Below are 57,239 nucleotides of genomic sequence, written 5' to 3'. Positions count from 1 at the left end.
ACCCGGGACGCTCTCGTACCGGCGCAGTGGCAGCTCTACAAGGCGATCAGCGCCGAGACCATCGACGAGATCCACACCCTGCTCTACGAGCGGTCGGTCGGCGGCGAGCGACCCGAGGTGAGCCTGACCGCGAACGTGGCGATCGAGGCCGCTCGCGCCACCGCCGACGGATACCTGCTCTCCTGCCGGGAGACCAGGCAGGACCGGGCGTTCGAGCTGCGTACCGAGCGGGTGGTGCTGGCGACCGGTTACGCCGCCCGTCGGCCCGCGCTGCTCGACCCGCTGGTCGACCTGGTCGACTGGGACCAGCGCGGACGCTACCGGGTGGACGGCGACTACCGGGTCACGCTCGCCCCGGAGGTCTCCGGCTCGCTCTTCGTGCAGAACGCCGAACTGCACACCCACGGCGTCGGTACGCCCGACCTGGGACTCGGGGCGTGGCGCGCCGCCACCATCCTGAACGCGGTCACCGGTGGCACCGCCTACCGGCTGCCGACCCGGACCGCGTTCACCGGGTTCGGCGTGCCCGACGACGCGATCACCGGTTCCGGCGTACCCGACGACGCGATCACCGACGAGTCACCCGTTGCCGAAGGAGCCCCGTGCCCCCGCACGTCCCCGTAGCGCCCGCCACCGCACCGGCTGTCCCCGCACCGCCCGGCACAGCAGCACCGCCCGGAACCGCAGCAGCACCGCCCGGCACCGCACCGCCGGCACACCTCGCACCCGAGCACTGGACCGCCGCCGGTCGTACGCTGCTGGCCCGCACCATCGCCGAGATGGCGTACGAGGAGATGGTCTTCCCGGAGCCGGACGGTTCGTCGGAGCGGTGGCGGCTCGACCTGCCTGGCGGCGTCGGCTACTCCTTCCGGGCCGACCGGGGCACGTTCGGCGCCTGGCGGATCCAGTCGTCGAGCCTGGTTCGACATTACGAGGGCCGGGATCGCGAGGCCAGCGACCCGAGCCAGTTCGTGGTGGACGCGGCCGACGTGCTCGGCCTGTCCCGTTCGGTCCTCGCCGACCTGGTCCGGGACCTCACCGCCACGCACGCCGCCGACGCCCGGCTGCACGCCCGCGCGATCCCGGCCGCGGACCTGGTCGACCTCTCCCACGAGGACCTGGAGTCGCACCAGACCGGCCACCCCTGCATGTTCGTCAACAAGGGCCGGCTCGGCTTCTCCACCGCCGACACCGCCCGCTTCACCCCGGAGGCGGCCGGCGAGTTCCGGCTGGTCTGGATCGCGGTCGCGCCGGAACTGGGACGGTTCACCGCCGTACCCGGTCTCGACCCGGAGGCGCTGCTCGCCGACGAACTGGACCCGGCCACCCGGGCCGGCTTTGCCGCCCGGCTGCGCGACCGGGGCGGCGACCCGGAGACGTACGTCTGGCTGCCGGTGCACCCGTTCCAGTGGGACGAGGTGGTGCTGCCCCTGTTCGCCCCGCAGATCGCCGAGGGCAGCCTGGTCTACCTCGGTGAGAGCGCCGACCGCTACCGCCCGTTGCAGTCGATCCGGACCCTGACCAACCTGGACCGGCCGGACCGGCGCAACGTCAAGATTCCGCTGATGATCCGCAACACGTTGGTCTGGCGGGGGCTCTCCGAGGCGCAGACCACCTGCGCGCCCCGGCTGACCACCTGGCTGCGCGAGTTGCGCGACGGCGACCCGTTCCTGCGCGACGAGTGCCGGGTGGTGATGCTCGGCGAGGTCGCCTCGGTCACCGTGCCGCACCCGACCTTCCGGGCGCTGCCGGACGCGCCGTACCGGTACCAGGAACTGCTCGGTGCGATCTGGCGCGAACCGGTGCACGGCCACCTGGCACCCGGGGAACGGGCCCGGACGATGGCCGCCCTGCTGCTGGAGGGGAGCGACGGTCGGCCGGTGATCGGGGAACTGGTCGAACGCTCCGGACTGGGCGCGCGTGAGTGGCTGCGCGCGTACCTCCGGGCCCTGCTGCCGCCGCTGCTGCACTACCTCTACCGTTACGGCGCCTCCTTCACCCCGCACGGGGAGAACGTGGTGCTGATCAGCGACGTGGCCGAGCGGCCGATCCGGATCGCGCTGAAGGACTTCGGAGCCGACGTCGAACTGCTCCCGTTCGACCTGCCGGAGTACGCCCGCATCCCGGCCGAGGCCCGGGAGCGCCTGCACCGCTGGCCGGCTCGTGACCTGGCGCACTCGATTCTCTCCGCGATCTGCGCCGGGCACTTCCGTTTCCTCACCGACATCGTGCGGCGGCACCTGGCTGTGCCGGAGCGGGAGTTCTGGGCGCTGGTCCGGGAACCGATCGACGCCTACCACCGACGCTTTCCCCAGCTTGCCGACCGGTTCGCCTGGTTCGACCTGCTCGGCCCGGAGTTCGGTCGGGTGGCGCTGAACCGGGAGCAGTTGCTCGGCGGCGGGTTCCACGACCGGGCCGAACGCGACGCCGAGTTCGACGTCATGCACGGCACCCTCGCCAACCCGCTGTACGACGCGACCGGGGTCGACGGGACGCGTGCCGATGGGGACTGACATGTGGACGGCCGCGCCACCCGGACTGGTGCCCGAGGTCTGGCGGCGGGTCTGCGACGCGCTCGCCGCCAAGATGATCGCCGAACTCGCGTTCGAACGGGCGCTGACCCCCGCCCCGCTCGGGGCCGACCGCTACCGGGTGCCGGTGACGCCCGAGATCGGGTACGACTTCCGGGGTCGGCCGGTCGCCATGGACTCGTGGCGGATCGAACCGGGCACGCTGGTCCGGGTGGCGGACGGGGTGGCCGAGCCGGCGGACCCGTACCGGCTCCTGCTCGACCTGCACCGGGCCTGGGGGCTCGACCCGGCGGTCACCGCGTTGACCGTGGGCGAGCTGGCCGCGACCCTGTCGTCGGACGCCTGGCTGCTGCACACCGGCCTGCCCGCCGCCGAACTGGCCGAACTGCCGCACCTCGAACTGGAGGGGTACCAGACCGGCCACCCGTGGATCTTCGCGAACAAGGGCCGGGTCGGCTTCTCGTACGCCGACCGGCGTCGCTACGCGCCCGAGGCCCGCCACGCCGAGCCCCTGCACTGGATGGCCGCCCACCGCGAGCTGGCCGGTTTCCACGCCGTACCGGGGTTGGACGAGGCGGCGTTGCGCGAGCGCGAACTCGACCGGCACACCCGGGACCGCTTCACCGCCGTGCTCGCCGCCCGGGGACTGGACCCGACCGAGTACGTCTGGCTGCCGGTGCACGAGTGGCAGTGGAACGAGGTGGTGCTGCCGTTGTTCGCGGCGGAGCTGGCCCGGGGGCGGATCGTGGCGCTGGGCGAGGCACCGGACCGGTACCGGGCGCAGCAGTCGATCCGTACCTTCGGCAACGTGTCCCGACCCGACGGCCTGGACGTGAAACTGCCGTTGTCCATTCTCAACACCATGGTCTACCGGGGCATCCCGACCGAACTCGTCGAGGCCGCCCCGCACAGCACCGCGTGGATGCACGGCATCCGCGACGCCGACCCGTTCCTGCGCGACGAGTGCCGGGTCATCCTGCCCGGCGAGGTGGCGGCGGTGGCGGTCCGGCATCCGGTCTTCGACGCGCTCCCCGAGGCGCCGTACCGCTATCGGCAACTGCTCGGGGTGATCTGGCGTGAACCGGTGGCGGGCCGGCTCGACCCGGGCGAGCGGGCCCGTACGCTGGCCGCGCTGCTGCACGTCGACCCGGCCGGTCGGGCGTTTGTCGCCGAGCTGGTCGCGCGGTCCGGGCAACCGCCGGCGCGCTGGCTCGCCGCCCTCTTCGCCGCCGTCCTCCCGCCGCTGCTGCACCTGCTCTACCGGTACGGCATCGGGCTCAACCCGCACGGCGAGAACGCGATCGTGGTCTACGACCGGGGCGACGTCCCGGTCCGGCTGGCGGTGAAGGACTTCGTCGACGACATGAAGCTGCTCGACGAGGACCTGCCGGAGTATTCCGACCTGCCGGAACAGGCGCTTGGCGTGTTGATGCGGTTCGGTGCGCAGGAGCTGTCCGGCTCGATCGTCAAGTCCCTGCTGATGTGTCACTTCCGCTATCTCGCCCCGCTCTGCGCCGAGCAGCTCGGGGTGCCGGAGGAGGAGTTCTGGCGGTTGGCGCGGGCCGAGATCCTGGACTACCAGGAGCGGTTCCCCGAGCTGGCCGAGCGGTTCGCCCGATTCGACCTGCTGGCTCCCGAGTTTGCCCGGGTCTGCCTGAACCGGGAACGGCTGCTGCCCGGCGGTTACCACGACCGGGCCGAGCGGGACGCCTCGTTCCACATCGACGTCGCGCCGGTCGCGAATCCGCTCTGGCGGCCTGATCCCGGACCCGACCCGGATCCCGGACCCGTGGCCGGGACGGTGGACCGGTGAGCCCGCCGGTGTTCCCGATGCCGGTGGAGCGGCTGCGGGCCGAGGTGGCCTCGGGTCGGATCGACAACGTCCTGGTCGCCGTACCGGACCTCCAGGGGCGGTTGCAGGGCAGCCGGCTCGACGGCGAGCACTTCTGCGAACGGGTGCTGCGGGACGGCTTCGCCGCCTGCGTCTACCTGCTCGCGGTGGACGTGGAGATGAACACCGGACCGGGTTACGCCGTCGACCCGTGGGCCGCCGGCTTCGGCGACCTCACCCTCACCCCGGACATCGGTACGCTGCGCGAACTGCCCTGGGACCCGGGGACCGCGCTGGTGATCGCCGACGCGTACCGCCCCGACGGCCAGGTGGTCGGGTACGCGCCCCGGCAGGTGCTGCGTACCCAACTCGACCGGCTGGCCGAGCGGGACCTGGTCGCGTACGCCGGCACCGAGCTGGAGTTCATCCTGTTCCGGGAGAGCTTCCAGGCGGCACACGACCGGGACTACCGGGCGCTGCGTACCGCCACCCGGCACAACGTGGACTACTCGATCGCCGGGGTGACCGAGATCGACCCGGTGCTCCGGCGAATCCGGCGCGAGATGCGGCAGGCCGGGCTCCGCCTCGAGTCGGCGCGCGGCGAGGTCCACCCCGGACAGTACGAGATCGTCTTCCGCTACGCCGACGCCCTCACCACCTGCGACAACCACACCCTCTACAAGACCGGGGTACGTCAGATCGTCACCCAGGAGGGGTTGGCCGTGACCTTCATGGCCAAGTACGACCAGGGGGAGGGGAACTCCTGCCACGTCCACCTGTCGCTGCGCCACCGTGACGGCACACCGGTCTTCGCCGGTCCCGGCGGCGGGGACCGGGCCGGCATGTCCCCGTTGATGGCACACTTTGTCGCCGGGCAGTTGGCCGGGCTGCGCGAGCTGACCCTGCTCCAGGCGCCCAACGTCAACTCGTACAAGCGGTTGGCCCCGGGCGCCTTCGCCCCGACCGGGGTGGCCTGGGGGTGGGACAACCGGACCTGCCCGATCCGGGTGGTCGGCTCCGGTGACTCGTTACGGATCGAGCATCGGGTGGCCGGCGGCGACGCCAACCCGTACACCGCCGTCGCGGCGATCATCGCGGCCGGTCTGTACGGGATCGAGCGCGAGCTGCCGTTGCCTCCGGCGCTGGTCGGCAACGCCTTCACCGCCGACCTACCCCGGCTGCCCGGGTCACTGGCCGAGGCGGTCAGCCTCTGGGAGGGCAGCACACTGGCCCGGGACGCCTTCGGCGCCGAGGTGGTCGACCACTACGCCGCCGCCGCGCGAGCCGAACTGGCGGAGTTCGACCGCGCCGTCACCGACTGGGAACGCCACCGGGGCTTCGAACGCCTCTGACCGCCCGCGCCGTTGCGGTCACGGGTTCAGGTGGGTGCGAATGGCCGGGGGGTGGGAGAGGAAGGAGGGCATCGCGAACTCCCAGCCGTAGGAGCCGGCCATCGGAAAGACGACCAGGTCGCCGACCCGGACCTCGGTGACCGTCACGTCCCGGGCGAGGGTGTCCTCGGTGGTGCAGAGTTCGCCGACCACGGTGACCGGGTGCCCCCGTACCGCCGGCCGAGGGTACGGGTGCGGCCACCGGTCAACCGGCAGGACCGCGAACCGGTGCGCGATCTCCCACGAGGTCGGCAACTGGAAGTGGTTGATGCCGCCACGCAGCACCACGAACCAGGTCCCGTACGTCCGCTTCACGTCGACCACCTCGGCGGCGTACCAGCCGGCGTCGGTGACCAGGTAACGACCCGGCTCGAAGACCACCCGACAGTCCGGCGGCGGGGTGAGGTCGGCCAGCCGGTCGCCGAACTCCTTGACGTCGAACGGGTCCTCGCCGCCGAACGGCACCCCGAGTCCACCGCCGACGTCCACCACCCTCAGCTCCAGCCCGTGCGCGGCGGCGGTACGCCGGCTCCAGTCCAGACACCAGCCCACGTACGCGGCGTGTGCGGCGGCGTCGAGGTTGTTCCCCACCACGTGTACGTGAAAGCCGACCACCCGTAGCCGGGGCAGGGTGGCGGCCAGCCGCAGCACGTCCGGCACCTCCTCCTCCGGGATGCCGAACTGGGTGGCCGCGCCGCCCATGGTGAGCGCGCCGGTGACCGCGACGGCCCTCGGGTTGACCCGCAGCGCCACGTCCACCCGGCGGTCCAGCCGTTCGGCGACGGCCTGGAGGCGGTGCAGTTCGAGCGCGCTCTCCACGTTGACCAGATCGACGTCGAGTTCGACCAGCCGATGCAGCAGCCGTTCGGTCTTGGCCGGTCCGGCCGCGACCATCAACCCGCGACCGCCACCGTCGCGGTCTCCCTGCGCGCGGGCGAGGGTGGCCTCGGCGCCCGAGGCGACCTCGAAGCCGTCCACGTGGGGCGCGAGCGCCCGCACCAGCGGAGGATAGGAGTTGGCCTTGACCGCGTAGCAGACGCTGGCCCAGCCGGGTAGCGCGGCGCGCAGCTCGGTCGCCCGCCGGATCGGCACGGCCAGGTCGTACAGGTAACCGCCGAACGGCTCGGCTCCGTCGGCGCTCCGGCTCAGCAGGTGATCCCGGACGACGCCGGGCAGGTCCGTGGCGACCAGCGAGGGCCGTCCGGCGGCGGACGGGGGCAGGTCCAACGGTCGCTCCTGGATAGCGTCGGCGGTCCGGTACGTCGCCCGGTCAGTGGATCACTCCATCATGCCTCGGGCGGGAGAGACCGGCGTGGCTGACCGCCGGGGCTGGTCAGCCCTCCAGGTCGGCGAGGATGCGGGCCAGGATCTCCGGGGTCTGGGCCGGCGGTTCGGCCTCCACACAGACCCGCTCCATGGCCGCCGCGTAGTGGTCGACGTCGTCGCGCTTGTCGAGGTAGAGCGCGCTGGTGAGCTGTTCGATGTAGACCACGTCGGGCAGGTCCCGGTCGGGGAAGCGCAGGATGCTGAACGCGCCGCCGGCCGCGGCGTGTCCACCCGTGGCGAACGGCATCACCTGTAGCCGGACGTTCGGCAGCTTGGTGGCCTCGATCAGGGCACTGATCTGACCGTGCATCACCTCCGGACCGCCGATCGGCCGGCGCAGCGCGGCCTCGTCCACCACCGCCCAGATCTGCGGCGGGTCGGTGCGGGTGAGCAGTTGCTGGCGTGCCATGCGCAGGTTGACCCGGCGCTCGACCTCGTCGCCCGAGGCCGTCCGGTGGCCCAGGAGCACCACCGCGCGGGCGTAGTCCCGGCTCTGCAACAGACCGGGGACAAACTGCACCTCGTACGTGCGGATGAGCGACGACGCGGCTTCGAGCCCGAGGTACGACTGGAACCACTGCGGCAGTACGTCGCCGTACCGGTGCCACCAACCGGGTTCGTTGGCCTCGCGGGCGAGCCCCAGCAACACCTTTCGTTCGTCGTCGTCGTGGACGCCGTAGAGGGTGAGTAGGTCGGCGACGTCGCGTTCCTTGAAGCCGACCCGACCCAGTTCCATCCTGCTGATCTTCGATTCGGACGCGCGAATTTCCCAACCGGCGGTCTCGCGGGTCACGCCGTTCGCCTCGCGTAGCCGACGCAGTTGGGCGCCGAGCAGCATACGCAGCACGGTGGGACCGCTGGCGATGTCGCCGTCGGGCCTCGTAGTCGTCACGCACCGACCTCCCGATGCTCCGAGCAGGCCGAGGGTGGCCGGCTTTGCTGCCGCGTAAGCATGCCATGACCGCGTGCTGTGCGGGACCAGCGGGAGGTCTCGATTTTTGTCGGTGGCCGGTGGGACCATTGCCACCGGCCGCTGCGTGGCGTGGATTCTCCGACGACCAGGATCTTCGGAAGCGACGATCGGGATCCTCGGAAGGTCGGGATGTTCAGACGATCAGGTGGTCGAAATCCCCGTCCCGGGCACCGAGTATGAACGCGGCGATTTCCGCCGGGGTGTAGATCAACGCCGGGCCGTTGGGATCCCGGGAGTTACGCACCGCGATTCCCGCGCCGCCGGGTAGCTCCGCCAGTTCGACGCAGTTCCCGCTGGGATTGCTGCGACGACTCTTCTTCCAAGCCACGGGTGGGAGCTCGGTGGTGGGGATGCCGTTGTATGGCTGATTCATCGAAGTCTCTCTCAACGGCCAGGACCGGCCGGGTTCGGGTCAGGTCGCACCCGGGATCCAGTCCCGGGTGTGGGTTGCCGAGGCGGTACGCCTCCCCTCTCGACCGCGTTGCATGGTCATCTGCACGTGCATCTGCTCTTGCGTCCGCATCGCACAGCGAGCATGATAGCGCTTGTGTAGGTGTGCTCGATTACTCACGGTTAGTAATTGGGCGGTGGGTTGGTCCGTGACGGATCGGGTGCCCGGGGTGACCGGCATCCGGGTCGTACCCGAGCTGATCGGCCTATGAGCAGGCCGCGAAGACAGGAGGCTAGGCAGCGATGCCCGCACCGACCATTGATCCGAGCCAGCGGGACCCGCGCGACGTGGTGTCCACGGACAGTTACCAACCGACCGATCCAGTGTGGATCTTCCGGTCCGGCACCTGGCGCGCCGGTGTCGTCGAGGTCGCCTCGGCGGGTGCCGCCACGGTCACGTACCGGCCGAGCGGGGCCCGGGGCACCGGCGTGGACACCCTGACCGCGCGTTACGTGTTGCCCCGCGCCGACCTCGACCCGCTGGACGCGGTCGGCGGGATGCAGCGTCGTCTCGACGTCGCCCAACTGCACTGACCCGGCCGTCGGCGACGATTCCACACCCGCCGTCGCCCGCCCGGCCGTCCGCCGGTGGCGCCCCACCCGTACCGTCCCACGGGTGGCGGGGACCAACCGTCCGCAGGTCGATCCCGTACCGGTCCGACCGGTGTCGGTGAGCCGGTAGTCGTACCCACTGGATGGCGGCGTACGTCCCGACTAGAGTGACGCCGTGCACCGACGTTTCCCGATCTCCCCGCCGCCCCGCTCCTAGCGGGGCCGTGCGCTCGCCGCGTCGCGCCGTTCCGAGTCGACGCCGCCCGTATCCGGGCCGATCCCGTGTGCCCCGCTTCCGCGACCATCTCCCACTTCCTGTCGCAGGAGCGTCGATCCGTGCTTGTTTCCTCCACGCCGATGGTGGCTGCCCGCCACCGCAGCGGCGTTGACCTGTTCTGTCTTGTCCTCGCCGGCATGTTGTGGGGTACGGGTGGGCTGCTCGGCAGCCTGCTCGGCACTCATGCCGGGCTCTCCCCGGTGGCGGTGGCCACCTACCGGCTCCTGGTCGGCGGCGCGCTGCTCGTCGGAGTGCTGCTGCTCACCGGCCGCCGGCTGCCCCGGGGGCGTACCGCCTGGGCCCGGATCGGGCTGCTCGGGCTGCTCTTCGCGGCCTACCAGGCGTGTTACTTCGGTGCCGTGGCCCTGACCTCGGTGTCACTGGCGACGCTGGTCACCATCGGCACCTCCCCGGTGCTCGTGCTGGCCGCCGACTGGGCCACCACCCGAGAGCGGGCCGGCGCCCGGACGGTCGGCACCGTCGCCCTGGCCGTCACCGGCCTGGGCCTGCTGGTGGGCCTGCCGGCCGGCGGTCACACGTCGGCCGCCGTGCTGGCGAGCACCGGGTTGGCGTTGGTCTCCGCCGCCGGGTTCGCCATGGTCACCCGGCTCGGTGCCAGACCGGTCGCCGGTCTGGACGGCGAGGCCGCAGCCGGGCTCGGCTTCGGTGCCGGCGGGCTGCTCCTGGCCCCGTTCGCGGTGACCACCGTCGGGATGGGATTCACCCCGACCCCGTCCGGCGTGGCCCTGCTGGTCGCGCTCGGTACGGCACCGACCGCGCTGGCGTACGTCCTGTACTTCCGGGGTCTGCGCACCATCGGTGCGAGCACGGCCGTGCTGCTGGCGCTGCTGGAACCGTTGACCGGTGCCGTACTGGCGGCGGTCCTCCTGCACGACCGGCTCGGTGCCGCCGGTCTGGTCGGGGCGGTCCTGCTCGGGGCCGCGGTGGTGCTCGCCGGCACCGCGCCCGCGCGGTCCGGGACGGACTGACCGGGCGCTGCCGCGCCGACCGTCGGGTACGTGAGTGGTGGGCCGCCGACCCTCGTCGGCGGCCCACCGGGCACGGCTGGGTACGCGGTGCGGGGCGGTCGACCGCCCCGCACCATCCGTCAGCCGGCGCCGCAGATGGTCCCGTTCAACCGGAACTCGGCCGGTCGTGGCGTGTTGCCGGAGTGGTTCGCCTGGAAGCCGAAGCTGGCGGTCCCGTTGGTGGCGATGGCGCCGTTCCAGGCGACGTTGCGGGCGCTGACGTTCTGCCCGGTCTGGGTGACCTGCGAGTTCCAGGCGCTGGTGACCTGCTGGCCTCCGGTGAACGACCAGGTCAGGGCCCAGCTTGTCAGCGCGGGCCCACGGTTGGTGATGGTCACGTTCGCGGTGAACCCGCTGGCCCACTGGTTCGTCGACCAGGCGACGGCGCAGGTGGCGGGGCCGCCGGTGGGGGGTGGCGTGGTCGGCGGAGCGGTCGTGGGCGGCGGGGTGGTGGCCGGTGGTGTGGTGGTGGGCGGCGGTGTCCCGTCCACCGGCGGGAAGCGCAGGATCCGGTCGTCGCTCGCCGCGGGCGTACCCCGGCCGTCCCGGTTGCTGGTGGTCACCCAGAGCGTCCCGTCCGGGGCGTACGCGACCGTACGGAGCCGGCCGTACGCGCCGGTGAGCTGGGCTACCGGTGTGCCGACCCCACCGTTGCCGGTGAGCGGCACGGTCCAGAGCCGGGTGCCGCGCAGCGCGGCGACAAAGAGTCGGTTGCCGGCGATGGCCGCCCCGCTGGGCGACGCCTCGGCGGTGGTCCAGGTGACCACCGGGTCCCGGAAACGCGGGTCGTTCGCCCGTCCCTCCACGGTCGGCCAGCCGTAGTTGCCGCCGGGGACGATCAGGTTCACCTCGTCCCAACTGTTCTGCCCGAACTCGCTGGCGTAGAGCCGCCCCTGTCCGTCCCAGGCCAACCCCTGTACGTTGCGGTGGCCCAGGCTGTAGACCAGGGAGCCGGCGGTCGGGTTGTCCGGCGGTACGCTGCCGTCCGGCCGCATCCGCAGGATCTTGCCGTTGCGGCTCTGCGGGTTCTGCGCGCTCGCGGTCTGGCCGGCGTCACCGACACCGGCGTAGAGCATCCCGTCCGGGCCGAAGCCGATCCGGCCGCCGTCGTGCACGTTCGCCCGGGCCAGGCCGGTGAGGATCGGTTGCTGGGTCTGTGGGGCGGTCAACCGGAAGCGCACGATCCGGTTGTCGCTGCTGGTGGTGAAGTAGGCGTAGACGTACCCGTCCTGACCGTAGGTCGGTGAGACGGCGAGCCCGAGCAGTCCGGCCTCCCCACCGGCGGCGACCCCGGAGATCTGGGCCACCTGCTGCGGGGTCTGTCCGGGGCGTACCTGTAGCACCCTGGCCGTGTTCCGTTCGGCCACCAGCGCGCTGCCGTCGGACAGGAAGGCCAGTCCCCACGGGGTCTGGAGCCCGGTGGCGACCACCGTGGGCCGGGTGAAGTCGAAGTCTCCGATCGCGGCGGTGCCGGCTCCGTCGGTGGTCGACGCGTTCGCGGCGACCAGGCCGGCGGCACCGACGCCTAACGCGGTGGCCAGCGCGACGACGAGGCGACCTCTCATCTCCACCCTCCCGAGTGACGGCGACGATTGTCAATAAAGTGACAGCCGTCAATGTATCACGGAAGGGTGGGAGCGCACCCAGTTTGCTGTCGCGCTCAGTCCCGGGCGGCGAGAAACTCGTCCAGGCGCTGCCGACCGCTCCTGCGCAGCACCCGCCGGCCAACCGGGGTGAGGGCCAGCAGCCGCCCCTTGGCGCCCAACGCCTGCCCGGCCCAGCGGTGGATGTCGAACTCGTCGCGGTGGGTCAGGATCAGGCCGTCGGCGAAGGTGAACGCCGCCCGCACGTCGTTGCGCACGGTCCGGGCGCCGAACGGGTACGTCGCCACCCAGTGCGCCGAACCGCGCTGGTCGTCCGCGACGACCTCGGAGAGTTCGACCTCCGGCCGGGCGCGCGAGGTGAGCATCGTCCACATGGCCCGCACCTCGCGTGCGTCGAGTCCGGGAAAGAGCGGGTCGGAGAAGCTGGCCCGGTCCGCGTAGCTCGCCGCCATGGTGGCGCCGTCCCCGCCGGCCAGGGCGGCGTAGAACCGGTTGAGCAGGGTGACGTTCGGATGTTCCACGGATACCTCTTCTTCGGTGGGGGCTTCCCGGTCGCCCGCTTCGAGCGCCTGGCGGAGCCGGAGGATGTCGGACCGGTCCTTGTCCCGGCGTACCATTCCGGGCACCCAGACCGGCATCATCTCCTTGATCTCGATCTGCGCGGCGACCGCGATGATCGGACAGGTCAGCCCGTCGAGCCGTCCCGGTGGGGAGTCCAGCATCCCGTCCGGCCACGGCTCACCGGCGTACGGTCCGCCGGCCACCACGACCCGGCCCGCCGCGTCCCGGGCGAGCAGGGCGAAACCGAGGTCGACGTCACCCCGGAGAAGATCGCGCTGCTGTCCCGGCGGGGCGTCGCCCGAGGGCTGGAAGCCGATCCCGGCCAGCGCGGCGGTCAGCCGGTCGGCGTCCTCCGCCCAGCAGAACCAGTCGACGTCCACGTGCTCGCGGGTGCGTACGCCGAGGAGGAAGTCCATCGCCCAGCCGCCGCGCAGCCAGACGTCGATCCGCTCCCGGGCGGCCAGCGCCGACACCTCCGCGATCGCGGAGAGCTGTCGTACGCCGAGGTCCTGCCCTTGCGGCGGGCGCCACAACACCCGGTGCTTCCCCTCCCGCGCCCCGCCGCTCCCCGGTCCGGCCCGGTGCCGACCGGGGCTCGGCCCCTGCGGCACCCATCCTGGCAGGGCGGGGTCCGCCGGGGCGGGGCGGGGGACGGCCGGACCCGGAGGGCAACGGGTTCCGCGTCTCGCCGTCCGCCTAGTGCTGCGGCCGGTCCGGGGTGTCGTCGGCGCCGGTCAGGGTGAGCGACCAGCGGGGCGGGTCGGCCGGTCGGCGCCGACGCGGCCGGAACGGCACCTGACCGAGCCCCCGCGCGGCGTCGCCGAACGAGAACTCGTACGAGTCGATCCTGTCGGTCGCCTCGGCCACCCGGATCCTGGCGAGGAACGGCTCGACCCATTGGCTACGTCCCTTGCCCCAGATCATCATCGCCCGGATCTCGACCTCGACCGGCGAGGTGACGGCGGCGCTACCCGGCAGCAGGCCGTCCACGTACCGGTGACGGGTCCAGCCGGGGTGGTCGCGCAACAGGCTGTTGAGGAACCACTCCAGTTGCGCGCAGATTCGCTGTAGTCGCTCCCGACCGGCCGCACGGTCGCGCTCGGTCATGGCCAGATATGCCCGTACCCCGATCGCCAGTTCGGCGCGAAGATCGTCCAGTGCGTCGTCGGACTCACCCACGGGACCACCGCCACGACATTCGGGGATCCGGGCAGAGCGCATTCATGGCGTTCATTCTGTCTCAAGATACGGAGGAATTCTGCCCGGTACGCTTCGGTCGTTCCACCCAATGACCGTCGGGTGACCGGGTACGCCGTTCGGCGGCGCGGGGTGGGTCGGCTCGAATAGCGTGGGTGAGCCTGGTTCGCCGTTCCCGTGCGGAGGTGCGCCGTGGATGCCGCCCGACGGCCGACCCCGGCCGATCCGATGCCCGCCAGCATGCCCCGTGACCTGGCACCGAGCGAGGTGGTGCGCAACCTGCCGCCCGAACTCGGACCCGACGCGGTGGCGGTGCTGGAGGGGCGCTCGTTCATGGTGTCGGACGTGGTGGGCGACGTGCCGCCGGGGAGCATCGGTGGCCTGGTGCACGACGACACCCGGTTCCTCAACCGCTGGCAGTTGACCGTCGACGGGGTCAACCTGCTGGCCCTGCGCGCCGGCCCGGTCGACGCGTACTCGGCGGCCTTCTTTCTCACCAATGCCGAACTGCCGGGCCTTCCGGCGAACAGCCTCGGCGTACGTCGGCAGCGTTTTGTCGGCGGCGGCATGCACGAGCGGATCGAATTGCAGTGTTTCACCAGGGAAGCCGTGACGGTCGAACTGCGCCTCGCCGTCGGCACCGACTTCGCCGACCTGTTCGAGATCAAGGAACAGGTACGGGACCGGAGGGCGCAGATCGAACGCGATCACGCGATGGATGGTTCGCTGCTGGTGTTCGGGTACCGCAACGGAGCGTTCGAGGCGCGTACGGAGGTGCGGGCCGACCCACCCGCCGACCGGGTCGACGGCGACGACCTGATCTGGAACCTGCGCCTGGAGCCGTGCGCGCACTGGAGCTGCGAGATCAGCATCCCGCTCAAGCACGGACCGTACGAGATCACCCCGGCGCACCGCCACTTCGGCGAGGTCTTCGACGAGCAACGCGACGACCCGGCCGCCCGCTGGCAACGGGCCAGGCCCACCCTGGAGACCGACTTCGACCTGTTGGGCGACATCTACCAGCAGTCGGTGGCCGACCTGGTCGCGCTCCGGATCGACAAACGGATCGCGGGGGAGGAGGTGGTGCTGCTCGCCGCCGGGCTGCCCTGGTACCTGACGGTCTTCGGCCGGGACACCCTGATCACCGGGTACCAGACCATCGGCCTCGGCAGCGACCTGGCCCGGGGCGCCCTGCTGGTGCTCGCGCTGCACCAGGGCAAGGCGTACGACGACTTCCGGGACGAGGAGCCGGGCAAGATCTTCCACGAGTACCGTTCCGGAGAGTTGACCCAGATCGGGCACAAGCCACACAACCCCTACTACGGCGCGGCGGACACCACCCAGCTCTGGCTGATCCTGCTCGACGAGTACTGGCGCTGGACCGGCGACGACGAACTCGTCCGGCGGCTGTCCGACAACGCCTACGCCGCGCTCGACTGGATCGACCGCTACGGCGACCTGGACGGCGACGGTTACGTCGAGTACGCCACCCGCTCGGTCCAGGGCCTGGGCAACCACTGCTGGCGGGACTCCTGGGACGGCGTGCAGTACGCCAACGGCGTCATCCCACCGCTACCGATCGCCACCTGTGAGATCCAGGGCTACACCTACGACGCGAAGCTGCGCCTGGCCGAACTCGCCGACGGGCCGCTGGGCGACCCCGGACTCGCCCGGCGGCTACGGGCCGAGGCCGGCGACCTGCGCGAGCGGTTCAACCGGGACTTCTGGCTCACCGACCGGGGCGGCTACTACGCCCTCGGGCTGGACGGCGACAAGCGACCCATCGACGCGATGACCTCGAACATGGGACACCTGCTCTGGAGCGGCATCGTGCCCGAGGAGCGGGCCCGTACGGTCGCCGACCAGCTCATGTCCGACCGGTTCTTCTCCGGCTGGGGCGTGCGGACCACGGCCACCAGCGAGGCCGGCTACAACCCGATCGGCTACCACATGGGTACGGTCTGGCCGCACGACAACTCGCTGGTCGCGTACGGGCTGGCCCGCTACGGGTTCCGGTCCGAGGCGAACCGGATCATCATGGCGATGGTCGAGGCGGCGAAGTCCTCGAACTTCCGCCTGCCCGAGGCGTTCTCCGGCTACGACCGGTCGTTCGGTCGGGTGCCGGTGCCGTACCCCACCGCCTGCGACCCGCAGGCGTGGGCGAGCGGCGCCCCGCTGCTCTTCCTGCGGACGATGCTGGGCCTGGAACCCCGGCAGGGCCGGCTGGTCGTCGACGCCGCACTGCCACCGGAGCTGGGTCGGATCGCGTTGCGCCAGCTCGGGGCGTTCGGTCAGCGTTGGGACGTCGAGGCGACCGGCACCCAGTCCAGCGTCCGTCTCTCCCACTGAGCGGTCCGCCTGCCGGCTTATCCCGGCGGGTGTGCTCCGCTCAGGGTGGCCACCAGGTAGGCGTTGCGGCGCTCGATCAGCCGCCGCATGTACCGCCGGAGCCCGAGTGCCGTCACCGCGTGGCCGAGCGGTCCGGCCGGCGCGGTGAACTCGATCCGGTCCACCATGACCGTGCCCCCGACACCGTCGGTGGTGGGCGGTTGGTGGAACAGGTGCTCGTGGTACCAGTGCCGGAACGGGCCGCGCACCTGCTCGTCGACGAACCGGTGCGGCCGGTCGTACGCGGTGATCCGCGAGGTCATCCGCCAGGTGACACCGAAGTGGCGGGCGGCCCAGGTGACCGTCTCGCCGAGCGCCATCGGGCCGTGGGTCACCCCGCCCACCACCCGCTCCCCGGCGGCCGACATCGAGGCGGTGTGCGCGTCCACGTCGATCGACAGGTCGAAGACCCGGTCGATCGGTGCCGGTACGACGGTGCGCAGCTCGATGGTCGCCACCGCGGCAACGTACCCCGGGTCTGCGGGTTGACGGCGGGTGGGTCAGACGTCGGGCAGCCCGACGTAGTTCTCCGCCAGGCTGGTCGCGTACGACCGGGAGGTGGCCAGGTAGCGCAGGGTGGAGAGCTGGAGTCGCGCCTCGTACGGGTCGTGCCCGTCCAGCCGGTGCAGCATGGACGTCATCCACCAGGAGAAGTGCTGTGCCCGCCAGACCCGCCGTAGGGCCGTAGGCGAGTAGTCGTCCAGCAGTTCGGTTCGGCCGTGGGCGTACCAGTCGGCGAACGCCGCGCCGAGCAGCGCCACGTCGGCGAGCGCCAGGTTCATCCCCTTCGCGCCGGTCGGCGGCACGATGTGCACCGCGTCCCCGGCGAGGAAGAGTCGCTGCCAGCGCATCGGCTCGACCACCAGGCTCCGCATCGGGGTGATGCTCTTCTCCAGGATCGGCCCGGTGTTCACGGTCCAGCCCGGCACCGTCTCCAACCGGGTCCGCAACTCCGACCAGATCCGCTCGTCCGGCCACCGGTCGAGGTCCTCGGCCGGATCGACCTGGAGGTACAGCCGGGAGATCTCCGGCGAGCGGAGGCTGTACAGGGCGAACCCGCGCTCGTGGTGGGCGTAGACCAACTCCTCCACCGCCGGTGGGGCGGCGGCGAGTACGCCGAGCCAGGCGAACGGGTAACCCCGCTCGTACGTGGTGAGCACGCCCTCGGGCACCGAGGACCGGCTGACCCCGTGCGACCCGTCGCAACCGGCGACGAAGTCGCAGTGCAGCTCCACCTCCCGCCCGTCGTGCCGGAACCGGATCAGTGGCGCCTCCGAGTCGAGCCCGTGCAGGCTGACGTCGTCGACCTCGAACACGATCCGGCCGCCGCTGGCGATCCTCGCCGCGACCAGGTCCTTGACCACCTCCTGCTGCCCGTACACGGTGATCGCCCGGCCGGTCAGCTCGGTCATCGGCACCCGGTACGCCGCACCGGCGAAGCGCAGCTCGATGCCCTCGTGCCGGGCGCCCTCGCGGGACAGCCGGTCGCCGAGCCCGGCCGCGTGCAGCAGGTCCACCGAACCCTGTTCGAGCACCCCCGCCCGGACCCGCCGCTCGATGTGGTCCCGGCTGCGGCACTCGATCACCACCGAGTCGATGCCGCGCAGGTGCAGCAGGTGCGACAGCATCAGTCCGGCTGGCCCCGCCCCCACGATCCCGACCTGGGTACGCATCGCTTCTCCTTCTCTCCGTCGCGTTCCGCCGGCCCTCGACCCGGCTTCGCCGGCTGCTCGTTCAGATCTGACGGTCCCGCGCCGCGCCGAGGCCGGCGACCGTCATCGCCGCCACCGCGACCAGCAGGGCCAGCAGCGGCAGTGTCCAACCGCCCGAGCTGTCGCGCAGGACTCCCATCAGCAGCGGACCGGTCGAGCCGACCAGGTAGCCGACCGACTGCACGACCCCGGACAGGTCCCGGGCCGACTCGGGCGTACGCGCCCGCAACACGATCAGCGCCAGGGCCAGACCGATCCCGGCGCCCTGGGCGAGCCCACCGAGCGCACACCAGACCGGGTACAGCGAGGGGGCGACGAGCAGCCCGGCCAGCGCGAGCCCCCAGCCGGCGCAGACGGCGACGGTCAGCGCCCGCTGGTCGGGCCGGCGTACGGCGAGCGTCGGCGCCAGCACCGCCGTGCCGATCCCGAGCACGTTGAACAGCGCCAGCCCCCAACCGGCACCGGTGACCGACACCCCACCGTCGCGGAGCAGGGCCGGCAGCCAGGCGAGCGTCGCGTAGTAGGTCAGCGCCTGCATCGCCATGAACATGGCGAGCTGCCACACCAGCGGCACCCGCCACACCGCCGCGCCGCCGACCCGTACCGCCGGCGCCTCGTGCCGACCGCGCAACTGCGGCAACCAGACCAGGGCGGCGACGGCGGCGATCAGGCCGAGCAGCAGCAGCGCACCACGCCAACCCAGCGGGGTCGAGTGGGCCAGCGGGCCGGTGACCGCGGCGGCGAGCGCGGCGCCGCCCGTCATCGCCGCCGTGGTCAGACCGGTGACCAGCCCCTGCCGGTGGGCGAAGTCCTGCTTCACCACGCTCGGCAGCAGCACGTTGCCGATGGTGATCCCGGCGCCGATCGCCGCCGTACCGGCGACCAGCCAGCCCACCCCGGAGAGCCCGCGCAACGCGCTGCCGGCGACGATGCCGAGCAGCGCGAGCAGCAGTGCCCGTTCCACCCCGAGCCGGCGGCCGAGCAGCGCGGCGAGCGACGAGAGCAGGCCGAAGCAGAGCACCGGCAGGGTGGTGAGCAGCCCCGCCGTCGCCCGTCCCAGGCCCAGGTCGGCCCGGACGTCGGGCAGCAGCGGGGCCAGCCCGGCGATCGCCGCCCGCAGGTTGAGCGCCAGCAGGAGTACGCCGAGCAGCGTCACCCACGGCCGGATCCGGGTGCTCAGAACGGGTACCTCGGGATGGTGCCCTGGACGGTGACCCACTGGGTCTCGGTGAACGCCTCCACGTTGGCCGCCGCCCCGCCGAACCGGGCCCCGGTGCCGGACGAGCCGACCCCGCCGAACGGCGCGACCGCCTCGTCGCCGACGGTCTGGTCGTTGATGTGCACGATCCCGCTCGGAATCCGTCCGGCCAGGTCGAGCGCCTTCATCACGTCCCGGCTGAGGATGCCGAGCGAGAGGCCGTACTCGGTCCCGGTGGCCAGGGCCACGGCCTGGTCCAGGTCGGCGAAGCTCAGCACCGGGGCGACCGGCCCGAACACCTCCTCGGCGAAGGCGGGCGTCTGCGGGTTCACTCCGGCGAGCACCGTCGGTCGGTAGAACAGCCCCTCGTACGTCCCACCGGCGGCCAGCCTGGCTCCACTCTCGACGCTCGCCGTCACCAGGTTGTGCACCTTGTCCCGCTGGCCGGCGTCGATGATCGGGCCGAGGGCCACCTGGTCCCGGGCCGGGTCGCCGACCGGGAGCCGGTCCGCGTGCGCGGCCAGTTCGGCGACGTACCGGTCGACCACGCTCTCGTGCACCAGGTGCCGTCCGGTGGTCATGCAGATCTGTCCCTGGTGCAGGAAGGAACCCCAGGCGCCGGCCGAGACCGCGAGGTCCAGGTCGGCGTCGTCCAGCACGATCAGTGCCGAGTTGCCGCCGAGTTCGAGGTGGGCCCGCTTGAGGTGCCGGGCGGCGGCCTGGCCGACGGCGCGACCGGCGGCGGTCGAGCCGGTGAAGCTGATCACGCGCACGTGCGGGTCGGCCACCAGCGCCTCACCGGTCGCCGCCCCGCCGGGCAGCACGTGCAGCAGGCCGTCCGGGAGCCCGGCCTCCTCGAAGACCCGGGCGATCGAGACGCCGCCGCTGACCGCCGTACGCGGATCGGGCTTGAGCACCACGGCGTTGCCGAGCGCGAGCGCCGGGGCGACCGACCGGATGGCCAGGATCAGCGGGAAGTTGAACGGCGCGATGACACCGACCACACCGGCCGGCACCCGACGGGCCAGGCTCAGCCGGGGCATCCCGGACGGGATGATCTCGCCCAGCGGTCGGGACGGCAGCGCGGCGGCCTCGTAGCACTCCTGCGCCGCGATGTGGGTCTCCAGCCCGGCCTTCGGCCCGATCGCCCCCGACTCGCGGACCACCCAGTCGCCGACCTCGGCGGCGTGCTCCTCCCAGAGCTGGCCGGCGCGGCGGAGCACCGCCGCGCGCTCCTCGAAACCGGTGGCGGCCCAGGCGCGCTGGGCGGACGCGGCGCGGGCGCAGGCGCGGCCGATGTCGTCGGGACCGGCGATGCCGACTCGGCCGATCTCGGTCCCGGTGGCGGGTTCGAGCACGGCGGCGTCGCCGCCGTCGGCCTTGACCCAACCGTCGCTGAAGACCTTGCCGTGCCAGGTGGTGGTGGGTTCGAGCAGAGTCACCGGATCCTCCTTGCCGAAGGTGGTGGGGCGGCGGTCGGGTGCCGCCGGGGACGGGGGTGCGCGCCCGGACCGGGACGGGGTCCGAGGCGTGGGCTCAGGGTTGGAACCGTGGTTCGGTGGCGACGGGTACGTCGAGCAGCAGGGGTTCGGTCCGGGCGGCCAGGGTCGGCACCACCTCGTCGAGCACGGCGAGCAGGTCGGCGTGGTCCACGATCCGGCGGGCCGGGCAGCCGAGCGACTCGGCCAGTCCGGCCACGTCCACCTCGTCGAACGCCGGCCAGGGCGGCTTGCCGCCGTGCTTCTCCGCCAGCCGGTCCATGATCGCGTAGCGCCCATTGGAGAGGACCACGAAGAGCACGCCGCAGCCGTACCGGGCGGCGCTCCACAGGCCCTGGATCGCGTAGAGCGACGACCCGTCGCCGAGCACGGCGACCACCGGCCGGGTCGGGTCGGCCAGCCGGAGCCCGGCGGCGGCGGGCAGGCCGAAACCGAGACCGCCCATGGCCGCGCTGACGAACCCCCGGGGCTGGCGCGCGGGCAGCAGCTCGTGCAGGTCCGGCCGGGTGGACGGGGTCTCCTCCACCAGGACGACGTCCTCGGGCAGCCGGGCGGCGAGCGCCGCGAAGACGTGCCGGGCCCGCAACGGTTTCCCGGCGGCCGGCGGCTCGACGGGGTCACCGGCAACCGTCGTGCCCGGACCCGCTTTCGGGCGGGCGTGGTCCGAAGCCGGCGCGGTGACCGTGCGCGGCGGCAGCCGCCCGGCGACGGCGGCGCAGAACGTCGCCGGCTCGGCGAGCACCGCCAGGTCGGCGTGGCTGTGGTGCAGTTCGGCCGGATCGTCGGAGACCACGGTGACGGTCAACCCGGCCGGCACCAACGGCCCCGGCTCGTACGGGTACTGCCGCAGCGCCCCGGTCCCGACCACCAGGGCGGCGTCGTGGCCGGCGAGTCTCTCGCGGAGTCGGGAGCGTCCGGCCGGCAGGTGCCCGGCGAACCGTGGGTGGTCCTGGGGGAAGCCGGCGCGGGCACCGAACGCCTCCTGCCAGACCGGCGCGCCGAGCCGGTCGGCCAACTCCACCAACGCGTCCCAGCAGGCCCGGTTGTCGGCTCCCGCGCCCACCACCAGGACCGGCGCGGAGGCGTTCCGCAGCAGACCCGCGACCTGGTCGGCGACCGGACCCGGGGCGGAACCGGTACGTCGTACCTCGACCGGTGCGGCCAGCCCGAGCGCCGGGTCGACCTCGGCGTACCAGTCGTCCATCGGCACCACGACCAGGGCCGGCCCCCGGTGCTGGTTGGCCTCGTGCCAGGCCCGCCGGATCGCGGCCGGCACGTCCTGCGGCAGCACCGGCTGGTCCACCCAGACCGGGTACGGGCCGGCGAGCCGGTCCAACTGTCCGGCCAGGAACGGTTGCAGCGCCAGGTGCCGGCGGTCCTGCTGACCGACGACCACCACCAGTGGTGCCCGGTTGACCCGGGCGGTGGCCAGCGCCCCGACCGCGTTGCCGAGTCCGGCCGTGGTGTGCAGGTTGACGAAGGTCGGCTGTCCGGTCGCGATGGCGTGCCCGGTGGCCAGGCCGACCACCGAACCCTCGTGCAGCCCGAGCACGAACTCCAGGTCGTCGGGCAGGTCGGTGAGGAAGGCGACCTCGGTGGAGCCGGGGTTGGCGAAGATCCGGTGCATGCCGTACCGGCGCAGCACCTCCCAGGTCGCCTCGCGGACGCGGGTCATGAGTCGGCGGCCCGGTGGCCGTCCTTCGCCCGCTGGATCTGCCCGAACACGTGTGCGCGCAGCTCGGCGAAGCGGGTCGACGAGCGGGTGCCGAGCTGGTCGCGTTCGGCCGGCAGGTCGATCCTCACGTCGTCCAGCACCACGGTCGGTGAACTGGAGAGCACCAGCACCCGCTGACCCAGGTAGACCGCCTCGTCGATGTCGTGCGTGACAAAGAGGATGGTCACCCCGAGCCGTTGCCACAGCGAGCGGACCAGGTCCTCCAGGTCGGCCCGGGTCTGCGCGTCGACCGCCGCGAACGGTTCGTCCATCAGCAGGATGTGCGGCTCGTACGCGACCGCGCGGGCGATCGCCACCCGCTGCTGCATCCCGCCGGAGAGCTGCCACGGGTGGGCGTCGTGCACGTCGGCGAGGCCGACCGAGGCGAGTGCCTCGTCGACGAGTTCGCGGCGGCGGGACCGGGGCAGCTTCTTCTGCTTCAACGGCAGCTCGACGTTGTTCCGCACCGTCATCCACGGGAAGAGGCTGCGTCCGTACTCCTGGAACACCACCGCCATGCCCGGCGGCGGCCCGGCGACCGGGGTGCCCTCCAGCACCACCTGCCCCTCGGTCGGGGCGAGCAGTCCGGCGATGCAGCGCAGCAGGGTGGTCTTGCCGGCGCCGGAGGGGCCGACGACGCAGACCAGTTCACCCCGCCCGACCTCGAAGGTCAGGTCCCGGACCGCCTCGACCGAGCGGCCCCGGCCGTCGTAGACCTTCCGGACCCCGCGTACGTCGAGCAGCACGCCGGTGTCGGTGGCCGCCTGGGTGGACTGGGTCATGGTGCTCATCGACTCCCGCCTCGTTGCGCCTGCCGCAGCCCGTGGTACCAGTGGAGGACCCGCCGCTCGAAGACCCGCATCGCGAGGGCGAGCAGGAACCCGAGCAGACCGAGCAGCAGGATGCCGGTCCACATCTCGGTGACCGCGAACGACCGCTGGAACTGGATGATGGTGAAGCCGAGACCGTTGCTGGCGGCGAACATCTCGCTGATCACCATCAGGATGATGCCGATCGACAGGCCCTGTCGCATACCGGCGACGATCTGCGGGCTCGCCGCCCGGACCACCAGGTGCCAGAGCCGGGCCGGGCCCCGGATGCCGTAACAGCGGCAGGTGTCGGCCAGCACCTCGTCCACCGCGCGTACGCCCTCGACGGTGTTGAGCAGGATCGGCCAGACGCAACCGGAGACGACAACCAGGACCTTCATCGAGTCGCCGATGCCGGCGAAGAGCATCAGCACCGGGACGAGCACCGGTGGTGGGATCGCCCGGAGGAACTCCAGCACCGGTTCGCAGAACGCCCGCACCGGCCGGTACGAGCCGATCAGCACACCGGCCCCGATGCCGACCAGGACCGCGATGCCGAATCCGGCGAGCAGCCGGACCAGGCTGGGCCGGACGTCGTCGGCGAGCCGGCTGGTGTGCAGCCACACGTCGTCGAAAGTGGAGAGGATCTCCGACAGCGGCGGCAGGTAGTAGCTCTCGCTGTCGGCCGAGGTGATCCACCAGAGGGCGAGCAGGGCGACCGGCAACAGCAACGCGGCCAGCGTCGCCCGGGTCAGGCGTACGAGCGTGCTCATGCCGCCACCTCGCCGCGGACCGACGGGTGCCAGGCGAGGGCCCAGCGCTCGACCAGACGGGCCACCGCGTTGACCGCGACCCCGAGCAGACCGGTGACGACGACCAGCGCGTACATCTCGGCCACCGCGCCGCCGGACTGTGCCGTACCGATGGCGTTGCCCAGACCGGGCGCGCCGATGATCAGTTCGGCGGTGATGGCCAGGATCAGCGCCACCGCGGCGGCGAGCCGGACCCCGGTGAGCAGGTACGGCAGCGCGGTCGGCCAGGTGACGTACCTGATCCGGGCCAGCCGGCCGAGACCGAAGGTGCGGGCGGTGTCCCGGGCGACCGGGTCCACGTCCTGTACGCCGTAGAGCACCTGGATCAGCACCTGCCAGAACGAGGCGTAGACGACCAGCAGCAGCACCGAGCGCAGGTCGGTGCCGAAGAGCAGGACGGCCAACGGGATGAGCGCCACCGACGGGATCGGCCGGAGGAACTCGATGGTGGAGGCGGTGAACTCGCGCAGCACCCCGACCGTGCCGATGACCAAGCCGAGCAGCACGCCGAGTGCCACCGCGATGGCCAGGCCGACGAACCAACCGCGGAGGGTGTCGCCGGTGGCCGTCCAGAAGGTCTGCTCGCCGAGCAGCCGGGTCAGCGCGACCGCGATCTCGCTGGCCGGCGGGAGGTACTCCGGTGAGACCAGTCCGATCCGGGGCACCGCCTCCAGTACCGCCAGGAACGACCCGAAACCCAGTACGCCGAGTCGTACGTTCGTGCCACCGGGCCGACGCGGCAGCGGGGCGCGGACGCTCCCGGCGCCGACGACGGCCGGTGGGGTGACCGGTGGGACCGTTGTCACGGCAGCAGTTCCGAGACGTCGACCTTCTCCTTGAGCAGTCCGTCGGTCACCATCAGGTCGGCCATCACCGGGACCGACTCGCGGTTGATCTCGGTGGGCCAGGCCGGCAGGGTGATCTGCTCGGTCACCGCGGGCTCGATCTTCGTGTAGCTGAGCAGGATCTTGCGGGCCTCGTCGGGATGCTCGGTGGCGTACTTCAGGGAGGTCTCGATCGCGGCGGCGAACCGGCGCGTCAGGTCGCCCTTCTCGGCGATCGTCTTCTCCGTGGTGAAGTACGCGGCCACGGTCATGTTCGGCGCGGTGTCGACGAAGTTCGCGGCGATCATCCGGGCGCCCTGGTTGCGGGCCACGGTGAAGAAGGGCTCGACGATCCAGGCGGCGTCCACCCGCTTCGCGGCGACCGCCGCGGGCATGTCCGGGAAGGGCAGCTCGACGAACCTCACCTTGGTCGCGTCGCCGCCGGCCTTGCGGATCGAGGCGCGCACGGTGGTGTCGCCGACGTTCCTGAGGTTGTTCACCGCGACGGTGCGTCCGGCCAGGTCGGCGGCGGTCTGGATCGGGCTGCCGGGCGGCACCACGATGCCGCCGAAGTCGGCGTCAGCCTTGCCGGTCGAGGAGTTGCCCACCGCGATGGCCTTGAGCGGCAGGCGTTGCGAGCGGGCCAGGACGAGCGAGACGACGTTGCCGAAGGCGAAGTCGAACTCGCCGCTGACCACCCCGGGCACGGCCGCCGCGCCGCCGGTGGTGTTGACCACGTCCAGCTCGATTCCCCGGTCGCGGAAGAACCCCTTCTCCTTGCCGAGGTAGAGCGGAGCGACGTCGACGATCGGGATGGCGCCGACCTTGACCCGGTCCGGTCCGCCGGATCCACCGTCGCCGTCGGCGGTGTCGTCGGTGGACCCGCAGGCAGCGACGCCGAGCAGCAGGGTGGCGGCGATGGCGCTGGTGATGAGACGGCGCATGAGTCACTCCTGCGTCCGGTGATCCTGGTGGACCGAGGGGGACGGGCCTCGACCGGAAGCCCTTCGAGGGGGTGTTCGTGAGCGGGGATGTTGTTCGCAGGCCGAACGGCTGTTCTCATTTAGAACTTGGCATGTGGCGGGGCTCACGTCAACAAGTCGTGACAACTTTTCCGCAACGGCCGTGCGAGGGGTGTGGTCGGCAGTCGTTGACGGATCGTCCGCGCGACGGCTACGTTCGAAATGAGGACGATGGTCCGCATCGCGAACAGCAGGCCCGGTGGGCCGGAGACGCGGTGGGCCGCATACGGGGAGGCGGAGGGCCGATGGCAAGGATCGTCTCGCTGGCCGAGGGGATCGCGGAGCTGGTGGGCGACGGCGACGTGGTGGCCCTGGAGGGCTTCACCCACCTGATCCCGTTCGCCGCCGGACACGAGATCGTCCGCCAGGGGCGGCGTGACCTGACCCTGGTCCGGATGACCCCGGACGTCATCTACGACCAGCTCATCGGCATGGGCTGCGCCAGCAAGCTGGTCTTCTCCTGGGGCGGCAATCCCGGGGTCGGCTCCCTGCACCGGTTCCGGGACGCGGTGCAGAACGGCTGGCCGACCCGGCTCGAGCTGGAGGAGCACAGTCACGCCGGGATGGCCAACCGGTACGTCGCCGGCGCCTCGGGGCTGCCGTTCGCCGTGATGCGCGGCTACACCGGCACCGATCTGCCCCGGCACACCCCGAACATCAGGACCATCGGTTGCCCGTTCACCGGTGAGCTGCTGACCGCGGTGCCCGCGCTCCGGCCGGACGTGACGGTGGTGCACGCCCAACGTGCCGACCGGGCCGGCAACGTCCAGCTCTGGGGCATCACCGGGGTGCAGAAGGAGGCGGTGCTGGCCGCCCGCCGTTCCCTGGTCACGGTCGAGGAGGTGGTCGACCGGCTGGAACCCGTACCCGGTCAGGTCATTCTGCCGGCCTGGGTGGTCAGCGCGGTGGCCGAGGTGCCCGGCGGCTCCCATCCCTCCTACGCCCAGGGCTACTCGGTCCGGGACAACGACTTCTACGTCGGCTGGGACGAGATCAGCCGGGACCGCGACACGTTCGAACGGTGGATGCGGCGGCACGTGCTGGAAGGGAGGGAACGAGTATGAACCCGGACCGTCCCGGGTGGACCGCCGACGAGATGATGACCGTCGCGGCGTCCCGTCAGCTCCGCGACGGCACCGCCTGCTTCGTCGGCATCGGCCTGCCGAGCACGGCGGCCAACCTGGCCCGCGCCACCCACGCCCCCGGTCTGGTGCTCATCTACGAGTCGGGCTGCCTGGGCGCGAAACCCGACCGGCTCCCGCTCTCGATCGGGGACGGCATCCTCGCCGACACCGCCGACGCGGTGGTGTCGGTGCCCGAGGTCTTCAACTACTGGTTGCAGCCCGGCCGGATCGACGTCGGCTTCCTCGGCGCGGCCCAGCTCGACCGGTTCGGCAACCTCAACACCACCGCCATCGGCGGCAGCTACGACGACCCGAAGGTGCGGCTGCCCGGGGCCGGTGGGGCGCCCGAGATCGCCGCCTCCTGCCGTGAGGTGGTGGTCGTGGTCCGGCAGACCCCGCGTACGTTCGTCGACCGGGTCGACTTCGTCACCTCGGTCGGCTACGGCCGGGGACCCGGCGACCGGGAACGGCTCGGCCTGCGCGGCGGTGGTCCCCGGGTTGTCATCACCGACCTCGGCGTCCTGCGACCCGACCCGGACAGCCTGGAGCTGACCCTCACCCGACTGCACCCCGGCGCCACCGTGGAACAGGCGCGGGCCGCCACCGGTTGGCCGCTGCGGATCGCCGACGACCTGGTCGACACGGACGAGCCGACCGAGGCCGAACTCACCGCGCTGCGGGCGCTGACCGCCACCCTGGGCGGTGCGGCGTGACCACCGACGTGTACGTGGCCTCCTAGGAGGGACCGATGACCGACTTCGGGGAACCCGGACCGGGCGGCCTGCTGCTGCCCCGCTACCGACCGGACGGCGACCGGACGCATCCGCCGCTGCTCAGCCCGGAGTACGGCTCGACCGTGCTGCGGGCGCCCCGCCAGCCGCTGGCCCTGCTGCCGCAGCGGCTGACCGAGATCACCGGACCGCTGTTCGGCGCGGAACGGCTCGGCCCGCTCGACCACGACCTGACCCGCCAGCACGACGGCGAGCCACTCGGCCAGCGGATCATCGTGCACGGCCGGGTACGCGACGGCGACGGTCGTCCGGTCCCGGACACGCTGGTGGAGATCTGGCAGCCGAACGCGGCCGGTCGCTACCGGCACGTGGTGGACAACTGGCCGGCGCCGCTGGACCCCAACTTCACCGGGGTCGGGCGTACCGTGACCGATGCCGAGGGGCGGTACCGCTTTCTCACCGTGCAACCCGGCGCCTACCCGTGGCGTAACCACCTCAACGCGTGGCGCCCGGCGCACATCCACTTCTCCCTCTTCGGCCGCGCCTTCACCCAGCGTCTGGTCACCCAGATGTACTTTCCCGGTGACCCGCTCTTCTTCCAGGACCCGATCTTCAACTCGATCCCCGACCCGGCGGCCCGGCAACGGCTGGTCTCCCGGTACGACCACGGTGTCTCCGAGCCGGAATGGGCCCTCGGCTTCGAGTTCGACCTGGTCCTGCGGGGTCGGGAGGGCACACCCTTCGAGGACGGGGACGACGACCATGACGACTGACCGGTGGTCCGGTTCGACGCCGTCCCAGACCGTCGGGCCCTACCTGCACCTCGGGCTGCTCTGGCCGGACGGACCGGACGTCGTACCGCCCGGCACGCCGGGTGAGATCTGGCTGCGCGGCCGGCTCTTCGACGGTGCCGGCGCACCCGTGGTCGACGCGCTGGTGGAGAGCTGGCAGGCCGACCCGGACGGCCGGTTCGACCACCCCGACGATCCCAGGGGCGCCCGCCGGTCGACCGTCGCCGGGTTCCGTGGCTTCGGCCGCTGTGCCACCGACGCCTCCGGCACGTACGCGATCCGTACGGTCAAGCCCGGCGCCCTGCCCGGACCGGACGGTGGGACCGAGGCGCCGCACCTGAACCTGTCGATCTTCGCCCGTGGTCTGCTGCACCGGTTGGTGACCCGGCTCTACTTCCCCGACGAGGCGGCCAACGCCACCGACCCGGTCCTGAGCACGATCGCCGAGTCCCGCCGCAGGACCCTGGTGGCCGCCACGGCGCCGGACGGGTACCACTTCGACATCCACCTCCAGGGCGAGCATGAGACCGTCTTCTTCGCCGTCTGAGGACCAGCCGCCCGAGGACCAGCGGCCCGAGGACCAGCCGTCCGAGGAGCAGTGGCCCGAGGAGCAGCGGCCCGAGGAGCAGCGGCCCGAGGATCGAGGCTCGGGTGGGCTGTTGTTCGGTGGGCTGTTCGGCACCGCCCCGGTCGACGCCGAGCTGACCGACCGGGCGGTGTTGCAGGCCCTGCTCGACGTGGAACGGGCACTGGTCGAGGCGGCGGCCGACGAGGGCGTACTGCCCCGGGCGGCGGCCGAGGCGATCGGCCGGGAGTGCCATGCCGAGCGGTTCGACCCGGCCGCGCTCGGGCGGGCCGCCGAGGCCGCCGGCAACCCGGTCGTCCCGCTGGTCCACGCGCTCACCGCCGCCGTACCGGAGTCGGCGCGGCCCTGGGTGCATTTCGGCGCGACCAGCCAGGACGTGCTCGACACCGCGCTGCTGCTGGTCGCGGTCCGGGCCGTGGTGCCGCTGCGGCGGGACCTGGAGGGCGCGCTCACCGCCGCCGCCCGCCTCGCGGAGCAGCACCGGGACACCGTCATGGTCGCCCGCACCCTCGGGCAGCAGGCGTCCCCCACCACGTTCGGGCTCAAGGCCGCCAACTGGCTGATCGCCCTGCTCGACACCGGGGTCCGGCTCACCGAGGCCCGGCACCGGCTACCGGTGCAGCTCGGCGGCGCGGCCGGCACGCTGGCCGCGCTCGGCCCCGCAGGCCCCGCGGTGGCCGACCGGCTGGCCGGTCGGCTCGGCCTGGCCCGCACCCCACTGCCGTGGCACACCCGGCGTCAGCCGTTGCTCGACCTCGGTTCCGCGCTCGGTGCGCTGATCGCGACCACCGGCAAGATCGCCCTCGACGTGGGGTTGCTGGCGCAGTCCGAGGTCGCCGAGGTGGCGGAGGGTGGTGGACCCGACCGAGGTGGTTCGTCGGCGATGCCGCACAAGCGGAACCCGGTCGGATCGATCCTGGTCACCGCTGCCTCCAGGCGCGGTCCGCACCTGGTCGCCACCCTCTTCTCCGCCGCCGTGCAGGAGCACGAGCGGGCGGCCGGCGGCTGGCACGCCGAGTGGGAACCCCTGCTCGACCTGCTCCGACTCGCCGGAGGGGCCGCCGCCCGTACCCGGGTGATGCTCGACGGGCTGCTGGTCCGACCGGACCGGATGCGGGCGAACCTCACCGCGACCGGCGGTCTGGTGCTCGCCGAGGCGGTCGCGGCCCGGCTCGCCGGTGCGCTCGGGCGGGCCGCCGCGCACGACGCGGTGGCCCGAGCCGTGGCCGAGTCGACCCAGGTCGGGAGCCGGCTGACCTTCCGGGACGCGCTACTGTCCGACCCGGAGATCGGCGCCCGACTCGGCGCGGACGAGCTCGACCGGGCGCTCGACCCGCACCGGTGGCTCGGGTCCGCCGGGGTCCTCGTCGACCGTGCCGTGGCCCGGCACCGCGAGCTGGGTGGGGCGACCGGATCCGCGACACCACCGCCGGAGGGTACGTCATGACCGGTCGACTGCACGCCACCCTCGACGGCCCGGACAATGCCCCGGTGCTCGTGCTCGGCAGTTCGCTCGGTACCACCGGGGAGCTGTGGACGCCCCAGCTCCACGCGCTGACCCGACGGTTCCGGGTGGTCCGTTACGACCATGCCGGGCACGGCCGGTCGGCGCTGCCACCGGGTCCGTACACGATCGACGGGCTCGGTGCCGAGCTGCTTGCCCTCCTCGACGACCTCGGCCTGCGGCGGGTGTCGTACGGGGGCCTCTCGCTCGGCGGCATGCTGGGCATGTGGCTGGCGGCGTACGCGCCGCAGCGGGTGGAGCGGCTGGCGCTGCTCTGCACCTCGCCACTGCTCGGACCGGCACAGGGCTGGGCGGACCGGGCGGCGACGGTGCGCCGGGACGGCACCGGCGCGATCGCCGGGACGGTGGTGGGCCGCTGGTTCACCTCGGCGTTCGCCGCAGCCCGTCCCGAGGTGGTCGCCGGTCACCGGGCGATGCTGGCGGCGACCCCGGCCGACGGCTACGCCGCCTGTTGCGAGGCGATCGGCGCGATGGACCTCCGCCCGGACCTGCCCCGGATCACCGCGCCGACACTGGTGGTGGCCGGGGCCGACGACCCCGCGACCCCGGTGCCGCACGCCGAACTGATCGCCTCGCTGATTCCCGGCGCGCGGCTGCGGGTGGTCGGGTCGGCCGCGCACCTGGCCAACGTCGAGCAACCGGAGACGGTCACCGAACTGCTGCTCGACCATTTCGGTGCGACGGAGAACCGGGCGACGGGAGGCGCGGCCGATGAACGACCGTGACCGGCACCAGGCCGGCATGACGGTACGCCGTGAGGTGCTCGGCGACGCACACGTGGACCGGGCGATCGCCGGCACGGACGGGTTCACCGCGGACTTCCAGGACCTGATCACCCGCTACGCCTGGGGTGAGATCTGGACCCGTCCGGGACTCGATCGACGTACCCGTAGCTGCGTCACCCTGGCGGTGCTGGCCACCCAGCACCACGACGAGGAACTCGCCATGCACGTACGGGCGGCGTTGCGCAACGGCCTGACACGCGAGGAGATCCTCGAGGTGTTGTTGCAGGTGGGCGTCTACGCTGGCGTACCAGCGGCGAACCGGGCGTTCAAGGTCGCACAGCGGACTCTGCAGCAGGAGGATGGGTGACCGAGGCGACCGAGGCGGCGTCGCGCAGTCCGGAGTTCGTCCAGTCGTTGGAGCGGGGCCTGGCGGTGATCCGGGCCTTCGACGCGGTCCACCCGCAGCTCACCCTCAGCGAGGTGGCCAGGGCGACCGGCCTGACCCGGGCCGCCGCCCGCCGGTTCCTGCTCACCCTGGTCGAGCTCGGCTACATGCGTACGGACGGGCGACTCTTCTCGCTGCGCCCCCGGGTGCTGGAACTCGGTTACGCCTACCTGTCCAGTCTGAGCCTGCCCGAGGTAGCCCAGCCGCACATGGAGGCACTGGTCGCGCAGGTGCACGAGTCCTGCTCGATGTCGGTGCTCGACGGCGACGAGGTGGTCTACGTGGCCCGGGTGCCGACCAAGCGGATCATGGCGGTGGCGATCAGCGTGGGCACCAGGTTCCCGGCGTACGCCACCTCGATGGGGCGGGTTCTGCTCGCCGCCCAGCCGGCGGACTGGCTCACCGGTTACCTGGACACCGCCCGGTTGCGCCCGCTGACCCGCCGTACGATCACCGACCCGGCCAAGCTGCGCACCGCGTTGACCCGGATCGGCAGCCAGGGCTTCGCCCTGGTGGACCAGGAGCTGGAGGAGGGGCTCCGGTCGCTCGCCGCGCCGATCCGGGGCGAGGACGGTTCGGTGATCGCGGCGCTGAACGTCTCGGCGCACGCCAGCCGGGGCAGTTCCGAGGTGATCCGCAAGGAGTTGCTGCCGCCGCTGCTCGCCACCGCGCGGCGGATCGAGGAGGACCTGCGCGGCGGCGGTCCGGCCGATCGTCACCTCCCCTGACCGGTAGGCGCCGCTGCGGTCGCGCCACCTTCCGTATTCCGGAAGAAAGCTCCTAGTGTTCGTCCGAGTGGTCCTTCGGGGCTCCTTCGGGTGGCCCGAGTGTGAGCTGAACCAATGGCGACAGACCATATAGGATACCCGCGAAGCCGCGCTCGGGTTGCTTTCCGACCCCCTTGTCCAATACGCCATCCAGCTATCGCACCTGGATGGCGTATTCGATGCTGCCCGATCTCCGGCGACGTATCCCCCGTATTCTCTCTGGAGGTCCCACGTGGCCTGGTTCATCGGTCAATCGCTTCCCACCGTCCTCGCGTCCTTCATTCTGGGACTGCTCGTCGGTTGGTTCGTCTGGGGCAGCAGGAAAGCGTCACCGTCGACCGTCGACGGCCCTTCCGTGGCGGCGGGCGACAACGACGGCGCTGCGGTGGTCGCCGTTCCCCTGCACGCTGAGGCGGTTCCGCGTGATGTCCGACCATTGACCATGGACCTTGCCGGACCGGCCGAACGGGATCAGACCCCGCCGGACGACCTGGAACGCATCGAGGGCATCGGGCCGAAAATGGCGGCCGCGCTACGCACCGCCGGAATCCGTACTTTCGCGCAGCTCGCCGATTCTGACGACAACACCCGGCGTGCGGCGATCGAGGCCGCCGGACTCACCTTCGCACCCAGTCTGGTGACCTGGGGCCGGCAGGCCCGATTGCTCGCCGACGGCGACGAAGACGCATTTGTCGAACTCACCGAGCGGCTGGTCGCGGGCCGGGAAACGGGACGGGCCTGATGAAGCAGAACACGCGCAGGTTCAATCCGCTGGTCGGGCTCGTCGTCGCAATCGTCGGCCTGATCGCCATTCTCGGGGCGCAGCACATCCCCAACCGGCACCGGATGGAGTCGGACCTCACCCAGCGCTCGGAGCGGGCGCTGCGTTCCGCCGGCCTGGACCAGGTGGAGGTCACCTTCACCGGACGCGACGGCAGGCTGTCGGCGGACTCCGCCGCCGAGGCCGAACGGGCGCTGGGAATCGTCCGGGCGCTCGACGGCGTACGGGCCGCGCAGGCGCAGGTGCCACCGGTGCCGGTGCCGGTGGCGCCGCCGAGCGTGCTGCTCGCGCTGGCCAAGGGGAGGGTCGCCCTCAGCGGCCGGGTGCCCACCGAGCAGTCCCGTGCCGGGCTGGTCGGTGCGGCGGTCGCCGTCTTCGGCGCCGACGCGGTGCACGACGCGCTGGCGGTCGACGGGACCGTCACCGACGCCGCCCTGTCCGGCCTGCCCGGCCTGTTGCGGGCCTTCGGGAAGGACGTCAACGACACGTCGGTGGAACTCGGCGGCGGCACCCTCGTCCTGGCCGGTCTGCTCCCCTCGGAGGCGAGCAAGGCCACGGTGCTGGCGGCCGCGCTCGACACCGGAGCCGTACTGGTCGACCGGCTTCGGGTGGCCGGGGTCCAACAGCAGTTGACCAGCCTGCCACCGGTCACCTTCGCGTTCGACTCCCACACGCTCACCCCCGCCGGCCGGGCGAGCCTGGTCGCGGCGGGACGGATCCTCGTCGCCAACCCGAGTGCGCGCATCCGGGTCGAGGGGCACACCGACTCGGTCGGTTCGGCCGGGTTCAACCTCGGTCTCAGCCGCGACCGGGCCCGGACGGTCCACGACTTCCTGCTCACCCAGGGCGTCACCGCCGACCGGATGAGAATCGAGGGGTACGGCGAGAGCCGCCCCAAACTCTCCAACGCCTCCGCCGCCAACCGCTCGGTGAACCGCCGGGTGGAGCTGGCCGTCAGCGGGGAGGCCGGTCGCTGATCAGGCGAGCAGGGCGGCAACCGCCTCGGCCACCGGAAGGTGTGCCGGGACCGGGGCGGCGGCCACCACCGCGTCCGTCGGGAGCGGACCGTACAGGTGGGGGAAGAGCGCGCCGCCCCGGGACGGCTCCCAGCGCAGCTCGGTGCCGAGCCGGTCCGGGTCGACCGTGAGCAGGACAAGATCGGCCTGGTCGGCGAAGTGCCGGGCGGCCGTCTCGACCACCTGGTCTTGGGCGGAGAGGTGGACAAAACCGTCCTGCCGGTCGACGGCCGAGCCGTCGTACCGGCCCCCGGTCTCGGCGTCGGCCCACTCGGCCGCCGACAGCAGCTTGTAGATCACCGACGCAGCCTATCGTCAGGGCTCCGGCGCGATCAGCCGGTCGTCGGCGGTGTCGCGTACGGTGATCGCCTCCACCGGGCACGAGTCGGCCGCGTCGGTGACCGGCTCGCTCGGCGTGATCAGCTCGGCGACCGGGGTGGAGAGCCCGTCGACGAGGACGAAGTGTTTCGGTGCGGCTCCGGCGCAGACGCCGGAGCCGATGCAGCGGCGCGGGTCGACCCGGACCCGCCAGGTCCCGCTCACCACGTCACCGGCATGTGCTTGAGGCCGCGTACCAGCATTCCGCTCTTCCAGACCAGCTCCGCCTCGGGTACGGCGAGCCGCAGCTCCGGCAGCCGGGTCAGCAGCGAGCCGATCGCCACCTGTAGCTCCATCCGGGCCAGTTGGGCACCGAGACAGTGGTGTACGCCGTGTCCGAAACCCATGTGCGGGTTGTGGCCACGGCTCACGTCGAGCCGGTCCGGATCGGTGAAGACCCGGTCGTCCCGGTTCGCCGAGCCGAGTTCGACGATCACCGGTTCACCGGCCCGGACCAGCACCCCGCCGAGTTCCACGTCCTCGAGCGCGTACCGGGCGAAGCCGGACGCGGCCCCGAGCGGCACGTGCCGGAGCAGTTCCTCGACCGCGCCGGGCAGCAGCGTGGGGTCGGCACGCAACCGGGCGAGTTCGTCGGGGTGCCGCAGCAGGGTGTAGACGAAGTTCGGGATCTGGGTCACGGTCGTCTCGTGCCCGGCGGCCAGCAGCCCGGCGGCGAGCCGGACCATCTCGTCCTCGGTGAGCCGGTCCTGGTCCTCGTCGCGGGCCCGGACCATGGCGCCGAGCAGGTCGTCGGTGGGTTCCTCGCGGCGCTGCTGCACCAGCCCGGCCATGTAGCCGTTTAAATTGTCCAGGTATTCCTGGATCGTTTCCGGCGGCAGCGAGGTGGTCGAGACGATCGCCTCGGACCAGCGGTGGAACTTGTCCTCGTCGGCCACCGGCACGCCGAGCAGTTCGCAGATCACCCGGATCGGAAGCGGGGTGGCGAACCGTTCGACCAGGTCGACCGGGGGACCGGTCTCGACCATGGCGTCGATCAGTTCGTCGGCGATCTGCCGGGTACGCGGGCGCAGCCGCTCCACCCGACGGGCGGTGAACGCCTTCGCCACCAACGTACGGATCCGGGTGTGCTCGGGCGGGTCCATGCTGAGGATCCCGGTGGGCAGCCGCTGCGGCGTACTGCGCGGTTCGTCGCGTTCGGCCGCCGCGGCGCGGCTGAACCGGGGATCGCCGAGCACGATCCGGATGTCGGCGTAGCGGGTGGCCAGCCACGCCTCCTCGCCGAACGGCATCCGGATCCGAGTCAGTGGTTCCCGCTCACGCAACTCGGCGTAACGCGGGTCGAGGTCCAACCGCTCCGGCGGGTTGAACGGGTAGGCATGGGCGCTGGACACCTGCTGGATCTCCGTCACCGGGGCTCCTGTCGTCGGCTGGCGCGTACGGCATGCGGCGGCGCGACCACGACGTGAGGACTCACCTCAGGTCATGCTCCGGGTACGGATCGTAGCGAAGTGGGTGTATTCCTGCCACTGGTGACGGTCGATCTCAGTCCCGTCGCGCGGCCAGTTCGGGCAGCAGCTTGTCCAGCCGTACCGGCAGTTCGCGGACGCGTACCCCGGTGGCGTGGTGCACCGCGTTCGCCACGGCGGCGGCCGAACCGACGATGCCGATCTCGCCCACCCCCTTCACCCCGAGCGGGTTCAGGTGCGGGTCCTCCTCCTCGATCCAGTGCGCGTCGATCTCCTCGATGTCGGCGTTCGAGGCGATGTGGTAGGTGGCGAGGTCGTGGTTGACCCAGTCGCCGAACCGGGAGTCGAGCAGCCCCTCCTCGTGCAGCGCCATCGAGACACCCATGGTCATGCCGCCGATGAGCTGGGAGCGGGTGGTGGTCGGGTTGACCACCCGACCGGCGGCGAAGACCCCGAGCATCCGTCCGACCCGGATCTCGCCGCTGTCGACGTCGACCCGTACCTCGGCGAAGTGCGCGCCGAAGGCGTAGCGGGCGTACTGCGGCTGCTGACGCTGGGCGGCCAGGTCGTCCGAGGTGTCCACCCGTACCCGCAGGCCCTCGTCCGGGACCCGGCCGTCCGGCTGCTCCCGCAACCGGTCCCGCAGACCGTGGCACGCCTTCCAGACCGCCCAACCCCAGGACGCCGTACCCATCGAGCCGCCGGCCACCGCCGCCGAGCCCAGGTCGCTGTCGCCGATCCTGATCCTGACCCGTTCCGGCGGCGCGTCGAGGACGTCGGCGGCGATCTGCCAGAGGGCGGTACGCGCCCCGGTGCCGATGTCACTGGCGTTGACCCCGATGTCGTACGTGCCGTCCGGGTTGGCCTGGACCGTCGCGGTGGATGCCCCGGCGCGCGCCGGATAGCTGCCCCCGGCGACGCCGGTCCCGTAGAGCCACCGCCCCCGTCGGCGGGCACCGATCGCCGGATTCCGACCGGACCAGCCGAACCGCTCGGCGCCCTCGCGCAGGCAGGCCACCAGGTTCCGGCTGCTGTACGGTCGACCGTCCTCCGGGTCGGCCCGGGTGTCGTTGCGGATCCGCAGTTCGACCGGGTCGACACCGCAGGCGACCGCCAACTCGTCCAGTGCCGACTCCAGCGCGAACGAACCGGGGCACTCGCCCGGGGCGCGCATCCAGAACGGCGTCGGTACGTCCAGCCGGGCCAGCCGGTGCGTGGTACGCCGGTGCGGCGCGGCGTACATGCCCCGCCCGTACGTCGCGGTCTGCTCGGCGAACTCGGTCAGGGTGGAACTCTGACCGATCGCGTCGTGCCCGAACGCGGCCAGCCGGCCGTCCGCGTCGGCGCCGAGCCGGACCCGCTGGATGGTCGGCGTGCGGTATCCGACCAGGGAGAACAGGTGCTGGCGGGTGAGCGCGAGCCGGACCGGTCGATCGACCTCGCGAGCGGCCATGGCGGCGAGCACCACCGGGGCGCGGGGATTGCCCTTGGAACCGAAGCCGCCGCCGACGTGTTCGGCGATCACCCGTACCGCGCCGGGGGAGAGGTCGAAGAGCTGGGCCAGGGACTCGGCGACCCGGCTCGCGCCCTGGTTGGAGTCGTGCACCAGCAGGCGACCGTCGAGCCACTGGGCCGTCGCGGCGTGCGGCTCCATCGGGTTGTTGTGGTAGGCCGGGGTCCGGTAGACGTGGTCGACCCGGACCTCGGCCGCCTCGAAGCCGGCGTCGAAGTCGCCGATCGCGGTGTCCGTCGGGTAACCGGCGTTGACCACGGTGGGCTTGTAGAGGGCCGGGTGCCGTTCGGTCAGCACCGTGCTGTGCGGCAGGGTGTCGTAGTCGATCCGGACCAGTCCGGCGGACTCCCGAGCCGCCTCCAGGGACTCCGCGACCACCAGCGCGACCACCTCTCCCCGGAAGTGCACCTCGGGCCGTTGCAGGAGGAACAGGTCCTGGTCGGTCTCCGAGTGCAGCCGGGGCGCGTTGACGTACCAGAGCACCCGCAGCACCCCGGGGACGGCGAGGGCGGCGTCGGGGTCGACCCGGGTGATCCGGCCGCGCACCACCGTGGCCTGCACCGGCCAGGCGTACGTCACCGGCTCGACCGGGTACTCGACGGCGTAGCGGGCGGCGCCGGTCACCTTGTCCCGCCCCTCCAGCCGGGCGTGCGGCCGTCCCACCACGTCGGTCGGCGCGTTCACCGGGCCGCCGCCTCGACCAGGTCGGCCAGCGTACGTACGGTCAGGTTGCGGACCAGCTCCACCTTGAACCCGTTGTGCCGCAGCGGCCTGGCCTCGGTCAACTCCTCCTCGGCGGCCAGCGTGAAGCTCTCCACGGTGGCCGGACGACCACGCAGCGCCGCCTCGGCCAGCCGGGCCCGCCAGGGTCGGTGCGCCACCGCGCCGAAGGCGATCCGTACGTCGCGGACCAGCGCGCCGTCCAGGTCGAGCGCCACCGCGATCGAGCCCGCAGCGAAGGCGAACGAGGCCCGGTCGCGGGCCTTGCGGTAGGTGGAGCGGCGGGAGTAGGGCAGCGCCGGCACCCGTACCCCGGTGATCAGGCCGCCCGGCGCCATCGTCGTCTCCTGGTCCGGCCGGTCACCGGGCAGCCGGTGGAACTCGGTCAGCGGGATCTCCCGGGCGCCGTCGGGCTCCAGCACCTCCACCCGGGCGTCGAGCGCGGCGAGCGCCACCGCCATGTCCGACGGATGGGTCGCCACGCAGGACGGTGACCAGCCGAAGATGGCCAGGTCCCGGTTCTGGCCGTCGAGCGCCGAGCAGCCGTCGCCGGGCACGCGCTTGTTGCACGGCTTGCCGACGTCCTGGAAGTAGACGCAGCGGGTGCGTTGCAGCAGGTTGCCGCCGACGGTGGCCATGTTGCGAAGCTGACCGGAGGCGGCGGCCAGCAGTGCCCGGGACAGCAGCGGGAAGTCGCGCCGGACGGTCGGATGGGCGGCCAGGTCACTGTTGCGTACGGTCGCCCCGATCCGCAGACCCCCGTCGGGCAGTGGTTCGACCGAGCCCAGGGCGAGCCGGGTCACGTCGACCAGCAGCCGGGGGCGTTGCACGCTCAGCTTCATCAGGTCGACCAGGTTCGTCCCGCCACCGAGGTACGCGGCGTCCGGTTGGCCGGCCACCAGCCGTACCGCGTCGGCCGGGTCGGTGGCCCGGTGGTAGCGGAAGCTCCTCACCGGCCCGCCTCCGCGGTCGCCCGGATCGCCGCCACGATCTGCGGGTACGCCGCGCAGCGGCAGAGGTTGCCGCTCATCCGTTCCCGGATCTCGTCGTCGGTCAGTCCCGGTGTGCCGGCCAGGTCCTCGGTCACCACACTCGGCCAACCCATCCGGATCTCGTCCAGCATGCCGGTCGCCGAGCAGAGCTGGCCGGAGGTGCAGTAGCCGCACTGGAAGGCGTCGTACTCGATGAAGTGCCGCTGGATCGGCCGCAGTTCACCGTCCTCGGCCAGGCCCTCCACGCTGACCACGGCGGAGCCGGCCGCCGCCACCGCGAAGATCAGGCAACTCTTCACCCGGCGGCCGTCGAGCAGCACCGTGCACGATCCGCACTGGCCGTGGTCGCAGCCCTTCTTCGAACCGTAGAGGCCGAGGTGCTCGCGGAGCGCGTCCAGCAGGGTGGTCCGGTTGTCCAGCCACAACTCGTGCTGCTCCCCGTTGACCGCCAGACCGACCGACGACCGTTCCGTCCCGTCGGGCATGTCCATCGCGCCTCCCACGCATTCCTCCGGATAAGTGCAGATTATCCGGTTTCATGCGGGTGGGAGGCTGCTTTGCGCTGTCCGGCTGCCCGTCGGCGTCCGGGGCGCCCTACCCGTTCGGTCGGCTTCCCCGGGCGACCTACCCTTCCCCAACCAACCTCGGGTACGACCTACGCTTCCCCACCGACCTCGCGTACGACCTGGTCGGTCAGGGCGCCGATGGCCGGGATGACCAGTGCGGCCAGCCGCCGCGCGTCCGGGTCGATCGGGTAGGAGGCGTGCGGCACCGCGATCACCCTGGTCCCGGCGGCGCTGGCCGACCGTACGCCGTTCGACGAGTCCTCGATCGCCACACACCGGTCCGGGGCCGCCCCCAGCTTCTCCGCCACCTGGAGGTACACGTCCGGAGCAGGTTTGCCCCGGGCGACCTGCTCGGTGGAGAGCGTCACCGCGAAGGCGTCGGTCAGTCCGGTGGCCCGCAGCGCCGCCTCGATCAACCGGGCCGGGGACGAACTCGCCAGCCCCAGCGGCCAGTGCCCGGCCAACCCGCGTACCACCAGGTCGGCCCCGGCGATCAGCGGTACGTGCGCGAGGTAGCGCCGGGCCATCTCGTCCACCACCTCGGTGGCCACCTGCTCCGGTGTCCGGTCGACGCCGAGCTCCGCGCTCAGGTACCGGGCCCACTCCCCGGTGCTCATCCCCATCAGTCGACGCTGGCTGTCCGGCTGCCAGGTGCCACCGTGTTCGGCCACGTAGTGCCGGCGGACCTCCTCCCAGACCGGCTCGGAGTCCACGATCACGCCATCCAGGTCAAAGATCACCGCGTCCGTCACGCACCTATCGTGCCCGACCGCACCGGTCCGCCGACGGCTGGTCTCGGATCGCCCCTCCCGGGCGTCCCGACCCGCCGGCGGCTGGTCTCGCATCGGCGCTCCCGGGCGTCCCGATCCGCCCGCTCGCCGCGCCGAGGTGATGATTACGCTCCGTGTGCACGGCTGGGCGATTCTTCCGCCCGCGTGTCGTTCACGCCGGTCCTTCCGGTCCTGAGTGGACTCTTCGTCGGCCGCTGTCGCCGGTCCGCCGACATCACCCGGATCTGACCCGTCTACTCGCTGTCGTCCGGGGTAATCGCGGTTGTCCGGCATCGACGGCGCGCGGGCGGCGAGAGGGCTTGTTCTTCTGTCCAGAACCCGCTCCGGCGTGTCGACTCCCGTTACACAATGTGACGAGACGCTACGGAACGGGGTGGGGATCATGAAAGAGAGGCGTCGGGCCACGCGGTGGGTGGCGGTGGTCGCCGCCGTGCCACTGGCCCTCGCGGCGGCCTGCACCAGCAGCCAGGAGAAGAAGGACGGGGGGCAGTCCGCCCCACCGCCGCAGTTGGCCATCAGTCCGGCGGCAAACGCGAAGAACCTCCCGATCAGCACCGAGGTCGGACTGACCGTCACCGGCGGCAAGGTGACCGAGGTGAAGCTCACCGACGACAAGGGCGGCAAGGTCTCCGGTGCGCTCCGCCCGGACGGTACGTCCTGGATTCCGGAGAAGGCGCTGAAGAACAAGCAGTCGTATACCGCCCAGGTCACCGCGACCAACGACGCGGGCAAGAGCGTGACCCAGACGACCAGCTTCACCACCATGGACAAACCCGCCAAGGAGGTCTTCTCCACCCTCTACGTGCAGGACAAGCGGACCTACGGGGTGGCGATGCCGGTGGTCGTCGACTTCGACCCGGGGGTGCCGAAGGAGCGGCGGGCGGACGTGCAACGCCGGCTGTTCGTCAACACCAACCCCGCGCAGCCCGGTGCCTGGCACTGGACCGAGGACGGACAGCAGGTCTTCTACCGGGCCCCGGACTTCTGGAAACCCGGCACCGAGATCACCGTACGGGCGATGCTCAACGGGGTGCCGATGGGCAAGGAGGGCTTCGGTGACGCCGACCGGAGTGCCAGCGCGAAGATCGGCAGCAACAAGGTCACACTGGACATCGACAACCGCACCAAGCAGATGTCGGTCTTCAAGGACGACAAGCTGGTACGCAAGATCCCGGTGAGCCTCGGCAAACCGAGCACCCCGACCTCCAGCGGCAAAATGGTGATCATGGAGAAGCATGAGCAGACGGTCTTTGACACGACCGGCTCGGCCGACCCGTACGTGGTCACCGTTCAGGACGCCCAGCGGTTGACCTGGGGCGGTGAGTTCATCCACTCCGCGCCATGGTCCGAGGGGGACCAGGGCAGCACGAACGTCTCGCACGGCTGCACCAACGTCTCCGCCGCCGACGCCGCCTTCCTGATGAAGACGACCTCGGTCGGTGACCTGGTCACCATCCGGGGCACCGAGGTCACCCTCGACAACGGCAACGGCTGGACCGCCTGGAACATGGACTGGAAGGAGTACGTCAAGGGCAGTGCGCTGCCCGTACCCCAGGACCTGAAGCCGGCGCCCGCCCCGCCCGCAGCGGCCGGCGCCCCCGCCCCCACCGGCTCCCCGTCGGCGAACCAGCCCCCCGCCCCCGCCCCCACCGCCCCCGGCGGCTAACCCCGCCGGTAAGGAAGGGCCCCTTCTTATCGTTTTTTGTATAGGAAGGGGCCCTTCCTAACGTCCTTGTACGGGCACGAGCTTTGATCGACTTGTGGCGTTGACGGGCTTAGCATGTGTGGCCGATGGAACTGTCTCGATGCACCCCCTGACCGGTTCCGGCCACGAGCCCGATCGAAGGGAATCGCCCATGCGCCGACCCCGTCGCCTGGTACTGCTCAGCACCACCCTCACCGGTGCGTTGGTACTGACCGCGCCGGCCACCCCCGCCCTGGCCTCGCCCGACGTGACCCCACCGACCATTGTGGTCAGCGACGGCATGACCCAGCCGGTCTTCTCCTTCGCCGACGCGATCGAACAGCGTGTCTTCGTGCAGACGCCGTTGGACACCGATCACGACGGTCGCCTCGACCGCGTCGCGATCGACATCTCCCGTCCCGCCGAGACCGCCACCCAGGGCTTCAAGGTGCCGGTCATCTTCGAGCACAGCCCGTACCGCAAGGACACCTGGGACGACGTGCCGTACCCGAGTGTGCTGGTGGACGAGCTGCCGCAGAACGGGCTGACCCACCGCGACGCGGCGCGTTCGGGCGACGGTGCCGAGGCCCGCGCCCTGGCCAAGGCCAACCTGCCCGGCTCGCTCGACGACTACTACGTGCCGCGCGGGTACGCGGTGGTGCTCGGCCAGAGCATCGGCACCGGCGACTCCGACGGCTGCCCGACCAGTGGCGACCGGGCCGAGACGCTCGGCACCAAGGCGGTCATCGACTGGCTCAACGGTCGGGCCCGTGGCTTCGACGCGACCGGCGCGCCGGTCACCGCCGACTGGACCACCGGCGCGGTCGGCATGACGGGGGTCTCCTACAACGGCACCCTGCCGAACATGGTGGCCACCACCGGGGTCAAGGGACTCAAGACGATCATCCCGGTCTCGGCGATCAGTAGCTGGTACGACTACTACCGGGCCAACGGGCTCGTCGTCGCCCCCGGCACGTACCAGGGTGAGGACGCCGACATCCTGGCCCAGTACACCGCCGGGCAGGCCCGTGCGGAGGGGACCTGCGCCGACGAGATCGCCGAGATCACCCAGGAACAGGACCGGGTCAGCGGCGACTACACCCGGTTCTGGGCCGAGCGGGACTACCTCGGCGGCGCCCGTGACGTGAAGGCCAGCGTCTTCGTCGTGCACGGCCTCAACGACTGGAACGTCAAGACAGAGAACTTCGCCGGCTGGTGGGACCAGCTCGCCCGGTACGACGTACCGCGCAAGATCTGGCTGCACCAGGGCGGCCACGGTGGGCCGGGCAGCGGCGCCACCGTACCGCTGCCCGACGGTCGGTCGTGGACCTACAAGCAGACCGAGAACCGCTGGTTCGACTACTGGTTGTGGCGGGTCCCCAACGGCATCATGGACGAGCCGACCGCCGTCGTGCAGCGGGAGAACCGGGCCTACACCACGTACGCGAACTGGCCCGACCCCGGCGCGCGCGAGGTCGACCTGAAGCTCGCCGCGACCAGCGCGACCGCACCCGGCACCCTGACCACCGGCAAGCCGCGCAACAGCAAGGTCGAGCAGAGCTTCGTCGACGAGGGGCGCACCATCGCCCCGACCCAACTCGTGGCGCAACCGGACACCGCCAGCCCGAACCGGCTGGTCTACACCTCGCCCGTGCTCGACCAGGACGTCCGGATCTCCGGGCGGCCGGAGATGCGGCTGCGGATGGCGATCGACAACAAGCCGGACGCCAACCTGACCACCTACCTCGTCGACTACGGCCCGGTCGGCTCGACCGCCGTGCCGGTGGTGGTGACCAGGGGCTGGACCGACCCGCAGAACCGCAGGGACGCCGACCGCACCGAGGCGGTGAAGCGAGGCAAGCTGTACGACTACCGCTGGACCCTGGAGCCGAAGGACTACGTCTTTGCCGCCGGCCACCGAATCGGCGTGGTCGTCTTCTCCACCGACCAGGAGTACACCCTGCTGCCGCTGGGCGGGACCCGACTGCGGGTCGCGCCGCACGACAGTGAGCTGCGGATCCCCGTGGTCGGCGGACGGTCCGCGCTCGGCTTCTGAACGACACGCACCACGCCGCGAAACGGCCGTACCAACGCCGCGAAACGGCCGTACCAACGCCGCGAAACGGCCGTACCAACGTCGCGGAACGGCGGTACCGGCGTCGCGGAACGGCGGTACCGGCGTTTTCGGCACAGCACCGGAGTCAACCGGCCGCCGGGGAGGACATCCCCGGCGGCCGGTTGGTTAGATGGACCTCATGATCTCGCGCTTCGGTACGGACTCACTCCCCGGTACGGCACAGTGGTGACCCGGGTCGCGGTCACCGGCGGCAGCGGCAAACTCGGCCGAGCAGTGGTGACCGACCTGCTCGACCACGGCTACCGGGTGGTCAACCTCGATGCGACGCCGCCGGTCGAGGCACGGTGCCCGTACACGAGGGTGGACCTGACCGACTACGGCCAGACGGTCGAGGCGCTCGGCGCGATCGACGACCGGCACGACGGGGTGGACGCGGTGGTACACCTCGCGGCGGTTCCCGCGCCCGGCCTGCGTACCAACTCGGCGACGTTCCACCACAACATCGCCGTCACCTACAACGTCTTCACCGCCGCCCGCGCCCTCGGTGTCCAGAACGTGGTCTGGGCCTCCAGCGAGACGCTGCTCGGGCTCCCGTTCGACACCCCGCCGCCGTACATCCCGATCGACGAGGGTTACCCGGCCCGGCCGGAGAGCAACTACGCGCTGGTCAAGCACCTGGAAGAGGAGCTGGCCGGGCAGTTGTGCCGGTGGGAGCCGAGGCTCAAGATGATCGGACTGCGGTTCTCGAACGTGATGGAACCGGACGACTACGCCGCCTTCCCCGGTTTCGACGCCGACCCCACCCTGCGGAAGTGGAACCTCTGGTCGTACATCGACTGCCGGGACGGAGCCCAGGCGGTTCGGCTGGCCCTGGAACACCCGGGGACCGGGGTGGACGTCTTTGTCATCGCCAACGCCGACACCGTGATGGGTCGTCCCAGCGCCGAGTTGGCCGCGGAACTCTTCCCGGACGTGCCGCTCACCCGCGAACTCGTCGGCAACGAGACCCTCATGTCGATCGACAAGGCCCGCCGGGTGCTCGGATACCAGCCCACGCACACCTGGCGCGACCACGCCTGACGTGACCACGCCTGACGTGACCACGCCTGACGCGACCACGCCTGACCGGACCGGCCAGCCGCGCGGGCGACGGAGGTCACCGGGTCCGCGCCGCTGGTCGGGGCGGTCGCCGGACTAACATCTGGCGTTGTCGCCACGAAGGGATCACCCGCATGAACAGCAGCCCGCCGAGCACTCCGCCGGTGTTCCGCGCCGCCACCGAGGCCGATGTGCCGGCGCTGGTCGCCCTGGTCGAGTCGGCGTACCGGGGTGAGTCGAGCCGGGCCGGCTGGACCAGTGAGGCGGACCTGCTGGAGGGGCAGCGTACCGACACCGAGGGCGTCACCGAGGTGGTACGCAAGGCGGGCGGCCAGGTGTTGATGTTGGAGTCCGAGGGTGCGCTGCTCGCCTGCTGCCAGTTGGAACGGCACGACGGGTACGCGTACTTCGGCATGTTCGCCGTTCGTCCGACGCTCCAGGGCGCCGGGATCGGTCGGCTGGTGCTCAACGAGGCGGAACGGATCGCGCGGGACGAGTGGCACATGGGCGAGCTCCGGATGACGGTGATCACGGCCCGGGAGGAACTGATCGCCTGGTACGTCCGGCGTGGCTACCGCCGTACCGGCGAGCTGAGCCCGTTCCCGTACGGGGACGAGCGGTTCGGCCTGCCGACCCGGGACGACCTGGAGTTCGAGCTGCTGGTGAAGAAGCTCGGCTGAACCGTTCACCGGTCGGTCACCCCGTCCCGGCGAACCGGACGCCGGCTTCGATGATGCGCTGGATCTCCGCGCGGAAGAAGCCGGTCAACTCCGCGCACCGGTCGAGGTCCACCGGCCCGCCCTCGCCGGTGGGCAGATCCGGGTACGGGCTGCCGAGCACGAAGATGTTCTCGTCGTTGTACTGGTTCGCCGGAGCGGTGTAGTTGAACGAGCCGGCGATCACGGTGCTGTCGTCGATCGTCATCAGTTTGTGGTGCAGCTTGCCGAAGGCGGGTGACCGGACCGGGGTGTAGAGCGCGATCTGGGCCCGGTCCAGGTCGTGCGTCGCGGCCCAGCGCTGTGCCCCCTGCCCGGGGTCGACCGCCCCGGTGACGGTGCGGCCGGCGGCGGCCAGGGCGATCATGGCGTCGTCCAGGCCGGACGAGCCGGCGAAGGTGAAGACGGCGAAGTCCACCCGGTCCGTCGCCTTCAGCATCTGCTTCATGATCTCCAGCTCCGGGGCGTGGTCGGGGGCGAAGAGCACCTTCACCGGCACCCCGCCGAGGTTGTAGGCCCGGGGCACCCGTCCGTGCGTACCCCGTCCGAACTGCCCGGCCCGGAGCTGGGCGAACTCGCCCGCGTACGCCTGGCAGATCCGTGCGTCGTGGAACGTCACCACGTGGTTGAGGTTGCGGTGGCAGTCGGTTCCGGTGAAGTTCGCCGAGCCGGAGAGCACCGCCGAGGTGGCGCCGGCCCGCCGCCGGTAGTCGCGCACGATGAACTTCTGGTGGAAGATCTCCGGGTTGTAGTCGGCCTTCACGTCGATCGCACAGCGCAGCAGTGCGGCCAGGATGGTGCGGTTCGGTTCGAGGCTGCGGCTGCCCGGTTCGGCCGCCCACTGGGTCCGCCGCTGGGCGTCCGCCGCCGATTCTCCGGCCTTCGCCGTCACTTTCGGTGGTTTCGCCGTACGGAGATAGTCCTGTTCGAGCACGATCCGGATGTCGACACCGCGAAACTTCGCGTCCAGCATTGCCTGTGCGATCGGCTCCGAGTCGAGTTCCTGTACGGCCACGTCAAGAGAGTCCTTGGCGCCGGCGATGAACCCGACGATGACCTGTTCGAGATCGTCTGCGGCGCCGAGTTCGGGCGGCCCGACGAAGGCCTGGATCTTGCCCGCGGCGAAGGTAGTCATGCCTGTCAGGCTGACACTCCGTGACCTGGTCCGGTGTCGGCTTCGTGCACATCGGCGGCGCCGGAACACGCGTCAGCGGCACGAGCGGGGGATTGCGGCCTATCGGCCCGATCGCACCCGGACCGGTCACCCCGCACGCGCCCGGACCGGCTGCCCGACGTACCGGAACCGGGGACCAGGGCCGGGGGGTCAGGACCGGCCGAGGCCGTTGAGCAGTGTGTCGACGAGCAGGTCGGCGGCCTGCGGTGGGTCGATCTCGGGGAACCGGTGGGCGGCGCTGTCGACCAGGTCGTCCAGCACCGCGCGGGCCCAGCCGACCGGCAGGCCGGCGCGGAGCAGACCCTCGTCGGCGGCGCGCCGTACGAACCGGTCGAGGCGCTGGCTCTGCTCCTCGCGACGCGCCCGGGCGACGGGGTCGGCCCGCATCATCCGGCGGGTGTCCAGCGGCCATTCCCGGCTGACCGGGATGATCCCCTCCACGTAGCGGTGAAGTGCCACCGCGACCGGTGCCTCCACCAGCCGGGCCTCGTCCAGGACCCGGGACGCCGAGTCGAGCTTGGCCTGGAAGACCGCGGCCAGCAGCGCCTCCCGGGTGGCGAACCGTCGGTAGACGGTCCTGCGGTCGACCCCTGCCTCGGTGGCGATGGTGTTGATGGTGGTGGTGGGGTCCTCGGCGAGCAGCCGTGCCCCGGTACGCAGGACGTTCGACAGGTTGCGCGCGGCGTCGGCTCTCATGGTGGTCAGATCGTACCTCCTGTGGCAGCTAGTCGCACTGCGACCTCACTCACGTGCTGGCTCAGTCAATAAGTGCTACGTTGATGGGGCAGTTAAGTCGTCATCGCATCAGGAAGAGAAGGCTCATGATCATCCGCGACAGGTTGTTCGTCGGCGGCCGTTGGGTCGCGCCGAACACCCCGAACCTGCTGGACATCCGCTCCCCGCACGACCAGTCCCTGCTCGGCAGGGTGGCGCAGGCCGGTGACGCGGACGTCGACCGGGCGGTCGAGGCGGCCCGCGAGGCGTTCGACCACGGCCCCTGGCCGCGTACCGAGCCGGCGGAGCGGCAGGAGATCATCCGGCGGTGGAACAAGCTCCGTGAGGCCCGGGCCGACGAGATCGCCGCGACGATCTCGGCCGAGAACGGCTCGGCCGGCTGGTTCACCAGGATGGGACAGCCCTTCCTCACCCGCCAGGTCAACGCCTATCTGAGGGCGGCCGAGGAGCTGCGCTGGGAGGAGATCGTCGAGCCCTCCGACCCCTCGGTCTCCTTCGACACCATCGTGCGACGGGAGGCGATCGGCGTGGTCGCCGCCGTCATCCCGTGGAACTCGCCGTTCTCGGCGGCGACGGCCAAGCTCACACCGGCCCTGCTGGCCGGAAACACGGTGGTGCTGAAGGTGTCGCCGGAGAACTCCCTGAGCATGATGCTGCTGGCCGACCTCTTCGCCGAGGCCGGGCTCCCCGACGGGGTGCTGAGCATCCTGCCGGCGGACCGGGAGACCAGCGAGCACCTGATCTCACATCCCGGGGTGGACAAGATCGCGTTCACCGGCTCCACCCGAGCCGGCCGGCGCATCGCCTCGATCGCCGGCGAGCAGCTCAAGCGGGTCAGCCTGGAACTCGGCGGCAAGTCCGCCGCGATCATCCTGGAGGACGCGGACGTTCCCGCCGCCGTCGCCGGGCTCAGGTTCGGCTCGCTGGCCAACAACGGTGAGGCGTGCATCCTCCAGACCCGGATCCTCGCCCCGCGCGGCCGCTACGAGGAGATCGTCGGCGCGCTGAAGGAGATGGTGGAGTCGCTGAAGGTCGGGGACCCGGCCGAGCCGGACACGTTTGTCGGCCCGATGATCCGCGCCGACCAGCAGCAACGCGTGATCTCCTACATCGAGCTGGGCATCGCGGAGGGCGCCCGGCTGGTGACCGGCGGACCACGGATTCCGGTCGGGCTGGAGCGGGGCAACTACGTCACGCCGACCCTCTTCGCCGACGTCGACAACGGCATGCGGGTCGCGCAAGAGGAGATCTTCGGGCCGGTGCTGGTGGTCATCGCGTACGACGACGAGGACGACGCCGTACGCATCGCCAACGACTCCGAGTACGGCCTCTCGGGTGGCGTCTGGTCCGCGACCGACGAACGCGCCCTGGCTGTCGCCCGTCGGCTGCGTACCGGCACCGTGACCGTCAACGGCTCCCCGATGAGTTTCGACGGGCCGTTCGGCGGCTTCAAGGCCAGCGGCATCGGTCGCGAGTACGGCAAGCTCGGTCTGGCCGGGTACCTCGAGAACAAGACGGTCACCCGCAATCACTGATCCGGGCGTCGTCCGGTCCGCAACCGTCCTGTCGAGCCGGCGCCGACCGGCCGCGCGGCGTGCCGTCAGCGGTGGTGGCAGGCTTGGCGCATGTACCGGGAGACCCCGTCCGACCGGGTGGCCGGCGCCGTCCTGTGGTGGAGCACGCACACCGGGCCGACGCCGCCACCGCCGACCCGGGTCCTCCCCGACGGCTGCACCGACCTGATCTGGTCCTCCGGGCAGGGACTGCTGGTGGCCGGCCCGGACACCACCGCGAAGGTCGGTACCGGCGTACCGGGGGAGCGGTGGATCGGGCTGCGGTTCCCGCCCGGCACCGGGTCGAGCGTCTTCGGCCTGCCCGCATCCGAACTGCGGGACCAGCGGGTGCCGCTCGGCGGGCTCTGGCCCGGTGCCGTCGCCCGTGAACTCGACGAGCGACTGGCGTACGCGTCCCGCCCCGAACGGCTGATCGAGGCGGTCGCGACAACCCGGCTACGCGAGCGTGGCGGCCCCGACCCGATCGCCCGGGAGGTGACCGCCCGGCTCGTCACCGGCGACGGCGTGGCCGCGACCGCGGTGGACCTCGGGCTCAGCCCTCGGCAGCTCCAGCGGCGCAGCCAGGAGCTGTTCGGGTACGGGCCCAAGACCCTGGCCCGGATCCTGCGGATGCAGCGGGCGCTGGCCCTGCTCCGGGCCGCGATCCCGGCCGCCGAGGTCGCCGCGCGGACCGGATACGCCGACCAGTCGCACCTGACCAGGGAGATCAGGGCACTGGCCGGCGTGCCGCCGCGCGAACTGCTCCCACCGCCGCGCGAGCCGCTTCCCGAGCCGCCCCGAGCGGACCAGCCGATCGGGGTGGACCAGCCGATCGGGACGGATCAGCCGAGCGGGGCGAACAGGTCGACCGGGTTGCCGTCGGGGTCGAGCAGCGTCGCGTAACGCTGGCCCCAGACCGCGTCCCACGGTTTGAGATGGCCGGTGTAGCCCGCGTCGGTCATCTCGGCGTACGTCGAGTCGACCTCGGCCGGGTTGTCGCAGAGAAAGGCGAGACTGCTTCGGGGCGTGCCGGTGGGCGGGGTCCAGCCCGGGTCGAACGAGGCGATCGTCTCGGCGGTGTCCCAGCACAGGCGCAGCCCGCCCGGCAGGTTCGCCTCCACGTGCGGGTCGCCGTCGACGCCGGCCGGGACCTGGAGGCCGAGCCGTCGGTAGAACGTCAACGATGCGCCCATGTCGGCCACGACCAGGCCGATCACATTGAGTCGAGGTGTCATCGGACCACCGTATTCGCGCCCCGGCCGAATCGTCTTGAAGGAATCGGACACCCGCCGGGCGTGTCGAACCGGACACCGAGGACAAGGTCCGCAGTGCCTCTGCGAGCGGGAGATCTCCGGCGTACCGTGTGGTTAACGGAACCTGAAGCCCAGACGAGCACAAGGTTTCCGATAGTGGTCGCTGCCCGCCGCACACCAGGTCGGGCCCCGACCGTGACGGCCGGGGCGGACTGACCGCCCGGTGCCGTGTCACCAGGCGGGACGAACAGGGAAGGGGCGGTGCGAGATGGACCTGGCCTATCTGGATGCCGGATCCGGCAGTCTCATCGTGCAGGCCGTGATCGGCGGTGCCGCCGGAGTGGCGGTGGCGGCGAAGCTGTACTGGCGCCGGATCTTCGGCCGGTTCCGCCGCCAGCCGGCCGAGAAGGACTAGAGCGGAACGGCCGCCTGTGACACCGCCACGACTCTCGTCGCCGCCGACCGCTGCCCGGGTCGAGCCCGGGTCGTTCCGTGACCCCGGCAACCGGATCTTCCACCTCGACGGTCAGGTGCTGCGCGGGCTCGACCGGCGGGCCGCCGAGGACTGGCAGGCGCTTGCCGGCAGTGACTTCCTCCCGGCCCTGATCGCGGCCGGCAAGGTCTGCGGCACCGAACCGGTCGACCGGAGCAGCCTTTCGCTCGGCGACGACGACCGTTGGCACACGGTGTTGCGGCACGAGCGGATCCCGTTTGTCTCGTACCCGTACGAGTGGTCCTTCGGCATGCTCCGCGACGCCGCGCTGCTGCACCTGGAGATCCTCGCCGCCGCGCTGGAAGCCGGCTTCAGCACCAAGGACGGCTCGGCGTACAACCTCCAGTGGCGCGGCGCCGCTCCGGTCTTCATCGACATCGGCTCGTTCGAACCCGCCCGGGAGGGCGAACCCTGGGCCGGCTACCGCCAGTTCTGCCAGACCCTGCTCTATCCGTTGATGATCCAGGCCCATCTCGGCCTGGACTTCCAGCCCTGGCTGCGGTCCCGGATCGACGGCGTCGAACCGGGGCAGATGCGTCGTCTCCTCGGCGGCACCCGCCGGTTCTCGGCCGGGGCGCTCAAGCACGTCCACCTGCACGACGCGATGCAGACCCGGCACGCCGCCGCGAGCACCGGGGCGGTCCGGGAGGAGTTGCGCGACGCCGGCTTCTCCCGGGACCTGGTGCTGGCCGGCGTACGGGGAATGGAGAAGCTGGTCCGCCGGCTGGACTGGCAGCCCCCGACCAGCCACTGGGAGAGCTACCGGGAGACCTGCACCTACTCCGACTCGGACGCGAGAGGCAAGCAACGGTTCGTGGCGGCGGCCCTCGCCGGGGGCCGGAGCCGCCCCGAACTCGTCCTCGATCTCGGTGCCAACGACGGCGACTACTCCCGCCTCGCCGCCCGCCACGCCGCGTACGTGATCGCGGTGGAGAGCGACCCGGCCGTGGTCGAGCGGCTCTACCAGCGGCTGCGCGTCGACGGTGAGCGGCGCATCCTGCCGCTGGTGATGGACCTGGCCGACCCGTCGCCCGGCGGTGGCTGGCGCGGGGTCGAGCGGGCCCCGTTCGCCACCCGGGCCGGGGCCGAGGTGGTGCTCGCCCTCGCGGTCGTGCACCACCTGGCCGTCGGCCGCAACGTGCCGCTGGCCGAGATCGTCGACTGGCTGGTCGGTTTCCTGGCCGGGGCGGGCACGGACGGTCGCCTGGTGGTCGAGTTCGTGCATCCCGAGGACCCGATGGCGCGACGGCTGCTGGCCAACAAACCCGCCGGGCTCTTCCCGGACTACCGACGCGACGAGTTCGAGCGGCTGCTCGCCGGACGGTGCGAGATCACCGCGCGGGAGGAACTGCCCTCCGGCACCCGTACCCTCTACGTCGGGACCCCGCGTGGCTGACCCGGCCGGGCCCCCGGAAAACGGTGGCGCGGCGCCAGCCGCATTTCCCGGACCCGGCGGCGCGGCGCCGGCCGGACCGCCGGGTGACGCGCCGGGTCCCGGGTCCCGTGGTCCGTTCGCCCGCTGGTGGCGCGCCGAACTGCCGATGCTGTTGGAGACACTGGCTCTCTGCGGACTCGTGGTCACCCAGCCACTGCTCGACGTCACCGGCCGCAGCCCCGACTTCTTCCTCTTCTACGGCGCCGGACCGGCCCAGATCCTGCTGCTGGTGCTCCTCTTCACGCTCCCGCTCCCGCTGCTGCTCTGGGGAATCGGAGCCCTCACCCGCTGGGGTGGCCCGACCCTGCGTGGTGCCGTACACACCGGCACGCTCGGGCTGTTGCTCGCCGCGCTCGCGATCCAGGTGGGCAAGCACCTGCTGCCGGTACGCGGGCTGCCGCTGGTGCTGATCGCGCTGCTCGTCGGCGCCGCCGGGGCGTACGCGTACCGGCGGTTCCGGGCGACCGGGCAGTTGCTGCGGGTTGCCTCGGTCGGGCCGCTGGTCTTCGCCCTGCTCTTTGTCTTCGCGTCGCCGGCCTCGGCCGTGGTGCTGGCGACCGAGTCCGGTTCGGGTCCGGGGGCCGCGCGCAAGGCGGCCAACCATCCCCCCGTGGTGCTGCTCGTCCTCGACGAACTGCCGCTGATCTCCCTGCTCGGTCCCGGTGGCACGATCGACGCCGAACGGTTCCCCAACTTCGCCGCGCTCGCCGGAGGATCGACCTGGTACCGCAACGCGACCGGGGTCAGCGGCTGGACCCCGTACGCGTTGCCGGCGATGCTCACCGGCCGCTACCCCTCCTCGGTACGCGCCCCGCACTACTCGCAGTACCCGGACAACCTGTTCACGCTCCTGGACGGCACCTACGACCTCAAGGTGCAGGAGAGCATCAGCCAGCTCTGCCCGCCGACCGTCTGCGGTGCCCGCACGGCGCCGGTCACCGGCGGCCTGCCGGTGCTGCTGCGGGAGAGCGCCGGGCTGCTCCGGCAGATCGCCTCTCCGGTCGACGTGCCGGACGATCCGGAGTCGTCCTACCGGGAAGCCACCCGGGAGGAGGCAGGCCTCGCCGAGCAGGAGCGGCAGCCGGGGCCGACCGACCCGAGGTTCCGCTGGGGCGAACTGGACGTCAACCAACCGGCCCGGTTCACCCAGTTCCTCGACGGGCTGCGACCGGCGAAGCGCCCCACGTTGCACTTCCTGCACCTGCTGATGCCGCACACCCCGTGGCACTACCTTCCCTCCGGAATCCGTTACGAGTCGCCCCCCGGGGTGCCGAACGACGGTGACGGATGGGTGCAACTGGCCCGGGAGCGCCATCTGCAACAACTCGGGTACACCGACCGGCTGATCGGCGAGACGCTGCGTACGCTGCGCGAGTCCGGGCTCTACGACGACGCGACGCTGGTGGTCACCGCCGATCACGGACTCAGCTTCACGCCGGGCGTGCAGGGCCGGGGACGGGCCGCGATCGACCGCACGCCGGGCGAGGTGGCCTGGGTGCCGATGTTCGTCAAGGAACCGGGACAGCGGGCCGGTCGCGTCGACGACCGCAACTGGGAACACGTCGACCTGTTGCCCACCATCGCCGAACAGGCGCATGTGGAGATCCCGTGGGCCGTCGACGGGGTGGTGGCGCCCCGGGAGAGCCGGCAGCGTACGGAGAAGCGGTTCCACGACCAGCCGACCTTCGCCCTGTCGATCCCCGGCAGTGTCTTCGCCGACGTCCTCAGCGGTGCCGCCTGGCCGAAGCTGCCCGCACCCCCGCTACCCGAGCTGATCGGGCGCGACCCCGCTGACTTCCCGATCAGCGACGCCGGGGTGGTGGGCACCGTGACCAACCGGGCCGCCTTCTACGACATCTCCGGCGACGGCGGCCGGCTGCCGTCGCTGGTGTGCGGTACGGTCCCGGCGTCGGTGCCCGACGGCGCCCGGTTGGCGATCGCGGTGAACGGCCGCATCGGCGCGGTCGTCCCGGTGGTGGAACCGGACAAGCACGGCCGTAGGTTCGGCGCCCTGCTCACCGACGAGTCACTCTTCGTGCCGGGCGCTAACCGACTGGAGTTGTTCCTGGTCAACGACGGTCCGGTATTGCGCCGTTTGGGTATGTGACCAGGTCGGCATCCGAGTCGCCGGTTTCGCAAGTGGGGTGATGCGTGACGCATCCCTCACCCCTCGACCATGTCGAGCTGTTGGTTCCGCGCCACGATTACCGTAGGAACAGAGGCAATTCAACGAAGATTTTGCCGCCGAAGCGAGGAACCACATGACGGATGTCAAGCTCGACCACCCCGGCGGGCAACTGTCTATGCCGGTGCGGCCCGCTGTCGAGGGCCCGTCCGGGATCGGCGTCGGCAAGCTGTTGAGCGAGACCGGGTACACCACCTATGACCCCGGTTTCGTCAACACCGCCGCCTGCTCCTCGGAGATCACCTACATCGACGGTGATGCCGGTATTCTGCGCTACCGGGGTTACCCGATCGACCAGCTCGCCGAGAAGGCCTCCTTCCTGGAGGTCTCCTACCTGCTGATCTACGGCGAACTGCCGACCGCCCAGCAGCTCACCGAGTTCAGCGAGTGGATTCGTCGCCATTCGCTGCTGCACGAGGAGATGCGGCGCTTCTTCGACGGGTTCCCGCGCGACGCGCACCCGATGGCGGTGCTCTCGTCGGCGGTGAGCGCGATCTCCACCTTCTACCAGGACAGCCTGGACCCGTTCGACCAGGAGCACGTGGAGATCTCCACCGTGCGCCTGATGGCGAAGGTGCCCACGATCGCGTCGTACGCGTACAAGAAGTCGATCGGGCAGGCGCAGCTCTATCCGGACAACTCGCTCGGATACGTCGAGAACTTCCTGCGCATGACGTTCGGCGTACCGGCCGAGAACTACGAGGTCGACCCGGTCGTCGCCAAGGTGCTCGACATGCTCTTCGTGCTGCACGCCGACCACGAGCAGAACTGCTCGACCTCGACCGTCCGGCTCGTCGGTTCCAGCCAGGCCAACCTGTTCGCCTCGGTCTCGGCCGGGGTGAACGCGCTCTTCGGCCCGCTGCACGGCGGCGCGAACCAGGCGGTGCTGGAGATGCTGGAGGGCATCCGGGCCGAGGGCGGCGACGTCGCGTCGTTCGTCCGTCGGGTGAAGGCCAAGGAGCAGGGCGTCAAGCTCATGGGCTTCGGGCACCGGGTCTACAAGAACTACGACCCTCGGGCGGCCATCGTCAAGAAGGCCGCGCAGGACGTACTCTCCCGGATGAACAAGCCGGACCCGCTGCTCGACCTCGCGATGCAGCTCGAGGAGATCGCCCTCGCCGACGACTTCTTCGTCTCGCGCCGGCTCTACCCGAACGTGGACTTCTACACCGGCCTGATCTACAAGGCCATGGGATTCCCGACCAAGATGTTCACCGTGCTGTTCGCGCTCGGCCGGCTCCCCGGCTGGATCGCCCAGTGGCGCGAGATGATCTCCGACCCGGAGACCAAGATCGGCCGCCCCCGGCAGATCTACGTCGGCGCGGCCGAGCGTGCCTTCGTGCCGGTCGAGCAGCGCTGAGAGCGCCCTCACCGCACGGACCGCCGTGACGCAACCGGCCGCCGACGCCCTCGGGCATCGGCGGCCGGTGCGTATCTCCGGAACTTCGCGACGGGTCAGCGTCCGGCGACGGCGAGCAGGTTCCCCGCCGGGATCGCCAACGCGGGTCGGCCGTGTGCCATCCGTTCGGTGGCCTGTGCGGCGTTGAACTCCGCGGAGTGGCCGATCGCGTTCGCGTACGTCGCCGAGGTGCGCTGGGCGATCGACGCCCATCCGTACTCGTCGGCCACCATCCGGCGGGCCCGGCGAGCCAGTTGCCGGGCCCGGTCGCTGTCGACCAGCAGCGAGTGTACGGCGTCCACCAGCCCGTCCGGGTCCTTCGGCTGGAAGGTCATCCCGTTCACCCCGGACTGCACGATCTCGGCCAGGCCGCCGGTGGCGGCGACCGCGAGCGGAGCACCGGCGGCGGCGCCCTCGAGCGCGACCATGCCGAACGGCTCGTAGATGCTCGGCACCGCGAAGCAGTCGGAGGCCGCCATCATCGCGGGCAGGTCCGAACCGCCCAGGAAGCCGGGCAGGGTCACCGCGCCGCGCACCCCGAGCCGGTCGATGTCCGCCTCCAACTCGCCCCGGTACGGGCCGTCGCCGGCGATCACCAGTCGCAGTCCGGGGTGTCGCTCGCGCAGCCGGGGCAGGCCGGCGATGAGGTGCTGGACGCCCTTCTCGTAGACCAGCCGGCCGGCGAAGGTGACCAGTGGCCCGTCCCCGGCGAACCGCTCCCGGGCGGCGGCGACGGCGGCGGCGCTGGCCTGCCAACGGTGCGTCTCGACTCCGTTGGGGACGACGTCGATGCGGTTGGTGGGGAGGTGGAAGAGGTTGTTGACCTGGTCGCGCATGTAGCCGGAGCAGGTGATGACGCG

The 57,239-nt window shown here is 71.6% G+C and carries 52 protein-coding genes and 1 pseudogene (1 of these 53 running past the window's edge); 27 read left to right on the top strand and 26 right to left on the bottom strand.

Translation table 11 applies throughout. The annotated features are described in order from the left end of the window. The 4 genes in view from ACI2K4_RS30620 to ACI2K4_RS30605 are tightly spaced (each overlapping or abutting the next) and all read left to right on the top strand, a layout consistent with a single transcriptional unit that may run on beyond the window. A protein-coding gene (locus ACI2K4_RS30620) for a lysine N(6)-hydroxylase/L-ornithine N(5)-oxygenase family protein (protein ID WP_404516361.1) crosses the window boundary here: on the top strand, nt 1–624 show its 3' portion. It extends 771 nt beyond the left edge of the window; the window shows 624 of its 1,395 coding nt (coding positions 772–1,395); its start codon lies beyond the left edge, outside the window; the stop codon is at nt 622–624. Beyond that, nucleotides 603–2,513: an IucA/IucC family protein gene (locus tag ACI2K4_RS30615; RefSeq protein ID WP_404516360.1), complete on the top strand. Its 1,911-nt coding sequence runs from the start codon at nt 603–605 to the stop codon at nt 2,511–2,513. Before ACI2K4_RS30620 ends, ACI2K4_RS30615 begins: the two co-directional genes overlap by 22 nt. Further along, nucleotides 2,503–4,344, top strand: coding sequence for an IucA/IucC family protein (locus tag ACI2K4_RS30610; protein WP_404516358.1), 1,842 nt, complete (start codon nt 2,503–2,505; stop codon nt 4,342–4,344). Before ACI2K4_RS30615 ends, ACI2K4_RS30610 begins: the two co-directional genes overlap by 11 nt. Next, nucleotides 4,341–5,714: a glutamine synthetase family protein gene (locus ACI2K4_RS30605; protein WP_404516357.1), complete on the top strand. Its 1,374-nt coding sequence runs from the start codon at nt 4,341–4,343 to the stop codon at nt 5,712–5,714. Before ACI2K4_RS30610 ends, ACI2K4_RS30605 begins: the two co-directional genes overlap by 4 nt. Before the next feature lie 18 nt (nt 5,715–5,732). On the opposite strand, the gene ACI2K4_RS30600 is transcribed toward ACI2K4_RS30605, so the two are convergent. From ACI2K4_RS30600 to ACI2K4_RS30590, 3 genes are all read right to left on the bottom strand, one after another. Beyond that, nucleotides 5,733–6,980, bottom strand: coding sequence for an alanine racemase (locus tag ACI2K4_RS30600; protein ID WP_404516356.1), 1,248 nt, complete (start codon nt 6,978–6,980; stop codon nt 5,733–5,735). 106 nt (nt 6,981–7,086) lie between these two features. Beyond that, nucleotides 7,087–7,917 carry a helix-turn-helix domain-containing protein gene (locus ACI2K4_RS30595; RefSeq protein WP_404516432.1) on the bottom strand — a complete coding sequence of 277 codons (831 nt, stop codon included), beginning with the start codon at nt 7,915–7,917 and terminating at the stop codon, nt 7,087–7,089. Nucleotides 7,918–8,185: 268 nt separating this feature from the next. After that, nucleotides 8,186–8,425, bottom strand: a complete 240-nt coding sequence (locus ACI2K4_RS30590; protein ID WP_404516354.1) for a DUF397 domain-containing protein — start codon at nt 8,423–8,425, stop codon at nt 8,186–8,188. Between the two features lie 320 nt (nt 8,426–8,745). On the opposite strand from ACI2K4_RS30590, the gene ACI2K4_RS30585 reads away from it, so the two are divergent. Beyond that, on the top strand, nt 8,746–9,036 hold the full coding sequence (locus ACI2K4_RS30585; RefSeq protein WP_404516353.1) for a hypothetical protein: 291 nt from the start codon (nt 8,746–8,748) through the stop codon (nt 9,034–9,036). A gap of 354 nt (nt 9,037–9,390) precedes the next feature. Further along, nucleotides 9,391–10,320, top strand: coding sequence for a DMT family transporter (locus ACI2K4_RS30580; protein WP_404516351.1), 930 nt, complete (start codon nt 9,391–9,393; stop codon nt 10,318–10,320). Nucleotides 10,321–10,439: 119 nt separating this feature from the next. Here ACI2K4_RS30580 and ACI2K4_RS30575 read toward each other — a convergent pair whose 3' ends face one another. The 3 genes from ACI2K4_RS30575 to ACI2K4_RS30565 all read right to left on the bottom strand — a co-directional run bounded on the left by ACI2K4_RS30575 (nt 10,440) and on the right by ACI2K4_RS30565 (nt 13,703). After that, nucleotides 10,440–11,924: a PQQ-dependent sugar dehydrogenase gene (locus tag ACI2K4_RS30575; RefSeq protein ID WP_404516350.1), complete on the bottom strand. Its 1,485-nt coding sequence runs from the start codon at nt 11,922–11,924 to the stop codon at nt 10,440–10,442. 95 nt (nt 11,925–12,019) lie between these two features. Next, nucleotides 12,020–13,060, bottom strand: a complete 1,041-nt coding sequence (locus ACI2K4_RS30570) for a nuclear transport factor 2 family protein (protein WP_404516349.1) — start codon at nt 13,058–13,060, stop codon at nt 12,020–12,022. Nucleotides 13,061–13,220: 160 nt separating this feature from the next. Further along, nucleotides 13,221–13,703: a hypothetical protein gene (locus ACI2K4_RS30565; RefSeq protein ID WP_404516348.1), complete on the bottom strand. Its 483-nt coding sequence runs from the start codon at nt 13,701–13,703 to the stop codon at nt 13,221–13,223. 210 nt (nt 13,704–13,913) lie between these two features. Between ACI2K4_RS30565 and ACI2K4_RS30560 the strand changes: the two genes are divergently transcribed. Next, nucleotides 13,914–16,070, top strand: a complete 2,157-nt coding sequence (locus ACI2K4_RS30560) for a glycogen debranching N-terminal domain-containing protein (RefSeq protein WP_404516347.1) — start codon at nt 13,914–13,916, stop codon at nt 16,068–16,070. Between the two features lie 17 nt (nt 16,071–16,087). Here the strand turns inward: ACI2K4_RS30560 and ACI2K4_RS30555 are convergent, their stop codons facing one another. The 9 genes from ACI2K4_RS30555 to ACI2K4_RS30515 form a co-directional block, all read right to left on the bottom strand. Beyond that, a complete protein-coding gene (locus tag ACI2K4_RS30555) occupies nt 16,088–16,567 on the bottom strand; it encodes an SRPBCC family protein (protein ID WP_404516346.1) in 480 nt (159 codons plus the stop codon). Between the two features lie 42 nt (nt 16,568–16,609). Continuing rightward, on the bottom strand, nt 16,610–17,782 hold the full coding sequence (locus ACI2K4_RS30550) for a 4-hydroxybenzoate 3-monooxygenase (protein WP_404516345.1): 1,173 nt from the start codon (nt 17,780–17,782) through the stop codon (nt 16,610–16,612). A gap of 61 nt (nt 17,783–17,843) precedes the next feature. Further along, on the bottom strand, nt 17,844–18,977 hold the full coding sequence (locus tag ACI2K4_RS30545) for an MFS transporter (RefSeq protein ID WP_404516344.1): 1,134 nt from the start codon (nt 18,975–18,977) through the stop codon (nt 17,844–17,846). Between the two features lie 20 nt (nt 18,978–18,997). After that, complete coding sequence (locus ACI2K4_RS30540) at nt 18,998–20,461, bottom strand: benzaldehyde dehydrogenase (protein WP_404516343.1); 1,464 nt, start codon at nt 20,459–20,461, stop codon at nt 18,998–19,000. Between the two features lie 94 nt (nt 20,462–20,555). Then, nucleotides 20,556–22,193 (bottom strand): thiamine pyrophosphate-dependent enzyme, encoded by a 1,638-nt coding sequence (locus tag ACI2K4_RS30535; protein WP_404516342.1) that lies wholly within the window; start codon nt 22,191–22,193, stop codon nt 20,556–20,558. Then, nucleotides 22,190–23,023: an ABC transporter ATP-binding protein gene (locus tag ACI2K4_RS30530; protein ID WP_404516340.1), complete on the bottom strand. Its 834-nt coding sequence runs from the start codon at nt 23,021–23,023 to the stop codon at nt 22,190–22,192. Before ACI2K4_RS30530 ends, ACI2K4_RS30535 begins: the two co-directional genes overlap by 4 nt. Next, on the bottom strand, nt 23,020–23,814 hold the full coding sequence (locus ACI2K4_RS30525) for an ABC transporter permease (protein ID WP_404516339.1): 795 nt from the start codon (nt 23,812–23,814) through the stop codon (nt 23,020–23,022). The genes ACI2K4_RS30530 and ACI2K4_RS30525 overlap by 4 nt, the downstream gene beginning before the upstream one ends. After that, the gene (locus ACI2K4_RS30520) at nt 23,811–24,659 is read right to left on the bottom strand and encodes an ABC transporter permease (RefSeq protein WP_404516338.1); all 849 of its coding nucleotides are present in this window, start codon (nt 24,657–24,659) and stop codon (nt 23,811–23,813) included. The genes ACI2K4_RS30525 and ACI2K4_RS30520 overlap by 4 nt, the downstream gene beginning before the upstream one ends. Continuing rightward, nucleotides 24,656–25,621, bottom strand: a complete 966-nt coding sequence (locus tag ACI2K4_RS30515; protein WP_404516337.1) for an ABC transporter substrate-binding protein — start codon at nt 25,619–25,621, stop codon at nt 24,656–24,658. The genes ACI2K4_RS30520 and ACI2K4_RS30515 overlap by 4 nt, the downstream gene beginning before the upstream one ends. 323 nt (nt 25,622–25,944) lie before the next feature. Here ACI2K4_RS30515 and ACI2K4_RS30510 point away from each other — a divergent pair, with 323 nt between their 5' ends. The 10 genes from ACI2K4_RS30510 (at nt 25,945) to ACI2K4_RS30465 (ending at nt 34,151) form a co-directional block, all read left to right on the top strand. Beyond that, complete coding sequence (locus ACI2K4_RS30510) at nt 25,945–26,763, top strand: CoA transferase subunit A (RefSeq protein WP_404516336.1); 819 nt, start codon at nt 25,945–25,947, stop codon at nt 26,761–26,763. Further along, nucleotides 26,760–27,536, top strand: a complete 777-nt coding sequence (locus tag ACI2K4_RS30505) for a CoA-transferase subunit beta (RefSeq protein WP_404516335.1) — start codon at nt 26,760–26,762, stop codon at nt 27,534–27,536. Before ACI2K4_RS30510 ends, ACI2K4_RS30505 begins: the two co-directional genes overlap by 4 nt. A 35-nt stretch (nt 27,537–27,571) precedes the next feature. After that, complete coding sequence (gene pcaH, locus ACI2K4_RS30500; RefSeq protein ID WP_404516334.1) at nt 27,572–28,327, top strand: protocatechuate 3,4-dioxygenase subunit beta; 756 nt, start codon at nt 27,572–27,574, stop codon at nt 28,325–28,327. Beyond that, nucleotides 28,317–28,892, top strand: coding sequence for a protocatechuate 3,4-dioxygenase subunit alpha (gene pcaG, locus ACI2K4_RS30495; RefSeq protein WP_404516333.1), 576 nt, complete (start codon nt 28,317–28,319; stop codon nt 28,890–28,892). Before pcaH ends, pcaG begins: the two co-directional genes overlap by 11 nt. After that, complete coding sequence (gene pcaB, locus ACI2K4_RS30490) at nt 28,867–30,378, top strand: 3-carboxy-cis,cis-muconate cycloisomerase (protein WP_404516332.1); 1,512 nt, start codon at nt 28,867–28,869, stop codon at nt 30,376–30,378. The genes pcaG and pcaB overlap by 26 nt, the downstream gene beginning before the upstream one ends. After that, nucleotides 30,375–31,181 (top strand): 3-oxoadipate enol-lactonase, encoded by an 807-nt coding sequence (gene pcaD, locus ACI2K4_RS30485; RefSeq protein ID WP_404516331.1) that lies wholly within the window; start codon nt 30,375–30,377, stop codon nt 31,179–31,181. Before pcaB ends, pcaD begins: the two co-directional genes overlap by 4 nt. Then, nucleotides 31,168–31,548 (top strand): 4-carboxymuconolactone decarboxylase, encoded by a 381-nt coding sequence (pcaC, locus tag ACI2K4_RS30480; protein WP_404516330.1) that lies wholly within the window; start codon nt 31,168–31,170, stop codon nt 31,546–31,548. Before pcaD ends, pcaC begins: the two co-directional genes overlap by 14 nt. After that, entirely contained in the window at nt 31,545–32,354 is an 810-nt protein-coding gene (locus tag ACI2K4_RS30475) for an IclR family transcriptional regulator (protein WP_404516329.1), read from the top strand. Before pcaC ends, ACI2K4_RS30475 begins: the two co-directional genes overlap by 4 nt. Before the next feature lie 157 nt (nt 32,355–32,511). After that, nucleotides 32,512–33,135, top strand: a complete 624-nt coding sequence (locus ACI2K4_RS30470; RefSeq protein WP_404516328.1) for a helix-hairpin-helix domain-containing protein — start codon at nt 32,512–32,514, stop codon at nt 33,133–33,135. Then, nucleotides 33,135–34,151, top strand: a complete 1,017-nt coding sequence (locus ACI2K4_RS30465; RefSeq protein WP_404516326.1) for an OmpA family protein — start codon at nt 33,135–33,137, stop codon at nt 34,149–34,151. Before ACI2K4_RS30470 ends, ACI2K4_RS30465 begins: the two co-directional genes overlap by 1 nt. Here ACI2K4_RS30465 and ACI2K4_RS30460 read toward each other — a convergent pair whose 3' ends face one another. The 7 genes from ACI2K4_RS30460 to ACI2K4_RS30430 form a co-directional block, all read right to left on the bottom strand. Further along, on the bottom strand, nt 34,152–34,490 hold the full coding sequence (locus tag ACI2K4_RS30460; RefSeq protein ID WP_404516325.1) for a DUF952 domain-containing protein: 339 nt from the start codon (nt 34,488–34,490) through the stop codon (nt 34,152–34,154). A 15-nt stretch (nt 34,491–34,505) separates the two neighbouring features. Beyond that, a complete protein-coding gene (locus tag ACI2K4_RS30455) occupies nt 34,506–34,733 on the bottom strand; it encodes a ferredoxin (protein WP_404516324.1) in 228 nt (75 codons plus the stop codon). Then, nucleotides 34,730–35,938, bottom strand: a complete 1,209-nt coding sequence (locus ACI2K4_RS30450) for a cytochrome P450 (RefSeq protein WP_404516322.1) — start codon at nt 35,936–35,938, stop codon at nt 34,730–34,732. Before ACI2K4_RS30450 ends, ACI2K4_RS30455 begins: the two co-directional genes overlap by 4 nt. A 133-nt stretch (nt 35,939–36,071) precedes the next feature. Further along, nucleotides 36,072–38,192, bottom strand: coding sequence for a xanthine dehydrogenase family protein molybdopterin-binding subunit (locus ACI2K4_RS30445; protein WP_404516320.1), 2,121 nt, complete (start codon nt 38,190–38,192; stop codon nt 36,072–36,074). Then, nucleotides 38,189–39,181 carry an FAD binding domain-containing protein gene (locus ACI2K4_RS30440; RefSeq protein WP_404516318.1) on the bottom strand — a complete coding sequence of 331 codons (993 nt, stop codon included), beginning with the start codon at nt 39,179–39,181 and terminating at the stop codon, nt 38,189–38,191. The genes ACI2K4_RS30445 and ACI2K4_RS30440 overlap by 4 nt, the downstream gene beginning before the upstream one ends. Continuing rightward, nucleotides 39,178–39,705 (bottom strand): 2Fe-2S iron-sulfur cluster-binding protein, encoded by a 528-nt coding sequence (locus tag ACI2K4_RS30435; RefSeq protein ID WP_404516431.1) that lies wholly within the window; start codon nt 39,703–39,705, stop codon nt 39,178–39,180. The genes ACI2K4_RS30440 and ACI2K4_RS30435 overlap by 4 nt, the downstream gene beginning before the upstream one ends. Nucleotides 39,706–39,875: 170 nt before the next feature. Beyond that, the gene (locus tag ACI2K4_RS30430; protein ID WP_404516316.1) at nt 39,876–40,538 is read right to left on the bottom strand and encodes an HAD family hydrolase; all 663 of its coding nucleotides are present in this window, start codon (nt 40,536–40,538) and stop codon (nt 39,876–39,878) included. A 421-nt stretch (nt 40,539–40,959) separates the two neighbouring features. Between ACI2K4_RS30430 and ACI2K4_RS30425 the strand changes: the two genes are divergently transcribed. The 4 genes from ACI2K4_RS30425 to ACI2K4_RS30410 all read left to right on the top strand — a co-directional run bounded on the left by ACI2K4_RS30425 (nt 40,960) and on the right by ACI2K4_RS30410 (nt 46,116). Further along, nucleotides 40,960–42,243 carry an Ig-like domain-containing protein gene (locus ACI2K4_RS30425; RefSeq protein ID WP_404516314.1) on the top strand — a complete coding sequence of 428 codons (1,284 nt, stop codon included), beginning with the start codon at nt 40,960–40,962 and terminating at the stop codon, nt 42,241–42,243. A 190-nt stretch (nt 42,244–42,433) separates the two neighbouring features. Further along, nucleotides 42,434–44,317 (top strand): Xaa-Pro dipeptidyl-peptidase, encoded by a 1,884-nt coding sequence (locus ACI2K4_RS30420; RefSeq protein WP_404516313.1) that lies wholly within the window; start codon nt 42,434–42,436, stop codon nt 44,315–44,317. A gap of 246 nt (nt 44,318–44,563) precedes the next feature. After that, complete coding sequence (locus ACI2K4_RS30415; RefSeq protein WP_404516312.1) at nt 44,564–45,418, top strand: NAD-dependent epimerase/dehydratase family protein; 855 nt, start codon at nt 44,564–44,566, stop codon at nt 45,416–45,418. A gap of 152 nt (nt 45,419–45,570) precedes the next feature. Next, nucleotides 45,571–46,116: a GNAT family N-acetyltransferase gene (locus ACI2K4_RS30410; RefSeq protein WP_404516311.1), complete on the top strand. Its 546-nt coding sequence runs from the start codon at nt 45,571–45,573 to the stop codon at nt 46,114–46,116. Nucleotides 46,117–46,132: 16 nt separating this feature from the next. On the opposite strand, the gene ACI2K4_RS30405 is transcribed toward ACI2K4_RS30410, so the two are convergent. Then, nucleotides 46,133–47,287, bottom strand: a complete 1,155-nt coding sequence (locus ACI2K4_RS30405; RefSeq protein WP_404516309.1) for a phospholipase D-like domain-containing protein — start codon at nt 47,285–47,287, stop codon at nt 46,133–46,135. Between the two features lie 189 nt (nt 47,288–47,476). After that, nucleotides 47,477–48,022 carry a TetR/AcrR family transcriptional regulator gene (locus tag ACI2K4_RS30400; RefSeq protein ID WP_404516307.1) on the bottom strand — a complete coding sequence of 182 codons (546 nt, stop codon included), beginning with the start codon at nt 48,020–48,022 and terminating at the stop codon, nt 47,477–47,479. A gap of 125 nt (nt 48,023–48,147) precedes the next feature. Here ACI2K4_RS30400 and ACI2K4_RS30395 point away from each other — a divergent pair, with 125 nt between their 5' ends. After that, nucleotides 48,148–49,596, top strand: coding sequence for an aldehyde dehydrogenase (locus ACI2K4_RS30395; protein WP_404516305.1), 1,449 nt, complete (start codon nt 48,148–48,150; stop codon nt 49,594–49,596). Nucleotides 49,597–49,686: 90 nt separating this feature from the next. Further along, a pseudogene (locus tag ACI2K4_RS30390) lies at nt 49,687–50,379 on the top strand (helix-turn-helix domain-containing protein); the annotation flags it as partial. Nucleotides 50,380–50,456: 77 nt separating this feature from the next. On the opposite strand, the gene ACI2K4_RS30385 reads toward ACI2K4_RS30390, so the two are convergent. Continuing rightward, nucleotides 50,457–50,849 carry a VOC family protein gene (locus ACI2K4_RS30385; protein ID WP_404516304.1) on the bottom strand — a complete coding sequence of 131 codons (393 nt, stop codon included), beginning with the start codon at nt 50,847–50,849 and terminating at the stop codon, nt 50,457–50,459. A gap of 286 nt (nt 50,850–51,135) precedes the next feature. Here ACI2K4_RS30385 and ACI2K4_RS30380 point away from each other — a divergent pair, with 286 nt between their 5' ends. The 4 genes from ACI2K4_RS30380 (at nt 51,136) to ACI2K4_RS30365 (ending at nt 56,340) form a co-directional block, all read left to right on the top strand. Further along, entirely contained in the window at nt 51,136–51,282 is a 147-nt protein-coding gene (locus tag ACI2K4_RS30380) for a hypothetical protein (RefSeq protein ID WP_404516302.1), read from the top strand. A gap of 16 nt (nt 51,283–51,298) precedes the next feature. Then, a complete protein-coding gene (locus tag ACI2K4_RS30375; RefSeq protein ID WP_404516300.1) occupies nt 51,299–52,756 on the top strand; it encodes a methyltransferase in 1,458 nt (485 codons plus the stop codon). After that, a complete protein-coding gene (locus ACI2K4_RS30370; protein ID WP_404516298.1) occupies nt 52,749–54,902 on the top strand; it encodes a sulfatase-like hydrolase/transferase in 2,154 nt (717 codons plus the stop codon). Before ACI2K4_RS30375 ends, ACI2K4_RS30370 begins: the two co-directional genes overlap by 8 nt. 154 nt (nt 54,903–55,056) lie before the next feature. Next, the gene (locus ACI2K4_RS30365; protein ID WP_404516296.1) at nt 55,057–56,340 is read left to right on the top strand and encodes a citrate synthase; all 1,284 of its coding nucleotides are present in this window, start codon (nt 55,057–55,059) and stop codon (nt 56,338–56,340) included. A 95-nt stretch (nt 56,341–56,435) separates the two neighbouring features. Here ACI2K4_RS30365 and ACI2K4_RS30360 read toward each other — a convergent pair. After that, nucleotides 56,436–57,239, bottom strand: an 804-nt coding sequence (locus ACI2K4_RS30360; protein WP_404516295.1) for a glycosyltransferase family 4 protein, incomplete at its 5' end; no start/stop codon positions are given.

Source organism: Micromonospora sp. NPDC050397 (genome assembly GCF_044901685.1).
In the GTDB taxonomy this organism is placed as follows: Bacteria; Actinomycetota; Actinomycetes; order Mycobacteriales; family Micromonosporaceae; genus Micromonospora_G.
Note: the sequence above shows the minus strand (reverse complement) of the source record. Positions and strands in the feature narration are given on the sequence as shown.

Excerpts from the sequence above, each read along its gene's own strand:
- pcaH (WP_404516334.1), top strand. The coding sequence starts at position 27,572 with ATGACCGACTTCGGGGAACCCGGACCGGGCGGCCTGCTGCTGCCCCGC.
- ACI2K4_RS30585 (WP_404516353.1), top strand. The coding sequence starts at position 8,746 with ATGCCCGCACCGACCATTGATCCGAGCCAGCGGGACCCGCGCGACGTG.
- ACI2K4_RS30515 (WP_404516337.1), bottom strand. The coding sequence starts at position 25,621 with ATGCGCCGTCTCATCACCAGCGCCATCGCCGCCACCCTGCTGCTCGGC.
- pcaC (WP_404516330.1), top strand. The coding sequence starts at position 31,168 with ATGAACGACCGTGACCGGCACCAGGCCGGCATGACGGTACGCCGTGAG.
- ACI2K4_RS30365 (WP_404516296.1), top strand. The coding sequence starts at position 55,057 with ATGACGGATGTCAAGCTCGACCACCCCGGCGGGCAACTGTCTATGCCG.
- pcaG (WP_404516333.1), top strand. The coding sequence starts at position 28,317 with ATGACGACTGACCGGTGGTCCGGTTCGACGCCGTCCCAGACCGTCGGG.
- ACI2K4_RS30535 (WP_404516342.1), bottom strand. The coding sequence starts at position 22,193 with ATGACCCGCGTCCGCGAGGCGACCTGGGAGGTGCTGCGCCGGTACGGC.
- ACI2K4_RS30525 (WP_404516339.1), bottom strand. The coding sequence starts at position 23,814 with ATGAGCACGCTCGTACGCCTGACCCGGGCGACGCTGGCCGCGTTGCTG.
- ACI2K4_RS30425 (WP_404516314.1), top strand. The coding sequence starts at position 40,960 with ATGAAAGAGAGGCGTCGGGCCACGCGGTGGGTGGCGGTGGTCGCCGCC.
- ACI2K4_RS30505 (WP_404516335.1), top strand. The coding sequence starts at position 26,760 with ATGAACCCGGACCGTCCCGGGTGGACCGCCGACGAGATGATGACCGTC.
- ACI2K4_RS30590 (WP_404516354.1), bottom strand. The coding sequence starts at position 8,425 with ATGAATCAGCCATACAACGGCATCCCCACCACCGAGCTCCCACCCGTG.
- ACI2K4_RS30405 (WP_404516309.1), bottom strand. The coding sequence starts at position 47,287 with ATGACTACCTTCGCCGCGGGCAAGATCCAGGCCTTCGTCGGGCCGCCC.
- ACI2K4_RS30465 (WP_404516326.1), top strand. The coding sequence starts at position 33,135 with ATGAAGCAGAACACGCGCAGGTTCAATCCGCTGGTCGGGCTCGTCGTC.
- ACI2K4_RS30435 (WP_404516431.1), bottom strand. The coding sequence starts at position 39,705 with ATGCCCGACGGGACGGAACGGTCGTCGGTCGGTCTGGCGGTCAACGGG.
- ACI2K4_RS30395 (WP_404516305.1), top strand. The coding sequence starts at position 48,148 with ATGATCATCCGCGACAGGTTGTTCGTCGGCGGCCGTTGGGTCGCGCCG.
- ACI2K4_RS30400 (WP_404516307.1), bottom strand. The coding sequence starts at position 48,022 with ATGAGAGCCGACGCCGCGCGCAACCTGTCGAACGTCCTGCGTACCGGG.
- ACI2K4_RS30510 (WP_404516336.1), top strand. The coding sequence starts at position 25,945 with ATGGCAAGGATCGTCTCGCTGGCCGAGGGGATCGCGGAGCTGGTGGGC.
- ACI2K4_RS30530 (WP_404516340.1), bottom strand. The coding sequence starts at position 23,023 with ATGAGCACCATGACCCAGTCCACCCAGGCGGCCACCGACACCGGCGTG.
- ACI2K4_RS30410 (WP_404516311.1), top strand. The coding sequence starts at position 45,571 with ATGAACAGCAGCCCGCCGAGCACTCCGCCGGTGTTCCGCGCCGCCACC.
- ACI2K4_RS30575 (WP_404516350.1), bottom strand. The coding sequence starts at position 11,924 with ATGAGAGGTCGCCTCGTCGTCGCGCTGGCCACCGCGTTAGGCGTCGGT.
- ACI2K4_RS30420 (WP_404516313.1), top strand. The coding sequence starts at position 42,434 with ATGCGCCGACCCCGTCGCCTGGTACTGCTCAGCACCACCCTCACCGGT.
- pcaB (WP_404516332.1), top strand. The coding sequence starts at position 28,867 with ATGAGACCGTCTTCTTCGCCGTCTGAGGACCAGCCGCCCGAGGACCAG.
- ACI2K4_RS30550 (WP_404516345.1), bottom strand. The coding sequence starts at position 17,782 with ATGCGTACCCAGGTCGGGATCGTGGGGGCGGGGCCAGCCGGACTGATG.
- pcaD (WP_404516331.1), top strand. The coding sequence starts at position 30,375 with ATGACCGGTCGACTGCACGCCACCCTCGACGGCCCGGACAATGCCCCG.
- ACI2K4_RS30380 (WP_404516302.1), top strand. The coding sequence starts at position 51,136 with ATGGACCTGGCCTATCTGGATGCCGGATCCGGCAGTCTCATCGTGCAG.
- ACI2K4_RS30385 (WP_404516304.1), bottom strand. The coding sequence starts at position 50,849 with ATGACACCTCGACTCAATGTGATCGGCCTGGTCGTGGCCGACATGGGC.
- ACI2K4_RS30610 (WP_404516358.1), top strand. The coding sequence starts at position 2,503 with ATGGGGACTGACATGTGGACGGCCGCGCCACCCGGACTGGTGCCCGAG.
- ACI2K4_RS30595 (WP_404516432.1), bottom strand. The coding sequence starts at position 7,917 with ATGCTGCTCGGCGCCCAACTGCGTCGGCTACGCGAGGCGAACGGCGTG.